We start from the raw sequence: 57142 nt of genomic DNA on the forward strand, positions 1-57142 counted from the left end.
TGTTTGACGTTGGTATGGGTCTTGGCAAAACCGACCTCCTCACCATTGACGAACACGTGGCGATCCCGGACGGTCACTGTGTCGCCGGCCACGCCGCGCACGATCTTGAAGAACGGCTGGTGGTGCAGGCCGGGGAAGATGCGGTCCGCCGCCCCTTCGAATGCATAGACCACATAATCACCGCGACGGATGCCCTTCGCCCGGTAGTCGACCACTGCGACCAAGTAGGGCAAGCTGGGTGTCACGTTAAACAGAATAGGCAAACGCGGCGTGGCATCGATAAACAGACGCACATAGGCGAGTGTCCAGATCACAAGCAGCACCAGGTACAAATACCAGCGTCTGCGCGCATGCCTAAAAAAATCGCGGGTCACAGTTTCACCTTTTTTCTGAGCAATGGGGTGAGATCGATCAGCGTTGTGCGGCTGCCGATCACCGCCGTTTTGTCGACCACCAGGCATGCGCACTCTTGCGGCAATTGCGCCAACGCAGCAGCAAAACGGGGGACGAATCGTTCAGCGTCAGATATCGCCTGTCGTCGTTCTATGTCGGTACGGCTGCTCGCCATGGCTTTAAAGACCTGTTCCTGCTTTGCATTGAAGACGTTCGCCGCATCGACGACTCCGATGACCAGCATCGGCCGCAGCACCAGGCGGTCATATGCCGCAATACCGATCGCCACGAAGCAGGCCGATACGAAGATATTGATCAGCATGATTCTCATTGGAGTCCCCTGTCGGCCAGTACCCGGGCGATGGCCTCGTCGATGGAGTAGCCCTGGGCACGCAAGGCATCAATCGGCTTGTTATCGTCGAGCTTATTAGAGAACAGCAGCTGCGTGGCTGGATCAATGACCAGGCGTACAACGCCTTCGCCGATCGGCGACGAGACATACATTTCCGCGAAGGCGCCGGCCTCGGTGCGTAGCGATTTAAGTAGCCGCTTTTTGGCCGCATCCATGACGATGCGCTTGTTGCTTTCCAGGATTTCAATCGACTCCGGTTTTTGCCGCAGCAGGAAAACCCAGTCGGAGCAGTTGAAAGCGGCTGTCATTTGCACCGAACCGTAATAGTCATCGGCCCCCTGCGTCGCGGTGCCTAGCGCGCCACCGTATTTGCGCGCACGCCGGGCTGCTTCTTCCACCACGGCGGCCTTGACGGGGTCGTCCGCCCCGATCTCTCCAAGCTGTTGCTTGAGTTCATCGATGATCAGGAGCTTCTTGCGATCACGGTTCAGGTACATCTCGCCGGTGATCTGGTACATCAACAGGATATTGACGACGGCATGCAGGTCGGGCTTGCGTTTGAGTTCTTCGTTTTCGATCACCACGAAGTCATTCGAGAAATCGACGTTATTCTTGCCCTCGAAGAATCGTTCGTATTGCCCGCCTTTCGAGTACGGATTGAGCATGATGGCAAGATCGCGGATACGGTCATCGCCATTAATTTCGAGTTCAGCAATACTCCCGGTCTTGAATTCGTCGCGCAATGCGGTGATCGTCAGATCATTGCCGTACGACTTCCATAGCTTCAGCAGGACCGTTGAAATGGCCTTATATTGCACTTCTTGCAATTGCTGACTCATGGAACACATCTTCGCCAGGGCGGGCAACAGCATATCGATGTCTTCGTGAATGTCATTGACCGCCGTAAACGGGTTCAATATGATCTTCGAGCGAGCACTAAACTCGACATGCGTGCCATTGGCTTTCTTGCACAGCTTCTCAAATGAGCGCCCGAGATCAAGCAGGCGCACTTGTGCACCGCCGGAACGGTATGACCAGGCTATCTCGTTGAGGGTGACGGACTTGCCGGATCCTGGGGCGCCGACGACGGCAAAATTGTAGTTGCCCAGGTCGTTGTCATACAGGTCCAGCGTCACGAGCTGGCCACGGCGGCCGGCGAAGATGAGCGTTGGCGTGTCGGTTCCTCGCCATTCCGCCAGCAGGGGCGCGAGATGGATGGCGTTTGCCATGGATTTGCGCGTCACGCGCTTCATCTTCTTCATGTCATTGTGGAATGCGGGTGTCAGGGTCATGGGCAAGCTCGCCAGCAGCGCCTGGCGGTGCATGTACACATCGGCATTGAGTTCAAAGCCGCTGGCACGCCAGATGGCCTTGGCCGCTTCTGCTGCTGCCGTCGCCTCGGCGGGCGGCGAGAAAATGGCCAGCTGGTGGTACATCGAGACGAGGTTGCCGCCGACATCCATGGCGTTGGCAACTGCATTCCAGTCTTCCTGCTTCTTCTGCACGTCCGGCATGATGGCGGCCATCTTGCTGCCGGCGTTCTGTGTCGCGCGGATATGGTTTGCCGTGATCAACGTCCGCGTCGTGTTCGTATCGAGGATGTGCACGCCCATGGTGAGCAGGAACGGCGCACGGTACTGCAGTGCCGGTTGCATGGAGTGGCCGATGAGCGCACCCATCTGCCAGAGCGGGAAACGTCCAGGAAATGATTTAATGGAGAAGAAGCGTGCTTCCACGTGCTGCGGCTTGCCTGGCTTCGAAAACCGGATGCCTTCGTTGGTCGGCTCCTGGACGGTATCGAAGTCCACAATCTGATCCCGCAATTCCCTACCCTCATCGTAGTGAATCCATGGGGTGAAACCGTCTGCGAGCCGGTGCGGATTGGTAAACAGTGCGCACCAGTTGATTAGGTCAGCCGCATCGCATACATTGCTGGGAAAAGAAGCGGCGTCAAGGGTGCTTGCCATCGAGTCGCGCAAACTGATGGCTGCTTCGCGCTTGCCGATATCATCGGCGCGTCCATCCGTCGTGACGCTCATCATCAGTCGAAAGTCGCGCAGCGTAAAATGAAATCCCTTGGTCAGGGATTTTTGGCTCCCGGCCAGCAGATGCTGCACGCGCTGGCGTGCCAGCTGGCGGTACAGGTTGCTATTCCGGGCCGGCCGGCCCCACTGCTGCGAGTTTTCATATTGATCCTCGTCCTCCATGCGCATGTTGGCATATTGGATCAGCGGGGCACGGATGTCCGGCGAGCCCAACAGGTGAAATTGCACACCTGTGTTGGCGGGACAGTTGGTATACAGGCTTTGCAGCACTTCCACCATGCGCTCATCGGCGCCGGCCTGCGGCATGAGTTCGAGCATGAAACCGAGCCGGTGATGGCGGTTGATGAACAGCTGCTCGCTGTCGACATAGGGACCGTACGGTAGCCAGCTGGCAAATTGATCCTTGGAAAATTCCTCGCCTCGGCTTAATCCAAACAGATCCCAGATGCCAGCGCTGATCCCTTCGCCAGCTTGTTCGGGGGTAAAAAACTTGAGCATATTTGTCCTTTCTGCATTCAACATCGCTAGGGGGTTGTTGCCGGCGCTTGAGACGGCGCGCCTTCTGGAGCTGTCGTAGCGGCCCCGATGGGAGGCTCGGTCAACGCTCCCGCTGGCGGCGAGATTGGCCGTGTTTCGGTGCCGGAGTTGGCCTGTCCGGAGGGAGACGCTGTACCCGGAGATGACGCCTGCTGAGGTGCGGGCGGTTTCAGGGGCGCATAGGCGTCACGGATCTGCCGCTGCGCATGGGCAATCTGCCACCGGCCTGGGTCTGTCTGCAGGTAGACAAAGGACTGATCGTGGAGATCATGGTCGCTGTCCTCCCACGGCTTGATCCACAGCCGCATGACGCGCGGCGGAGAGCGCAACTCGGCGGGCTCGAATGCAGGCTGTCCCTGCATGGAACTGGCGCTGGAGGCAGCTTTTAGCATCGTGTACATGCTGCGCGGGGCTGCACGCGGCGTTCCTTTTATGGAAACCCCTTTGGTCGCCGCGCCACCGCCCGATGGTAACGAGTTGTAGTAATTACCGGATACGGAGTTGCACTGCACGCCTTCCGGCGCCTTGCAGGCATACTCGGACTTGCCGCCCAGGCCCGTCATGTCACCGCACCCGGCAAGAAGCGTCAGGCAAACCGCTGCGGCGGACAGGTTGTTGACGCGGAGTGAATTAGATGGAATCAGCTGCATGATTACTCCTTGGGATTCTTGCTGGCTTGGCGGCTGGAGGCGGCTTGCGCCAGATGGGCCTCGATCGCGGCGGCATTGATAAAGCCGGTTTCCTGTGTGCCGTCAGTAAAAAAGAGAGTCGGCGTGCCCTGCACGCCCAACTTGCTTGCCAGGGCCAGGTTGCGGTCGAGCGGATGGGCGCATTGGGCTGGTGCGCCCTGCCCGTCCAGCGCGCCGCTGACGGCACTGCGCCAGGCAGCCAGGCGGTCGGCAGCACACCAGATGCGCATAGGTAAAGCCTGGTCCTGGAATGGCACCATGAAGTTGTAAATGCGCAGGTTGGGGATATTCACCAGTTCAGATTCGAGCTGGCGGCAATACGGACAATGTGGATCAGTGAAGAGATACAGGACGCGTTCGCCCTTGCCCTGCGTGGTGACGATCGCATCGGCCAACGGCAGTTGGCGTACATCGGTCGCCGCTGCCGTCGCCGCTGCCGGGCTGGCGGCGTTGCTCCGCTGCTGCAGTTTCGGCGCGGTCAGGTCGCGCATGGCACGCAGGTCGACCAGGCGGCCGAAGATCATGTAGTCAGGGCGCGTATCGGCGACGAAGCCGACGTTCTCTCCCATCCACACCTCGAAAACGTGGGGGATCGGCGTCGCCGTGACCGTATCAAAGGCCGTGCCGGGATAGGCTTGCTTGAGCGCGGCGAGCAGTGTGTCCTCGGCCGTACTGGCGTGGGAGACAAAGGTGGCCGCGCAGGCAAGTGCGGCGAGGCCCAGTCTAGTCAGCTTCGTCATTGGGAACCTCCATCGTGCGCTCGGCAAGGCCGAGCTGATCCTGCTGGTCAGCGTCGCTGCGTGACATGGGGCGCGCCGGAATGCGTACGCCACGGGTCAGCACCACATCCACTTTGCGGCCCGCATGTACCTCGACGACCGGAAACGTCTGTTCGGCCAGCCGGATGTAATAGTTGGCCAGGTTGTTGAGCGCGCTCCCCATACCACTGCCAATGCCGCGGCGGAATTGATCGCCAGTGCCGCCGGTCGTCGTCGACAGGGTGCCAAACGGCGAGGTCGTAAATGAGCTGTTGCCTTGTGCAAAACCCTGGCCGATGCCGCTGACGATGCCTGCGCGCAGACTGTTGGCTAGCAGCTGCCCCTGTTTGGAGACGAGCGTGCCGCGCAGCCCCAAGTTGCCATCTTCCCCAAAGATGTTGCCTTCGATCTTGACCTCGACCACCGAGCGGTCGTAGCGGACGCAGGAGAGCACATCCGTGCGCAGGTACGCGCGTTCGGAACTGATGTCGCCATAGCCGGAGGCAACCACAAAGCATTCCTTCACGTCCGCGCGGAACTGGTTCGGCAGGATGGCAGCGGCTGAAATCTTAATGAGTGCCGGCAGCGGATTGCTTTGGGCCTGGCCGCCCGTCGGCGCATCGATCCCACCGAGCAGCTCTCCCGGCAGGATGCTCACTGGGAGGAAGTCGTCCAGCGTGTTTGCCGGCTTCACCGCATTGGCCCCGGCCTCCTTGGCCGCCCCGGTGTTCCCGCTGGAGTCTGTCGCGACGCCCAGGGACACGCGGATCATGGGGGCGAGCGTCTCCGGTGTCTCGTTTGGCCGCAGTACGCCGGTGTTGCCACTGGCTACGTCAGTGGCTGGTGGTCCTGGCGGCGCGGTGCCACCTAGTGGCGTGCCGGGAGGGTACTGCAACGGAGCCCGCGCCGATGGCTGGGGAATGGGCGACGTAACGGGTGCGGGCAGCGCAGGTGGCGGCGCTTGTTCTGCCGTGGCGGCCGTTTTTGCTTCCAGATCCGCCAGGCGCTTGAGCAAGGCTGCTTCGACGGCCTTGCGATCGCTGTTGATTTTTTCTTGCGCTTCCTTGTCATTGTCATATTGGGCCAGCTTCTTGCCGGCATTGCCGACCCATTGATCCTCTGGCGAGATCTGGCCCGGCACCATCATGCCGGCACCATCCACATTGACGGTGGCGCGTTTGTCGGTCGACTTGGGAAGCTGCCGGGCGGGACTGCCGGACTCAGAATAGGCCAATACCGCCCACAGGACGCCAATGCAGGCTGTCACGATACTGGCGGCGACCAGGTACTGCTGCTGCCTGGGCGACAACCGTGCCGTGAAGGATTTCAATGTTTGCATGATGCGCATGGCGGTTCACTCCCCTGCCCGAATGACGTAGACCCGCGTGCTCTCGTTCGGACGCAAGTTGAGGTTGTCGATGGCAACGGCCAGGACATCGCCATCGTCGCGGTCAAATTCCTGTTCTGCGAGCACCAGCGGCGCACCGCTGATGTTGCTCAGTGCATAGGTCTCGCCGATGAAGCCACGGCCCTCAAACTGGCGGATGAGCTTCATTTCTGCTTCCGCCCACAGCAGGCGGATTTCGTCGCGCTCTTCCATCCGGACGTCGTCAGGCACCTGCTCGGAAGCCATGAACATCAACATCGATTTCAGGGAGCGGATGTATGTGGCCGACCTCGCCGGCGCCGCGCCACTGGCATTGGCTGCCTTGACCTGGCGTCTGGCCGACTCGTCTGAGATCACAATGGTGTCTGCGGGGACCTCCGCGCGGTTCAGGCGCAAGGTGTAAGTGGCCGTGGCGGAAGAAATAAACAGGTTGATCGGCTTGGCAGCAGTGCCCACCGGCTGAATATAGATTTCGCCTTTGGCCAGGTCGCAGGCAAGCGACAGCTGGCCGCCGGGATTGACGGCAGTGACGGCGCCTGGCGCTACGGGCGGGCTGGCGTCAGTAGGTTTGGGAGCACAGTTGCTACTCGAGTAGATGTTGCCTACGACATCGATGATCTTGCCGCCCTCGATGCGGATACGCGTCGGTTCATGTGCGGCGATGACCGCCTCGATGGTGGCGCCGTCCTTGACCTCTCTGGTCTGTACGGCCCAAGCGGGGAGCTCAACGAGCCCCAGCAGCAGCCACGCTAGTGGCAGTATCCGATTTTCCATCTTTCAACTCCTTAAAATCTTTCAAATGCACGCGCCCACTGCGGAAGATGAAGTCCGCACGGTAGGTCTTGAGGTTGTCGGAGGTATTGGCCCCGTTCACCTGGGTTTTGAGGTAGCCGGTCATCGTGACCGATTGCGTTTCTTCGTCAGGTACCAGCTGCTGCATCTGGAAGTAGGTGCTCGCATTGAGCCTCTTCAGTCTTGCCGCCTCCAGATCCTGGCGTGTCTTGATGCTGCCGGCGTTCTCCGGCAGGCACCAGCCGAGCAGCGTGTCTTTTTTCCAGTCGATCGACTTCGGCGTGACGTCCAGGATCAGATAGGCGACATAGCTGGCCATCTGGACCAGGTATTCGTTACTGGCTTTGTCGTCCTCGATCCAGAATGTCTTGGTGATATTCGGCGGTACGACCGTAGTTCGTTGAGGGCCGGCGATGCGGAAAATGATGGTCAGCGCCAGCACCAGGCAAACGGACAGGATGCCGATGGCCAGGCGCTGATCGAACACGCGGCGCCGCAGTGCGCCCAGGTCATCCTGAAAAGTTTCCAGTTTCACGGTGGTCTCCTTGGCGCTATCCGACCATCTTGCGGATATGCGAGGGCGGTGTTGAGCGCATGGACGTCAGCGGACTGACAGGCAAGTACCAGTACGCCCAGTGCAGGACAAAGGCCGGATGCTTGTCCGCTTTTTTGCGGCTGAGCCAGCGCGACACGGCGACGCCGGCGCAGACCGCGAGGAAAAATCCGAGTTTGCTACTGGCCAGATAGCCGACAAAGATGGAAAGGAGGAACGGAAAGGCGACATCAAAGTCCCATAGGCCAATCTTCCATTGGTCGTCTAGCCGCCGCGGAATATAGGTGTCGGCTTCCATGGTGTCCTCCTTTTCTCAAAGTGCGGTGTCCGCGCCAACCTGGTTCAGATCGTGGCGCCCATGATGGCGCCACCAATGACCAGCCCGACCGCGCCGAAAATCGCCATGCCGATGTAGAACAGCACCGGACCGAAATTACGCAGGGCGGTCAGCGAGATCAGGGCCACCACGAAGCCGATGAAGCCGACCAGTGCTTTAACGCCGGGGGCCAGTGCAGCCAATTGCGTCAGTGCTGACGTCAGCGGGCCGGTGATGCCGGTGAACGCGACGAGGTCGATGGCGGTGGCGGGAATAGCGGCGAGCAGGCCCAGGGTGATCAGGGTCAGCAGTGCCAGGACCTTGGCCGTAGTGGAGACGCGTAGGCCGAGTGGCCGCTTGCCGTGTTGTTTAAAAGGGAGAACTGTGACGTATTGCAGGGTGTTCATGTGCATTCCAATCGTGATAGTGAAGAAAATCGTCTAAAACTGTCTGTACGGGCGGCTAGGTGATGCGGCATGGCGGCATAGGGGGACCACGGACGGGGCATTGCCACGCGATCTTGCCCGGCCGGCACGCTACCCATGCCGAAGTCAGATTGATCAGGTGTGCTTCGCTCCTCATCTCTGCACCTGCCGGGGCGCGTCGACGGTGAGGCTGAGCTCCACCCTCCGGTTGTTCTGGCGGCCCGTTTCGGTCACATTGGCGGCGGCATAACAACAGGCGCCGCTGCTTCCCACCTCAAACTGAACTGCAGGCACGTGCAGATGGCGGCGCAGATAGCGCTCGACCCTGGCCGCGCGCTGGTATGCGATGGCATCGTTCAGGGCCGGCGTTCCAGTGTTGTCTGTTCTGCCGGCAATACGAATACGGGACGCTGGCTGCACCAGCGTGAGAAATTGCTGCAGAACGAGTAGGGCCTTGCTATCGAGACGGGAAGAGCCCGGCGCAAAGTACACCGCAAGTTCGGTGACATCGGACAAATCATGTTCGTTCGCTGTACCGGTTTCCACCGATGTCCCAACCAGTGTCCGCTGGGTGGTGGCTGCCGCGATCGAGGTGTGCGGCATCTCTTCAATGTGCGCATCCCGGCTTGCCAGCGTCTTGGGCGTACGCATAGGGCAAGCTGGATCAATACACAGGCCGTAGCGTGCATGCCTACCGTAGTGAAGCTGAGTGATGTGCTGCATGTGGGACCCAGGCGCGGCAGCGCGGGAAGACAGTCCTTCAGGTTGTGGCTGGGTATACACATTTTCGCAGGAGGCCATCAGCAAGCTGGCTGCAGCCATTGCTGTGGCGGCTAAAGTGGCATGAGCAATAGCGCGTCTCATGTCAGCCCCACTGCCACCAGCGTTGGCTGCGTTGGGGCGACCGACTCAGCACGCGCATTTTTCTGAGTCCGGTACTTGTCCTGCGGCGTAGCGCGGCGTATTGCCGGCGGCTTGGTATGGGTAAGAAAGCCGTATACGCGCCAGGCGTAGCGGGTGCGCGTCGCCTGGCATTGGGCCGCATCCAGTTTGGTACACGAGGCGTTGTATGCACCGATCGCCTCCCAGGTATTGCCGTACCTTTGCAGCTTTTCCACGAGAATTCGGGAGCCAGCAAGAATGTTTTTACAGGGTTCAAGCAGTTCTTGCTGCGTCACACCCAGATTGCGCAAGACCCGTGGATTGGAATTAACGCCCATGTATCCGATATCCACGGTACCGGTTTGGCGCAGATGGCGGCGATTGACTGCGTTCGGATCCAGTGACGATTCCGCTTGAGCAATCGCATAGAGCAGCGGTGCCGGCACATGGTGGCGCACGGCGGCTTGATCCCAGCAAGCCCAGACGGGACCCGGACAAACAACGAGAATCGCTATGAAGCATGAAAGATGTCGTTCCATGGCAAGGAGCAGGCATAAACCCGAAAACGTTAGTCCACCCGGCGCGCGGACGCGCCAGACCATCAAGGGTGTACATCGGGTAAGCCTGGCATCAGCCTGGCAAGGTCACTTCGGGTCGCATATCCGTTTGCGATATGCCTTGCAATCTGCCCCTTATGGCAGATGAGATATTGCTCGCTCGGCGATATTGCGCCGGGCCTGTTCAAATATTTTTACTTGGGCCTCGTCTTCCTGCAGGGCCAGGGAGATACACGCGGTCGTAAACTGTCCTAAGTCGAATCGAGGATGGGGATGCCGGTTCATTTCTGACTTCTGCAGCGCCAGCAACAATACATACTGGGCGCGCCAGATTTCCTCCTGTCGTCGTGGCATGCATTGGTCGCGCAACACCATCCGTGTATGCAAAAATGAAAAAATATGCTTCGCCGGTTCCGGCTGTGCAAAGACTCTTGCAATGCAAGCACTAATTAGATCGGGATGCCGCATTTTTGGTGAATAATTGTGCTGATGGTTGAACAGCTGGTCAAGCTGATGAAATTCCTCCATCCAGACCAGGGTACCGATCGTTTCGTCACACCGCGAGGATGGGACAGCAGAACGATGCGTAGCGGCCGTGTGAGCAGAGGATGAAGACGGCATCGAACGAGATTCAGTATTCATGGCGATTCGAAATCAAAAATGACTGCGTACGACATCATGCTAGCGCATCGCAACACCAATGTTTGTCCAAAAAGTCGCGCTTTTTAAGGGCTATTTGGATTAAGTCACGACCCTGTCGGTGAATAGCGATAGCTGCGGAGCCGCTACTTGTCCGCTCACGCATAGTGCACCGCTATTTGCCCTGCCAGCCACGCCACCCCACCCAACATCGCGGGCAACAGAAGCGGGGACAGTTGAACAGGCAGCACACACACTACTGCCAACAGACAAATGAGCAAGATCGCCGCTCCCATCGCTGCAGCGAACCACTCCGGGTGCGGCTTGGCGAATTCCAGGCGTTTAATTTTCCGGCGCACCACTGCATCCACGACGAAGGCCGTCATGAGCACCGCAAACGTCGACCACCACTGCGCGAGACTTGCCAGTCGATACAGCGCCAGCATGGTCAACGTATCGAGTGAGCGAAAATAGCTGCTCTGGAACAGCTGTGAATGTAGCCGCCCAAGGCTATTGGCGACAGGTTGTGTTACCGGATCCACCGGCACATCGTGGACGTTAATCGATACCGGTTGAGCGGCCAATCCAGCTTGATACTCAAACAATCGCCCCAGCACGCGCCCTGCATACGGACTCCCCCAGTAATCCGCACTGGCGATATGCTCGGCGCGGATCTGCGCGACAAATCGCTGTGGTCGAAAGGCTGAGGGCAGGTACAACACCAGAATCAGCAGCACGCTCAGCGAGACGATAGCCATCAAACGAATCAGCATGTCTCCCCCGAATCCTTGTCTTCAAAACAGATATCGTCCGCGCCGGGGTCGATCAGCGTAAACCGCCCCTTGTAGACATGTCCGCCAGACACAGAGGCGAAGAACTGCAAATTGGGCAACTTACCCAGAAGCGATGGCGGGACTAATTCGTTGACCTCCTCGCTCAATTGGGTCGAATCGACCGCCGTGAAATCCGTGAAGTGGCCGTCTCTGGCCGTGTTATGCCCCACTTTCATACTATGGATGGTGGTCTGCCCCAGAGTTTCATTGATGAACTCCTGAGTAGGCTGATCTTTGGTGCGGAACGCGATGAGGTTATTCAGGTTCCCCAATGCCATGCGTGCCGCCTCCTGGCTGCCAAGGCGTTTCGCCAGGTCGGCAATCGTCTGCATGGCAGCCGTTGTATACAGCCCGCCCTCGGCACCTTTGTTCAGTATTTCGATCAACGGTTGATTAATGACGTTCGACAGCTCATCCACAAACAGGGAAATGCGCCGCTCTCCTCCCAGGTTGTAGCGAATACCGGAGCGGGCCGCCAGGTCGGCCAGCGCCATGGCGCCGATGGCCGTTGCCACAGAAGGATCCGGTAACGAGTCCAGACACAGCAGCAGTACATGTCCCGCGCGCTCAATCTTTTCCAGATTCATGATCGGACGCTGATCATCCGCATCAAACGGGTCCGGAGACAGGCTTTTTCCCAGGTCCCCGGAGGTCAGCATGGACAAGATCGGTAAAAGATTGGCCGTTATTTTCTGATAATGTTCGCGGTTATGCTGAAACACCCGGACCTGTGAACTGACCACAGGATCACGCCGAGCTTCATGTACATGATGATCGTAATAAGTCACATACGCCAATAGCTCCTGGCTAGCGGCTGGCGTTGGCGACTTGATCTGGCCCCTCCCCGCTCTGTCGAGCAGGCGCACCATCTCGGGTGTGTTACGCCACTGCATGCCAAGGAGCTCCTCGTAAAAACGCTCGAGTGCCTGCTCCAGGATCGGCTCAACGCCGCCCTCAATATACTGTTTCAGTTTTGCCAGATTCGGACGTTTCTCTAGTTGCACCATCCCTTGCACGACCACATTCACCGCGTCCCAACCAAATGCGCTGAACGTTCCGGCTGTGTCTGGTGGCATGATTGACTGAATACGGGAAGCGACTTCGGTAGGCTTTTGCCAGTTGAACGTAAAGTCGAGACGGACACCCATTTCCGGAAAGGCGGGATGAAACCACAGAAAACTGTCTGGCTCACGATACAGTTGGCAGGCCTTCATGACCAGTTTCTTGAGACGACGTGAATTTTTTGGGTCAATAATAATGACGACATCACCCCGTCGGATGGCTTGAAAAATCAACCAGCCAAGGCATACCCCTTTGCCGGACTGCGTGGTTCCGACCACCAAGGTTCCCCCTTCAAAGTTCTGCAGCGGCCGCATCAACAAACGTTCCCGCGACTCGACGCCATGAATCCAGGGCAAGCCAATCTCTGCGTCGGATTGTGGATTGGGCTGGTACCCCAAAGCGCGTATGAGCCAAGGTGAAATGGTCATCGCGCGATAATCGATCTTGATCAGCTCGTAAAGCCGCTGAGAGTGCAGTGGCAGCCAGATGAAGCCCAGGCCGAATACGACCTGTTCAGGATCGCCGGTCCATGTCGCCAGCCGGGAGACAGAAACCATTTCCATGGCACGGCCAGATAGCGCGGCACGAATACGCACAACACGCAGGGCTTGCCGGCAGCGAATCAAGGCGATGAGGAGTGAAATAAAAATGAGCGGAAAGCCCGCACGCGGTGGCAAATGATCAGGTATGAGAAAAGTAAAAAATGGCGGCGGCGAGCATCCATACCAGGGCGGCAGCCCCCTCAACGGGACCACGCCATGGCATTTCGTACTGTCGCAGCAACATGGTCAACCTGCGTTCGAATGGATTGGTGCGTCCCCTGCTCCATCCATGCCCTCGACGAATTGGCGTGCGATGACTATACCGGCCACCACCTTGCCATGTAATTTGTGATGCTCAACAGGCTCGGATCCTGCCGGCCCTGCAACCAGCATGTCGGCATCGGCAAGCGCGCGTAGCGCCATCTTCGCATCCACCTGTCGCAGCACGAAAGCGTCCAAGGGGACAAACAGGCCGGACGCCATGGGGTAACATGCCGGCGGCAAGGACCTATCATTAAGAGACCGGACGACCGCCTGCAGTATCTTGGCAATGCCAGGACTCAGGCGAATCGGTGCACGCAAAGCGTACTTTCCCCCTGTCCGCTGGATGGGCTCAGTATGTTTGACCTTCTTAGCCTTTCGTTGGTGAGCACCTGCTGGTGGTTCGATACTGCTGTTCTCTCCAGCTACGGGGATCGGCGCGATGGATGGCAGCGGCAGTTGACGATCGCTCGCATCCGGAGGCGTGGGTGAGGCAACGCGCTCCCCCTGAGCCTCGGGTGGTGTCGCCCTCGCCTGCCGAAGCTTGGTGTCACGCTCGGTGGTTTTCCCCTCCTCATGAGAGTAATCGAGAGCCATATCCGTGTCCAGCGCCACCGGTGGCGGGTGTAACACAGTAAGGACGCAGGCTGGCGTCACTAATTTTAACGCCTCCAAGGGTGCTGCGGCGCCAGGTGGCCGGATTGACCAAACACCCTCCTCCGCACTTCTTGGCAGGATGATCCCGGCAGCGCTCAGAATTTCCATGGCATCCACTGGCGAGGCCGGCAAACCATACAATCCCTCGTCTTCCAGCAAGGTGAGTATGTCGCTTATGCCATTCGGCCACACCAGAAACAGACCGTCCCGTCCAAACCACATGCGGGATCGGTCAGAATTTGGCACCCACCCCTGATGAGACTGAACTAATTCACGCATCGCATTGAGCAGAAACCTGGCAAGGTATGCGCGCGCCCGTGCCTGGCCTGCCGGCGCATCGGCATCGCGCAAGTCCCGGTGTATCACCAAAGTCGATGCTCGATTGACGAGGTGGTCAATGACATTACGATCTTGATATCTCACCTCACCACTGATCGCGGCAAGCATGTGGGCGACGATCATCGAGCCGTCGTGCGCCAGGTAGGCCAACGTATCTGGCGGTAGGATCATCGGTAGCGCGAACAACGAAAGCGAGCGACACCCCTGCCTGGCCTCCCCCCACCTGACGAACAGACCATCAACCTTGTGGATGTGGATCCATTCTTCGAGCGGGTTCAGGTATGGCTGCCAAACCGTTCCATGCGCATCACTGACGACGACAGTGTCGAGCGCGCGGTACAGGTAGGCGCATAATCCCGCGACAAAGGTAGCAAAGCGCCAGCGTGGCTCCAACTGACGACGGGTAGAAATCGTCGCCCTACCAGCGAAAATCTGCGAATCTGTCGCTTGTAATGCGAAGAACGCCGTCTCCAGGCCCAGGCGCACTAAACCTCCAGGGCGAGCAAAAAAACTGTCTTGTGTTGCCGGCAACACATTCACGTAAGCGATGTACTTCCTGATGAGCGGAAGCATTTCCTTGGTAAAGGCATTCGCGTCGCCTCCGTAGGCCAATTTGATGCGCCCCAGGATATTCCGATTGTCGTCCAAGATCGCATCGACACTTAGGGGACGCATCCCACCGTCACGCGCATGAGCGGTTTGGGGCACTGAACGTTGCGGACAGATGGGCGTGGCATGACGGCCACGATCACATTGACGATGGTGGCCCAGCCACCCCAGATACTTGAGGATATTCACACCGGCCATAAGGATCACTCACTTGGCTAGGTGAGCATTATGGCTATGCAGATCGGCCTACGTCCAGATGAAAGCCGGCCCTCCACTGCGATCATTCATCGACACATAGCTCGGTCACCGATCAACAGGCGACCTCCTCAGACAATGCTTGATGTACAAGAAGGTGAGCGGCGATAATGGACCCGAGCATATCGGTCGGCACTACCGTAGCCACAGAGGCAACCATACTGAAAGCACGTTCGCAATCCTGTCACTGCCTGCCGTGTATGTCCGCTTTCGCCCCAAAGCGGAAATTCGTCGCGGCCAGTTTAACTCAGCAAGAAGCGATGGGCTTCGCTACTTCCTTGATCGCAGTAATTTCCAAAACGTCGCATCTATTTCGGAAAGTCACAGATATCTCTCATCGTCCACCGGAGTGCCAGGGGCCAATCTGACGGCGGTGCCAACACGCGATAAGATACGGCATCTTTGTGCATGTAGGACGTGTTGCCGCCCTGCTTGGCGCAGGGCAATGGGGGATTACCCCGCATCCTCGTTGACAGCGACTGATACTCAACAGATACTCTGGTATTGTTTACTTCACAACTCCACGCCCCGCCCATGAGCATCCTGATGAAACAAATAAAGATCGATAAATTAAAGACCGCCCTTGCCGACGGCAACGTCGTCACCGTTGTTGGCACCGGCGTTTCCGTCGCTGCCTGCCCTGGCCTGAAAATAGCTGATCACGCAGTGGCGACATGGCAAGGTCTACTGGCGTACGGTGTTGAGTATTGCCGAAGTAATAATCTCATGACCGGAGACGAAGCTGATGCGCATCGCGGATTGATAAAGATCGGGACCATCAGCTTACTGCTTCTGGTGGCCGAAGACATTACGCAAAGGATGAGAAAAAGCTCGCTTGGCGTTTTCAGGGGTTGGCTGGAAGACACGATCGGCCAAATCAAGGCGCCTGATCCACTACCTCCTATCCTTATGGCACTCAGGACCATGCCGGGCTGGCTTGCCACCTTAAACTATGACAATCTGATTGAGGAGGCCACGGGCCGGTGCGCCGTCACATGGCGCGAGTCAAACAAGGTTGAGAAGTTATTGGAGAGTGTCGCGAACAATGCCGTCTTGCACCTGCATGGCCACTATATGGAACCGGAATCCGTCGTACTAGGCTCGCGCAGTTATGACACTGTCAAAGACGATGCACACGCAGCGGCCGTGCTCAAATCGCTTGCCATCAATCGCACGCTGCTGTTCGTCGGTTGCGGCGACACGGTGCTCGATCCGAATTTCGCCCGGCTCATCGATTGGGCTCGTGACGCACTTCACGACGTGGTGCCGCGTCACTACCTGCTGTGTCGCGACGTAGATGTCAAAGGCTTTCAGGAGAAGCTCGCTGACGCACCGTGGCTGCAGCCGCTCGCCTACGGCGACAATTACGCCGACCTTGCCCCATTTTTGATGAGCCTGCACGACGAAGGTGCGTCGGCAGTGCCGCCCGTCACTCCCCCGCCGGCCGGCCCCACCGCACCTGCCGAGGCGGTGCCAGACGGCGCGACGGCGCGCGGACACTACGGACTCGACGACATCCTGGAAAACTGCTCGCTGCAATTGCAAAGAACTCCCCTGCTGGCCCTGTGCGGCCTAACCGGCGCGGGCAAGACCGTCATCGCTAGGGAGTTGCACCAGCTCCCTGCATGGCGCCACTTACGCATGCACACCCACGTCGCACAGGAGAACGGTGGAGCCGCCGACCTGTTCGGCGCACTGGCGAACTTACTGGGTATTTACGACGAGCGACCACGTCTGCCCGTCGCCGCCAGTGCACAAGAAATGGCGGCCGAACTGCTGGCCATGAACGCGCGCACGCCAGCCTTTTTTTTGCATATAGAACGGGGGCATCTGTGGTTCAACGACGGGCGTTGGCGCCCTGAGTGCATTGGCATCGCCGACTTGCTGTCCGCGCTGGTGAAGGCTTACCGCGGTAGCGTGATCGTACTTGAAACGCGGGAAGCACCCGAAGAGCTGACGACCATTGAGGCGAGCGGCCTGCCGAGGGCGGCGATGAAGCAGTACCTTGCCTCCCCGCCCGTGTCTGACTGCGGCGGTTGGACGCTAAATAAGACGCAGACTGACTATATTTTCCAGCGCATGGGGGGCGGCCATGGGCGAGGCGCCCATGCTTTCGGACTGGCGTTGCTGGCGCAACTGGCGGCGGAAAAAAAGACAACGCCGGAGCAGGTTTTGCGCCAGTACGCCGACGACTATGCGCTCGAACTGTATGCCAAGCTGTTTCGCGACATCTACGAAAACGTGCTGACTCCGCCCGAACGCGCACTGCTATACGCCTGTTCGCTGTACCGTAGCGGCCTGCATTACAGCCATCTGGCACGCCTTGAGACCGTGATGACTAGCTCAGCGGCTGGCGAGTCGCTGATCCGCCGCCGCCTGTTGGCCGAAGACGCGGAGTGGTTCTATCTTCACGACTTGGCGGCCGAGCAGGCACACAAACTGGCGCCGGATGCGGCGCGAACGCTCGACCTGCAACGTCACATCGCCAGTTTCTGGATGAGCGACCTGCAGGGCCAGAACAATCTGCTTGAAGCGAACATCCGACGCGCGCTGGAGGCCTTGTACCATCTGGAGCAAGCCGGCGAAACGTGGCGCATCACCGAAATCGCTGCGGAATTGCTAGGCCGGCGGCCGGGCGAAGCGGCTGCGATCCTGTGGCGCATGGAGAAATCGCTCGTGGCGCAAGGCCCGCGACAAGCCGAGCGGGTCTGTCTCGTCCTCGACTATCTGCTCAAAGTTGCTCCCGACGATGGCAAGGCGATGCGCTTTCTTGGCGAATACCGCCGCAAGCTGTACGGCAAGGACGATGCACGCGCACTGGAGTTGTTTCGTACGGCCGCGCAGCTTAACCCGAGCTTCCCCCCCTCCTGGGCCAACTTCGGCCATGCTGCCATTAGTTGCGGCGAGCGAGCTTTGCAAGGGTTTTTAGCCGCCATCGCGAACGCCCCGCCAGTTGCCATCAACGAACAGGTGGCGGTGATCCTCGCGGGCGCCCTGCAAGCGGCGGGCCGGCCCGACGAGGCCTCGGCATTGCGCCGCAAGCACATCGCGGACGGCAGCGGCGATGCCGCTTTCTACAGCGACGAAGCCAAGTGGCTGCTCGATCAACACGACATCGCCGGCGCCATCGCGCTATTGGAGCAGGCACACAGCAAGGGCAGCGCGGACGACTACACCGAGTCGATGCTTGCGAAGGCCCTGCAGGCCGCCGACCGGCCCGAAGAGGCCTCAGCATTGCGCTGCAAGCACATCGCAGACGGCAGCGGCAATGCCGCTCTCTACAGCGATGAAGCCAAGTGGCTGCTCGATCAGCACGACACTGCCGGCGCCATCGCGCTGCTGGAGCAAGCACGCAGCAAGGGCTGCGCGAACGACTACACCGATTTTATGATGGCAAGCGCCCTGCAGGCCGCCGGTCGGCCCGAAGAGGCCTCGGCATTGCGCCGCAAGCACATCGCAGACGGCAGCGGCAATGTCGTTTTATACTGCGACGAAGCCAAGTGGCTCCTCGATCAGCACGACGCTGCCGGCGCCGTCGCGCTATTGGAGCAGGCACGCACCAGGGGCTGCGCGAACGACTACACCTTGTCGATCCTGGCGGGCGCCCTGCAGGCGGACGGCCGACCCGAAGAGGCCTCGGCATTGCGCCGCAAGCACATCACGGACGGCAGCGGCAATGTCGTTTTCTACAACGGCGAAGCCAAGTGGCTGCTCGATCAGCACGACGTCGACGGCGCCATTGCGCTGCTGGAGCAAGCACGCAGCAAGGGCTGCGCGAACGACTACACCGATTGGATGCTGACAAGCGCCCTGCAGGCCGCCGGCCGGCCCGAAGAGGCCTCGGCATTGCGCCGTAAGCACATCGCGGACGGCAGCGGCAATGCTTATGTCTACTGCGACGAAGCCAAGTGGCTGCTCGATCAGCAGGATACCGCCGGCGCCATCGCACTGTTGGAGCAGGCACGCATCAGCGGCTGCGCGAACGACTACACCTTGTCGATCCTGGCGGGCGCCCTGCAGGCGGACGGCCGACCCGAAGAGGCCTCGGCATTGCGCCGCAAGCACATCGCGGACGGCAGCAGCAATGTCGTTTTCTACAACGGCGAAGCCAAGTGGCTGCTCGATCAGCACGACGCCGACGGCGCCATCGCGCTGCTGGAGCAAGCACGCAGCAAGGGCTATACGGACGACTACACCGATTCGATCTTGGCAAACGCCCTGCAGGCCGCCGGCCGGCCCGAGGAAGCCTCGGCATTGCGCCGCAAGCGCATCACGGACGGCAGCGGCGATGTCATTTTCTACAACGGCGAAGCCAAGTGGCTGCTCGATCAGCACGACGCCGACGGCGCCATCACGCTGCTGGAGCAAGCACGCATAAAGGGCTGCACGGACGACTACACCGATTCGATCTTGGCAATCGCCCTGCAGGCGGCGGGCCGGCCCGAAGAGGCCTTGGCATTGCGCCGCAAGCGCATTGAGGACGGCAGCGGCGATGCCGCTTTCTACACTGGAGGCCAAGTGACTGCTTGATCAGCAGGATACCGCCGGCGCCATCGCGCTGTTGGAGCAGGCACACAACGAAGGCGGGGCGAACGACTACACCGAGTCGATCGTGGCCAGAGAGCGCCGGGAGGGCAATGCAGGGAGCTGCCGGTGTTTGCATGATCCATCAGTTGATCCGCGCTGAGCCCCAAGAATGGGATGGAGGTGTTACGTTCAAGCCAGCTTTTGGCGAACAAACTGATCGATGAGAATCAAGCGTCAACCACGTCATCGAGGAATGCGCACACCAACATTGATGACATGCCTTGCTCAATGAACGAGGTTGATGCCTGATTTCACTCCGCGAAATTGGAGAAGGACGACTGATCTATTGCGAACGGCGGCCGCAGTCCGTCCATCGGCTTACCGAAATGGATGGTAATACGCTTGCCCGGTCCTTACGGGCACAACCGGAAACGGCCGGCGCCTTGCTGATTGCAGTGCCAAGCTATGGTCAAGAACATGATAGCGAAGGGACGCGGATAGCTGGCTTTGATTATCATTTGATGAAGCAGCTCGATACGGATACTTACTCACTTTATTGGCTGGCGTGGAAGACGCGGAAGGCTGCTACGTGATACCAGCGCAGCTGATGACAATGGTAACAAGCAACCCGATGGTGACCACCGCAATGTTGTTTCAACAGCTGCAACGTCCGGTTCTGGCCGGTACCTGGCCTAGAGCCATTAGCCGTCAAGCGCCAAATCGAATTCGCTTGGCGAGGCAGCGCCAATCGTTAAGCGTGCACCTCGTTCTAATATTGCCAAAGCATCTGGTCCAACCCAATAAGCTTTAACGCGGACAAATTTCTTGGTCAACGCAGTAGAGAACGCACGTTGTAGCCTCGTGGCCACCGGAGTGTCTGATGCCGTCGAGATACGACCAGATAACAAAATCTGGTCAGAATAAAAGCCGCCGTGCTGGAAAACAATACTATCAGGATTCATCAACTGGTCGATGGCGAATTTTTTTCGCCCATCATTTTGTTGGATGCCCCTACTCTGGATAAGAGACGCCCGATCAGTGACAAGGTATCCTGGCCCCGCTACCGCACTAGTAACAACTAAGGCTTTTGTTAGTGTCGGAAGTTCAGCCCCGCTGTCAAACGTCGCGTAAGTATCCTCGTCAAATAGCCCAGTTCGCGTATAGCCAAGCGGAATCTTTGCCTCAACAAGTTCGAAAACTGGAAGAAGGTCCTTTGCTGTCGCGTAGAAATGGCGTTGCATAAGCAATTTTCAAAAAAAATATCAGTCCGCTTGTGGCCGTTCTCTGCCGGTCGCGCCAGCATAGCATGTTGCCGTTGCGAAAACATCATGGTCTGCCCTGACACGCCGTTGTCGCCCCGAAGCGGCCGTTCGATCTTGCGACAAAGCTTGGTAGCTGCAAAGTTCTAAACTGCATCGGAAGCATCGTCAATCACCTTGATCATGTGTCTGCCATACGATGTATCGGGACAGCAAGCACGAAGCTCCTCAAGGAGTTTGTGCTTGCTGTCCGGCATTGCAGTAGTAATGATCAGCTTGACGAAGGAGTGAAGGGTGTTCGACTCGGCACGGCCGATGAATGTACTGATCAAGGGTGTGATGAGATCAACGAAATCGAATGCAGCAATAATTTTCGCTGCGACGACCCGCTCCCTCCATCCTTCACTGGAAGTGAGAAGCTCGCAGATTTTCCAGGCGTCGGAAATTGCCACCAGTTGTTCAATCTTGCTGGCCGAACTCGCCCATCTTTCCGTGTACAGAGCGGATACAAGCTCATGAATTCTTGGATCAGATGCCGGGCGGTACGTCATTTGTCATTCTCAACATTTGTGAAGGGGTAGGTCTGCTCCTGGCCGATAGCGGACGTGCTGAATAACTCAGTGTACGAGATTATTGCATTAATGACCAGCATTCAGGATTACTATGGGTATCAAACCTAATAGCTAGCAATGCAATACCGTTAATGCAGAACTACAAGAAAACACTGAAAAATCCATTAAATGACTAATTTTGCTTTACGGCCAGGCGCAGGTCAGGTTTGCCAGCAAAGCTCGATTGAATACGGGAATCAGTGGCAAATCGTTTGACGAGCTTGCAAAACACACACCCGGAGTGGTCCGCCGATGTGTCCCCAAGTGCAATCAAATAACGACAACGGCACCGCGCACAGGTATGCAGCGCTAACTGCGCTGAATGTTGAGTCCAAATGCCCTCCACACTCGCGATCAGCTCGAAAGCGCGGTCAAACGAAATGCTAGACCGACCATTCCATCGCTCTCGATACATCTTGTAGGCGTAGACCATAGCCTTACGGGCCGAACATCCATGCTGTGTGCGCAAGAACTGAAAAATAGTAGCAATCAGTGACGCCTCTGCCCGTTGCACCAGCGTCGCCATATGGTACCAATCCTGCGAGCTGGGCCATCGACCGCCGGTGGCTGGCCGGTCATTATAAAAATATTCCCGCAACAGAGATCCACTCAATCCAGTCAAATAGGTGACGGTTTTCATGCGCGCACCGTGTTCGACGCAGGATTTGGCGAGCTGCAGGGCCTGAATGTGCCGCTCTGCGTGTTCGTACGCCATACGTCACCTATGCAACGCGCGTACGGGCCGCAGTGGCCTGGCTGGCACGCGATGGTCCGCGGGTTGCATCCGGATCCACAGCGCCGACCCGGCACAACGTCATGGCCAATACGGGCGGTGTTTCAAGGAGAGTTTTAAAATTACCTATCGGCTTAAATAGGCTTTCGTGCGACATGCTCGCGGCCAGCAGTTGCAATGAGTCCACGCTCATTGCGGCAAGCGTCTCGGCCGAGGCAGTGTCGAGGTGAAAGGTACAGCACGTGGCCAGGGGATCATGCTTCAGACCCACCTGGATAGTGAGTAGGTAATTCAAGTTGAGGTACTGCACTTCCGTATATCGAATCGCATCTTCCATGGTCCACCCCGCTTTGCCCCGCGATGGCGGGGCGTGGTCATTAATCCGGTTTCCGCTGTGCAAACCTGCCAGGTCGGTCAACTGATTAGCGAAGTCATGGGTAAGACGACTGCACGCGCAGGCCATAGCACATTAAAAAAAGGCTACTCCGCAAACTTTCAAAGGTCAATAGCAACTGCTAATCAAATGAAAATATTTATATGCACTTTGGCAAACTTTCACTGGAGGAAATCCGATTCTCGCTCTAAAATCGAACTCAACCCCATGAAAATACACCTGTAACAACTGCTACAAATAATCTACAAACAAATTAAGGTCTCTTACTTTACCCCTGCCCGGAGACAAAAATCGTGACAATAAGCAATAACATCCCGCTTACCAGAGATGCCGTCCGCGAACTTGACATTGATATCGTCCCTGGTGTGCGGCAACGGCTCGCTGCAGAACTCGACAGACGGGGCGTACACCCAGGTCAACGCGAGCACTTCCTGAGCCAGATTACCGGCCGAGCGCTGCAAACAGTGGCGCGCTGGATCGATGAAGAAAAACCAGGTCTACCCGACCTGAAATCCCTCGCCATTGTCTGCCTGCAGTTCGACATGGATGCGAACTGGATACTGGGATTGACATCGCATCGTCTCCCGTTCCCCAAGCAACAACTATCGCCAAGGGTTCAGGAACAGGTGTACGGTCACGAAAAGCCCACCTTTGACTGGATCGGTCACATGCTCGGACAAACCGCGTCGTTCACCGCCCCCAATCAAGTCGGGGTGATGAAGGGAGATGACATGGCTCCGCTCATCCTTGATGGCGCCCCATTTTTTTTTGATGCGACCGTCAATGAGGTGGAGGTCAACGGAATCTATGTATTGGATTACCAAGGAAGGCGCCTTGTGCGACACATTGAAATCATCGTGGGCGAAGGCCTGTTACTGCGTTGCGAAAACCAACGCTACAACTCAACTCTTGTGAAAATATCAAAAGCAATGCTTACCCTGACAATTTTAGGACGTGTTAAGGCAGCCATTAACATCAACCGTTTTTGACGTATCCAGACCCGCATCACGCTTCATCGGGCGGCATTCCCCGGCAGCCAAGCTACCGGGGAACCCAACCGTCGTGGTGTTAGATTTCATGCCACGCTACTTTGCTTCAGCGACCTCACGCCACTCCTTCAGTGAAAATTCGAGCATTTTTCCACCAAGCTCCTCAAATTCGGTGGCGCGATCATAATCCTCCACTTCCTGCGAGTAACCCGTCACTGCATTGAGCAAGCCGTAACCATTGAGCTGCTGTTCGGCAATCAGATGGCGTAACACGCCGGCACGCTCCACCTCGTTCAATACAAAGCGATTCGCCAACACTTCCACTGCCCTCACGGGGTCTCCCGTCAATGCAATACCCATCGTCTTGCGCATCTTTTCCGATATCAGTTGAAAGGTCGTCTCCGACACCGCAGTCTGCACCATGTCCCGCGCTTTTAAAAAGATCGCGTGGTCTTCGGCCGCCACCGTGTCCTCTTGCAGAACGACATCGTCCCCACATTCCAGCAAACGCCCAGCATGGTTTTTGCGCATCGAGCGCTCACAAGCGATCAGCCCATTGCTGCATTTCAAACGATAAATCAACGGTTCGACACGCAACCGCCCCACCCCAATTTCCGAATTACTGACCACGACGCCGGCCTGCAAAACGTCTCCTGGCGCGACCTCATGCGTCACACTGGCACTGACCACCTTCAAATACATCTTGGTTTCAGTCAGCTCCACCGACTCGAAACGGGCACCCGGCAGTTTAAGCAAGATCGGCAAAATGCTGTCGGCCAGATCAATGTTGTCGAGCCGACGGAAACGCGACGACAGGAAGGCTCGGGCCCGCCCCGCCAAGGTCCGCACCATATAGCTATCTGTGGCATTAATTCTGAGCCACGCATTGATGTTGTCATCAAGCAGTTCGGTATCAAACGAACGCATGCGCTTAAAATACAGCAACGGTATATCCAGTTTCTTTGCCAGTTGCGCGCAGGTAAAGTCGTTCATCAGGTATCGCTTCTTGCCATAGGGTTCATCAATGACGAGATTGCACTGCCCTGCCGCTGTCGTCTCGCTCACCAGCTTCGTCGCCGGCACGATCATGTCCTTCTTGAGCGCCGCCTGCCTCTCAAGTTCGACGATGATCTGATCCAAAGGACGTCCTGTTTTCATCACAACCTCCATGAAAAAAGCGGGCGATGCAGCTCCCTGGCGGGAACGCATCCCCGCAGGGTCAAACACGCAGAATTAACTCGATCCCACGTGGGCGCCACATTGCGCCATCATGCGGCGGCCAAACTGCCACCGCGCCAGATTGACTGTTTTGCTCTCTGCACCTCACGCCGCATGACGTGCGCGGTGTGAAATTTTCAGTAATACCTCTGCCCAATCGGCGCCCGCCGACTTCGGCACGAACACCTCGGCCGCTCTTCCCACCCGGCCCGCATGGGATTTCAGGTAGCGGCGCGCGAGGCCATAGGCAGCGGCCTGCCCATCAAAGAATGCATGCGCATCGTTGTCAGCGTAAATTCGCAGGCGTTTGACGGTTTCCGGGATCCACAATTTTTCCAGGTTCCCGGCACTGATCCCCGCCCACACTGGCTGATGCGAACGCTTCATGACCGCCAGCGCTGTCTCGATGCCTTCACACACGGCCAATTCGTCGGTGGACGGCGCCAGACGAATGGCAGCGCCACCGATGCCAGCACACAGCAGCTTCTTGACCGCGCATTCGCGGGCCTTCTCGCCATTGCTCAAATAAGTCCGATGCAACGACACCGTGTGGCCACTCTTATCCTGTACACAGGCCACCATGGCCGGGTAGCGCCGCACTACAACGGCTTTACCAGTACACACATCGCGCTCGTAGTACCCCAACGCAGGATGCATGCGCAGCGTCGACGGGTAGCGTTCCAGGTTCACCCCCCGGTTCCGCAGATACCTGTCCACCTCGTCGCCGGGCGTAACTGGTACCGTTTCGGCCAGAATCTTCCGAATCAGACCATCACGATCACGTTCGGCACGTGAATCCTGTGAGAGCGAGATTGGCGGCCTCGGCGCACTCATACCAAGGTAGCCGTCTACCTTGCCAAGTGCATCGACAGCACTCAACCCTAAGCAGCCAATCAACAATTTGAATCCGCCACCGGCACCGCAGCCGCGGCAAATATAGTTGCCGTGCCCAAATTGGTCGGTGTACTGAAACCGGTCTGTGCCGCCGCAATCACCCAGGGGACACGGCTGATTGCGCTGGTTGAGCACTTTTGCATCCACGCCCAGCGCCAGCAGAATCTCCGTCCATCGCCCAAACGCGCGCTGCTTAACTTGCTGAAATTGCGCGTTGAATTCTTCCTTGCTCCTGCCCATGTCGACCTCCTCGTTTTAAGAACCTCGAGAATTGCTTCCGCGCGGGCCAGCCACACGACGAGTAAACAGCCACCCGTGATCCATGGCAAGGCCGACTTGCCCCGACAGTAGTTCGTCGACAGTAAAAAATATCGCTCTTCGCTCCGGACGGCCACGCTGTGGATCGACCTGAAAACCGCCCGGTGCCACGGACAAGCGTATCGACCGCAGTTCTTGCCCGAGATAAAAAACCCGGCCCGGCTGTCCCGCAACGATCTCGCTTTCCTTGATTCTGAAAATCAATTCGTCGAGATCTGGCACCTGACAGAAGCGAGCGGACGGAAATGCAGCGGCAATAAAGGAGTCACGCATGGCGCCCTCCCTTGCAACTGGCCTGGCGTCCATGCCTGTTGCTATGGCCACTCAAGCAATCGCCATCCTCCTCTGCAATCGGCGATGCAAAAAGATCGGATTGATGGAGCTTGATCTGCTCATTCATCCATTGTGGATTTTTGAATAAGTTGTCGGAAACCCAGTCTGGCTTTTCCAGTACCGCCTGGCGGGCCCACTCTGGGTAGTCCTGCAGCGCGCTCAAAAACCAGCGGCACAACTGGGATCCAATCCAATCGCGCACTTCCTGCGCATCGATGGCGCCGATGAACGGTAGCTGCGACAGCGGACTACCGCTCACCACCTTCATACAATTGACGAAGGAAAACGGTTGCGTATCCCGAACTGGATCTGTAAACACCCAACGGACCAGTTCAAATTTCTCATCCAGTGGCGTGCGTGGGTCGCTGAGCAAACTCACCTTGCGTAACAGCCACCAGTGCAATGCCACCAATTCCTCTTCTGAAAATTCCATCGCATCGTCGTTATTTTCGCTTGCGGAAACCCTGCTCACAGGTTCTCCCAGCACGCCAGGATGGCAAGAAGTGTCCCGATCCCGGGGCACGCGACAATAGTTGATTTGATATCTGCTCATGATTGCCTCGCACAAGAAAATGAGACGAGGCAACTCCCTCCCGGGCCGCATCGTCCCAAAGGGGGAAATAGCACATCCGGTTGCTGCGACGCACCGGAACTTCCATTGACTGGCTTGATACTGTCGGCTGATGCCGTTTCGGCGGGGATGCCAGCTACCGTCCTGAAAACCCATGCAAAGTGTTTTGACGTAACGGCGCGGTGCGTGCGGCGCGTCAAAACACTCTCGATCCAGGAATACGGGTGTCGCGCCTGAAGCCAGGACACGAACCAATCGGTGCTGCGGTGCGCTTGGCGCAATGGATAAGGCTTGCCGGACGATGCAGGGCTAGCTGCTGCGATAGTTTAATGAATGTAGGCCGCCCTCACCTGCCTGTCAACACAGGTTCGACGAAAAATGCCATCAGCAGCTCGACCTGCAGTGGGAACACGCCGTTGCGTACGCATCAAGCCGTTAATCGACGTGTCCCGTTGGCATGTGCAGTACCCGCAAATACGCTTCCAAAGCTGCGCGCATTCCTCTTGAATCAGCATGATGGCGAGTACACCATGGCATGTAGCCCCATGGGCATTTTCGAGGACATCATCATGAACCACCCAGCTCCCACCCATTTGATCGTCACGCGTGATCACGGCGAAACCAACAGGAAGTTATTGGCTAACGAGGCCGCCGCCGATCTAACGCGTGTCGAATCTGCGAGCCGCAAGGTCAATATCACGCTCGCCAGCCCGGAGGGCAAGCGTTTGTACCTGCGATGTTTCTACGTCTCACAAGCGAGTTTCCATTTTATTTCCGTCTTTGCCAGGATGAAATTACCACCCGAGGATGTCGATAAAGTGGAACAGGAATTGCGCACCATGCTTGACGCGCGCATTGCCCTGGCCAACCAGCGTATCGTCTCCTTCGAGAAACTGTGTCATCACCATGGCATCACCGAATTGGCCAGCTATGACATCGAACCTCTTGCCATCGAAGCGAAAGTATTTTCCATGTTCGGCCGGCGACTACTGGAATTGATCAGCAAAGTCGACCAGCTCATGCCCATGCTCGAAACCCTGTGCATTGACGAGGTGCTCCCGACAAGCCAGCTCATCACCGAAAAATCGCAGATCAAGAAAACCGTACGTGCAGTGACCGCCGCCACGCGCGCGCTGTCCCTGGGCCTGCTCAAACGCATCAATGCCCTGCCCGTGTCCGAACGCAAATCGACCACACCGAACAGCCAGCCATCCCCTGGCGAGGGATCCGCCAAGCACCCGACGTTCAAGGAAGCAACTCAACAATCAGGCGCCCCGGAGCCAAATGCGGCCCCTGAAAGCATTACAAGTGATCCTGCCGGCGAGAATAGCGAAGAGGCGTCCGCGAGTCCCTGACAGGCCTTACAAGCCTTGCTACCCACATCCTGGATAGGAAGACTACAAACCAATTAGCCGGTATGGAGGATGCCATGTGCATAAAAATGATGCTCAGCAGTGAGCTGCCTGTGACCCAGGCATGGTGTATCGCCGCGATGGAGACCGCGCTTGGGCCATCCTATCGTGTGGCACCAGGGATCGACTGTATGCCATCCCTGGACACGCCTCTGATACAACACGGCATTGCAATGATCGTGATCGAGCAGGTATCCGGGTTCGCCCCGAAGGATGTCCGGCAACTGATCAAGTGGTGCCATACCCACGACAAGGCTCTACTGGTGTGCGGAGCGTTGTCAGAGGAAGAGCGGGACTCCTACGGATTAAGCCACTGCATCGAGATCGACATCACTGCCTTACACACGCCGGTATGTATTCACTGGACTTCCTGCGCCGGTACGCTCCAGCTGTTCGAAGAAATGTTCGTACCTACGCTCAAAACCGTCCAGCGGACCGCCCATCTCCATTGTTCCGGGCTACGCTGCCAGCACCATCGTCATCGCGAGGTAACAGGTACTCAGCGGACTCGGGCACCGCACAAGGGTGCGGAGCGGAGGAAAATTCCAATCGCCATCCCCATGCCATCTATTTCCTACAGGGTGAACGCCCCTCCGCCTCCCGCCATTACAGCATCCCTCAATTGCCGAGAAATACGAGCAAAATATGCCGGTTTTTAACTTGATGCCCACGATCAGCGCAGCCACCATGGCGCAGGATCATCCGTCATCGGTCATGGAGACAACTCATCATGAAATACATTCCCCCTTCGAACCAATCGCCCTTTGCTCCCTCAATGTATCCGGCCTTTGGTCAGCGGGCATTTATCGGCGGCCTCAAGCGCCAGCGTCAGGCTGCTCAGAAAGCCAGCCGATCGCCCCGCGCAGCACGTACGCTTACCGAGAGCGACCTCAGGATACCTGGCCGGGTCCTCATTAAACGCCGCCAACTCTTGCAAAAAGTGCCGCTATGCGAGCGCACCATCCTGAACCTTGAAAAACGAGGGCAGTTTCCACGGCGCTTTAGCATCACCTCGCGTTTGGTCGCCTGGGACCTCAAGGAAGTGGACGCCTGGATCGCAGAACAGCAAACGGCGGCACGCCAGCCCTCGGTACCGCAGGCGCAGTCAGTGCCACCCAAAGCGCTCAGGTAATCTCTCACGCTTTCAGCTTTGTCCAGGCGTCGATCATGTCTGCCCACTCCTGCAGCATGGTTCGGCGTTGCGCCGAATACTCGGCCTTGTTGTACACGGCTCGCACGCCCCTCTGCTCGTGGGCGAGACATTTTTCGATCCAATCGGTGTTGTAGCCAGCTTCGTGCAGCAGGGTCGATGCTGTTCGCCGCAAATCATGCGGCGAAAAATCGGCCAGTTGTTTCCCACAGTCGCGTGCCGTGGCGCAGACTGACACCAGGATGCGATTGAGCGATGCACGATTCATCGGCACGTCAGGATCATATCGCGATGGCAAAATATAATCGGATGTGCCAGCACAGGTACGTAACGCAACGAACATATCCAATGCCTGGCGCGACAGATAGACGTTATGGGGATTGCGGCGCTTCATACGTCGGGCCGGAATAGTCCATAGCGCATCAGTAAAGTTCACCTCACTCCATGTTGCCTCCGTCAGTTCGGATTTGCGCACCATGGTGAGCAACAGTAATTTGCAAGCCAGGCGCAAGGTCGGCGCGCACTGCACGTATTCGATATGTTCGTAGAACAGCGCGATCTCTTCGGCCCCCAATGCCCGGTCGCGCGGCTCAAATACGGCAATGGATGAGGGAGCGACCAGATCCGCAGGGTTGACTATCTGTTGTCCTCGTTGTTCCGCATAATTGAAGACCAGCTTAACGATATCGCGCGCGTGCACGGCTGTCGCAGGGGCGCCACGTTTGAGGATGGCGTCGCATACGGAACGCAACTCGTTGTGCGTAATTTCATGCAGCAAGAGATTGCCAAATGGGCGTTTCAGATCGCGCTCGTACACCGCGCGCCGCATGTCCCGCGTCGACTCCGCCATTTTGTACTTGATGAGCCAACGTTCGGCCCAGACGCTGAATGGCTCTCCAGAGGCCAACTGATTGCGCGATTGGGCTTTGAGGCGCGATGGGGACTTGCCTTCCGATTGCACTTTCTTCGCTTCCCGCAAGCGCTCCCTCGCCTCCTGCAAACTCAAGCCACTGGCCCCGTAGCGTCCGAGCACCAAGGTTTCGTATCGGCCATTGACGCGGTAGTTATAGCGAAACGAGATCGTGCCACTGGGGAGTACCGTCGCATACATGCCGTCACGATCCGGCACCTTGTAGGCTTTCTCTGCTGGTTTCAGATTTTTCAATTTCGTATCAGTCAGCATGGACACCTCCCATTCATACAAAGTCTGTATCGGCACCGGATGCATTTCAAACAATCAATCACGTAGCACGAAAAAAAAGTGACATCTGCTACTACTCACGAGGTCCGGATACCCTCGCCGCGACGAGCGTTCGAGCAATCAATAAATACTTTTAAAATCAAATACTTAACCTAAAAAACACCCTCACCGATACCCTCGCCGTGCAAAATGGGCAGGAGGAACCAAATGTGAAGTATTCCGCACGGCAAGTTGAGTACCCATAACCATACCCACAAAAAAACGTGCTTGGCTCTGTCGTGAGTTGCTTGCGTTTGCCAGACAAAATAAAAAAGCCCCTGAAAAATCAGGGGCTTAGCTGTTTCATTGACCCGGCGTTACCTTACGGTGCCGGATGGGAGACTATTCCCATTCGATGGTCGCCGGTGGTTTTCCGGAAATATCGTAGACAACGCGGTTAATGCCGCGCACTTCGTTGATGATGCGGTTCGAGACCTTGCCAAGCAGGCTGTGCGGCAGGTGGGCCCAGTGGGCCGTCATGAAGTCTTGCGTCTGCACGGCACGCAAAGCCACCACGTATTCGTAGGTGCGGCCATCGCCCATCACGCCCACCGATTTGACGGGCAGGAAGACGGCGAACGCCTGGCTGGTCGCTTCGTACCAGTTTGCTGGCAGCGCGTCCGGATCGACGGCCTGGCCGGCAACGAATTCGTATGGCGTGTTGCGCAGCTCTTCGATGAAGATGGCGTCGGCGCGGCGCAGCAGGTCGGCGAACTCTTTCTTGACTTCGCCGAGGATGCGCACGCCCAGGCCCGGGCCCGGGAACGGGTGGCGATACACCATGTCATGCGGCAAGCCCAGGGCCACGCCCAGCTTGCGCACTTCATCCTTGAACAGTTCGCGCAGGGGCTCGAGCAGTTTGAGCTTCATGGTATCCGGCAAGCCGCCCACGTTGTGGTGGCTCTTGATGGTCTGGCCCTTCTTGCCCTTGCCTGCCGATTCGATCACGTCCGGATAGATCGTGCCTTGCGCCAGCCATTTGGCGTTGACCAGCTTGCCCGATTCGACCTGGAACACTTCGACGAATTCGCGGCCGATGATCTTGCGCTTCTGCTCAGGGTCGGCCACGCCGGCCAGGTGGCCCATGAACTGGTCTTCCGCGTCGATGCGGATGACTTTCACACCGAGGTTCTTGGCGAACATGTCCATCACCATCTTGCCTTCGTCCAGGCGCAGCAGGCCGTGATCGACGAAGACGCAGGTCAGCTGGTCGCCGATGGCGCGGTGGATCAGCGCTGCCGCGACGGACGAATCGACGCCGCCGGACAGGCCCAGGATGACTTCATCGGTACCGACTTGCGCGCGGATCTTTTCCACCGCTTCGCTGATGTAGTCGGGCATGTTCCAGTCCGACTTGCAACCGCAGATTTCATGCACGAAACGGCCGATGATGGCCTTGCCCTGTACCGTGTGCGTCACTTCCGGGTGGAATTGCACGCCGTAGAACTGGCGCTCTTCGTCCGCCATGGCGGCGATCGGGCAGCTCGGGGTGTTGCCCATCAGCTTGAAGCCTGGCGGCATGTCCAGCACCTTGTCGCCATGGCTCATCCACACTTTCAGCATGCCGTGGCCTTCGTCAGTGACGAAATCGGCAATACCGTTCAGCAATTTGGTGTGGCTGCGGGCGCGCACCTCGGCGTAGCCGAATTCACGCACCAGGCCGTTTTCCACTTTGCCGCCCAGCTGGGCCGCCATGGTTTGCATACCGTAGCAAATGCCCAGCACGGGCACGCCCAGCTCGAACACGGCTTGCGGTGCGCGCGGCGAATCGCCTTCCAAGGTGGAATTGTGGCTGCCCGACAGAATCACGCCGGCGGCGCCATAGTTGCGCACGAATTCGTCGCTGACGTCGTAGGGGAAGACTTCGGAAAACACGCCGGAATCGCGCACGCGGCGGGCGATCAGCTGGGTGACTTGGGAGCCGAAATCGAGAATGAGGATTTTAGAATGCATGGTCGGAGCTTTATTCAGGGTCAATTGCAAAACCGGCGCACTGGGCGCCGGTCTGGACTTTCGTTACCGCTTACTCGGAGCGATAATTTGGCGCTTCTTTCGTGATCTGCACATCATGGACATGCGACTCGCGCATGCCGGCCGAGGTGATTTCCACGAATTCCGCCTTTTCGCGCAATTCGTCGATGGTGGCGCAACCGCAGTAACCCATCGATTGACGCACGCCGCCCACCAGCTGGAAGATGATCGCCAGCACGCTGCCCTTGTAGGCGACGCGGCCTTCGATACCTTCAGGCACGAACTTGTCGGCCTTCATGGTGGCGTCCTGGAAATAACGGTCAGCCGAACCATCGGACATCGCGCCCAGCGAGCCCATGCCGCGGTAGGACTTGTAGCTGCGGCCCTGGTACAGGATCACTTCGCCTGGTGCTTCTTCCGTACCGGCAAACATGGAACCCATCATGACGGTCGAGGCGCCAGCGGCCAGCGCTTTCGAGATGTCGCCCGAGAAGCGGATACCGCCGTCGGCGATACATGGCACGCCCGTGCCTTCCAGTGCCTCGGCCACGTTCGAGATGGCCGTGATTTGCGGCACGCCCACGCCGGCGACGATACGCGTGGTGCAGATCGAGCCGGGGCCGATGCCGACCTTGACCGCATCGGCGCCGTATTCGACCAGCGCCTTGGCGGCAGCGGCGGTAGCGATATTGCCGCCGATCACTTCCACGTGCGGATACTTGGTCTTGATCCACTTGACGCGGTCGAGGATGCCTTGCGAGTGGCCGTGGGCCGTGTCGACCACCAGCACATCGACGCCGGCGGCGACCAGCAGGTCGATGCGTTCTTCATCCTTGGCGCCCACGCCGACGGCAGCGCCGACCAGCAATTTGCCCTGGCTGTCTTTCGACGCGAACGGGTGCGAAGTCGACTTCTGGATATCCTTGACGGTGATCAAACCGCGCAGTTCGAATGCGTCGTTGACCACCAGCACGCGCTCGAGGCGGTGCTTGTTCATCAGGCGCTTGGCTTCGGCCGTATCGGCGCCTTCCTTGACGTACACGAGCTTGTCGCGCGGCGTCATCTTGGCCGATGCTTCGGCGTCGAGTTCCTGTTCAAAGCGCAAGTCGCGGTTGGTGATGATGCCGACCACTTCCTTGCCCTTGACGACAGGGAAACCGCTGATGCCGTATTGTTCCGTCAGGGCGATCACGTCGCGGATTTTCATGTCTGGCGGGATCGTGATCGGATCGCGCAGCACGCCTGCTTCGAAACGCTTGACGCGGGCCACTTCACGCGCCTGGTCTTTCGGATTCAAATTCTTGTGAATGATGCCGATGCCGCCTTCCTGGGCCATCGCGATCGCGAGGCGGGCTTCCGTCACCGTGTCCATGGCTGCGGACAGCAAGGGAATATTCAAGGTGATATTGCGGGTCAGGCGAGTTTTGAGGGACGTATCGGCGGGCAGAACGTTGGAGTAGGCTGGGACGAGCAGCACGTCATCGAATGTGAGTGCTTTTTGAAGTAGACGCATAGCATTTCCTATTGGCGCAAAAGCAGATTATACAGAAAAAAGCGCCCTCCGTCCTTGCAGCATAGAAAAGATATTTGGAAATAGCAAAAAAATGTCGCGCCAGGCAAGGCCTGCGGGGCCGCCGCCCCTCTGCCCCGCTCAGGCCTTGGCTGGCTTGTTGCCCGCGCGGCGCCGGCGCGCCTCTTTCGGATCGGCTTGCAATGGCCGGTACACCTCGACCCGGTCATGCTCGCGCAAGACGGTATCGAGTGGCTTCTTCTTGCCATAGATGCCGACCATATTGATGGCCAGGTCGAGGCCGGGCACGTCCTGCAGCAAGCCGCTCAATGCCACCGCCTGCTCGATGGTGGTACCCGCAGGTACGCGCAGGGAGCGCAGCAAGCTGCTATCCGGTAAAGCGTGACAGACTTGCACCTGAATGGTGGCCTCAGCCATACACGGTCTCCGCACGCTTGCAAAAGGAATCGACCATGCTGTTGGCAATCATGCCGAAGACGGGACCGATGATCTGTTCCAGCACGCGGCTGGAAAACTCGTAATGCAGGTCCAGTTCAATCTTGCACGCATCCTCGCGCAGGGCCTTGAAGGTCCATACGCCGTCGAGGGTCTTGAAAGGGCCGTCCACCAGCTTCATCTTGATGGAGGTTGGCGGCACGTTCTCGTTGGACGTGGTGAAGCTTTGGCGCACGCCGTGGTAATGTATGCCCACGCTGGCGACGACCGTGTTCTCGCCCCGCTCGCGTATCTCGACCGCACCGCACCATGGCAGAAATTTGGGATAATCCTCCACCGCCGCCACCAGTGCGAACATCTGTTCGGCGCTGTAGCCGAGAAAAACTGATTTATGTACTACTGCCATTGAAGAACCATTTGCTATGATGTTGGATACATTTGATTTTATCGCGCTTGCGCGAGACAGTAGTTTAACCGACCCGCGCACATTTACCATCTCATGACCATAGCAGACAACAGAAAAGCCTTCCACGACTACTTTATCGAGGATCGCTACGAAGCGGGCATCGTGCTGGAAGGCTGGGAAGTCAAAGCCATCCGCGACGCCCGCGTACAAATCAAGGAAGCCTACGTCGTCGTCCGCGGCGACGAGCTATTCCTGTTCGGCGCGCATATCAGCGCCTTGCCGACCGCCTCCACCCATATCCACCCGGAAGCCGTGCGCACGCGCAAGCTGCTGCTGCACCGCGCGGAAATGGATAAACTGATCGGCAAGGTCGAACGCTCCGGCTATACGCTCGTGCCGCTCAACCTGCATTACAAGGGCGGCCGGGTGAAATGCGAAATCGGCCTGGCAAAAGGCAAGAAGCAGCACGACAAGCGGGCCGCAGAACGCGACCGCGATGGCGCGCGCGAAGTCCAGGCGGCGATGAAAACGAATCGCCGTTAATATCGTTCCATGCACCTGGCGTGCAAGGCAAGACCAACCAGCCCGGCACCATGCCGGGTTTTATTTTGCCCATTGCCTACGACTGGCGGATAAATAAACGCAGCGCATAACAGTCAAGCTGGACGAAACAACGAATAAGGCGGGAGATAAGATGCGCAGTATCAAAAATACCACTTCGATAATAGCGGAGAATACAGGTTGACCGAGACCGGCCGGGGGAATGCAGATAAAGGAAGTTCCGGATGCTTGTATGCTGCTTTGTACTACGCCTGTACTACCACACAGGACAAGCATCCGAATGAATGGTGTATTACACCTTCAGCAGATCGCGCGACTTGCCCGAATCAGTCCACTCTTTGACCCATTTCGGTTGACGGCCACGGCCAGTCCATTGTTGCGTTGCATCATCCGGATTGCGATAGCGCACTGCAACCGTACCGGTTTTAGCGCGGATCCCCGTGCCGACCAGATCTTTTACCGAAACGCCGACGCTCTGGGCGATTGCCAGAATTTGCTCGCGCGCCTTGGACAGGTCGTCCTGTTCGCGTTTCTTCATTTGCTTCTTGATGTCATCCTGCAGCGTACGCAGTTCCGACAGGGATAAGCTGGACAGATCCATGATATTTCCTTGTGTGAGTTGAAAAATATAACTGAACAGTTAAATTCTATCCAATTGTAACGCGCCTGAGGTGATTTTTCTTCAGATTCGAATGTTTTTTACGATTCTTTTACCAAAAAAACCAGCTTTACAGGGCCGTGCGAGGGTGGACACGCCAAATCGGTGCAGTTTCCAGGCAGAGAATCTGCCGGGGCGAACATGGAGGATTCAACGCGGCACCAACCGACGCCATTTATTTTGCAGCACTTTTTGATCCATTGCAATTTATAGTAATAATAAATGACAATTCCAAAAGCACATGGGGGCAATACTATCCCCCCATCATTCAGCATTACCTGCGCAAACTGAATATCCATCGACGCAGCTGTCTTATTTTGCATGCCGCAAATAGACAAAGGGCCTCACTGTAATCGAAAACAAAAACATGTGCTGCACGCCTGACATATTATTCAGGTGCACCAGCATAACATGAAGAAAAAAACGCAGCGGGATGCAGCCTGCCTGCATCATGCGGTATTGCTCCCCTGTCCCGCTCCCCAAATGCAAACCGCCCGCTATTAAGCGGGCGGTATTGCCAAATCACACACTATTGAATAACTAGTCAGCTCCGATACTCAGGGAATGGCCACGCCGCTTTTCGGCTTCTGGCTCTTCACCACTTGCATCGCCGTCGCGATCAAACCACTCATGTCGCCCAGGTTGGCCGGTACGATAATCGAGTTATTCGTTTTCGCCAATTGCGCAAACGCGCCTACATACTGTTCGGCAACTTTCAAATTGACGGCATCCTCGCCACCCGGTTCGCGAATGGCGGCGCCCACCTGGCGCAATGCTTCCGCACTGGCCTGCGCCAGCGCCACGATGGCCGTAGCCTGCCCTTCGGCGCGATTGATGGACGCCTGCTTCTCGCCCTCAGATCGGGCAATCGCCGCCTCACGTTCGCCACTGGCGATATTGATCTGTTCCTGCTTGCGCCCCTCCGAAGCGGCAATCAGCGCGCGCTTTTCACGCTCGGCTGTAATTTGCGCCTGCATCGCATGCAGGATCTCTTTTGGCGGCGTCAAATCCTTGATTTCATAGCGCAATACTTTCACGCCCCAATTGGCCGCGGATTCATCGATGGCATTCACGATGGCCGTATTGATATGATCGCGCTCCTCAAATGTCTTGTCGAGCTCCATTTTACCGATCACCGAACGCAAGGTCGTTTGCGCCAACTGCGTGATGGCGGCAATATAGTTCGACGAGCCATACGAAGCGCGCATGGCGTCGGTGATCTGGAAATACAGAATACCATCGACCTGCAATTGCGTATTGTCGCGCGTGATGCAAACCTGCGGCGGCACGTCGAGCGGAATTTCCTTGAGCACGTGCTTGTAGGCGATACGGTCGACAAAAGGCACGACAATATTCAGGCCAGGTCCCAATACCGCGTGGAATTTACCCAGGCGCTCGACGACCCAGGCGTGCTGCTGTGGCACCACATTCACCGTCTTGAAGACAAAAACCAATGCCAGCAATAACAAGATCAGCGTCACGCTTCCGATGCTTACTTCCATAATCTACTCTCCAGGTTATCCAACGATCAAACGGCTGCCGCGCACGGCACGTATGGTGTAATGGCCGGCCTGCGTATCGCTGCCGGGTATCAACTCCACATCCCACAAGGCACCGCGATACATGACGCGCGCCGCGCCATCGACCCAATGCGTGACCGCCACGCTTTGGCCGATATCGATATTCACATTCGGATCCTGCGCCACATCACGACGCACAGCCTTGCCAAAACGGCTGCGCCGCAATAACAGCGTCGCAGCCACGCCGACAAGCGCGGCCGTCACAGCCTGCCAGCTGCCATTCGCGCCCGCCAGCGCCATCAATCCCCCTGCACTGATGCCGATGGCGATCATCAGCAGATAAAACGTGCCTGTGAATAGCTCCAGGATCAATACCGCGCCAGCCGCCACAAACCAGCCCACCCATTCAGCCATGATGCCTCCGTCTATACAAATCCCAAAATAAAAAACCCCGCAGCCTATATAAGCGACGGGGTTTAATGCGCAGCACTGCCTGATTTTATTCTTGCCATACACCTATATACAGGCAGTCTAACGCAATTCCTGATGGCGTCAATAGGCGGCGGCCGGTTTGCCGCCGCATATCAGGCGCGCAGGCCCGGCAGGATGGCCGGCTAGCTTACTCTTCGAGCAGGCTGCGCAGCATCCACGCCGTCTTTTCATGCAGGTCCAGGCGTTGCGTGATCAGGTCGGCCGTCGGCTGGTCATTGGCCTTTTCCAGCAGCGGGAACAAGCGGCGCGCCGTGCGCGCGGTCGCCTCCTGTGCCGCCACCAGGTGGCTGACCATGTCCAGCGCCGGCGGCACGCCATCGATTTCCTTGATCGAAGCGAGCTTGACGAATTCCTTGTAAGTGCCGGGCGCCGGATAGCCGAGCGCGCGGATACGTTCGGCGATCAGGTCCAGCGCGCCCCATTGTTCCGTGTATTGCGTCATGAACATCAGGTGCAAGGTGTTGAACATCGGGCCCTTGACGTTCCAGTGAAAGTTGTGGGTCATCAAGTACAGGGTATAGCTGTCAGCCAGCAGGCCGGACAGGCCTTCCGCGATCTTCGCGCGGTCCGCTTCGGAAATGCCGATATCGATCTTTGCAGCTTTGGTCGGTTTCTTGCTTGCCATGAGAACTCCCGTTTCAATGTATTGGTGGAATCATTTTAGCTGATCTGGCGCAAGCTCATCGAATACAGGCGTGCGCGGCATGGTGATCGCCCGTCCGTGCATGACGGGCATAAAAAAAACCCGCTGCCAGATGCGTGGCAGCGGGTTTTTCATGCGGCAGGAAAAAGGCTTACGCTTTCAGCGCGGCCAGCTTTTGCCAGGTGTCGATCACCGAGTCCGGATTCAGGGACATCGATTCGATGCCCTGCTCCATCAGCCAGACGGCAAAGTCCGGATGGTCGGAAGGACCCTGGCCGCAGATGCCGATGTACTTGCCGCGTGCCAGGCAAGCCTTGATGGCCAGGGCCAGCAGGGCTTTCACGGCAGGATCGCGCTCGTCGAAATCGGCCGCCAGCAATTCCATGCCGGAATCGCGGTCCAGACCCAGGGTCAGCTGGGTCAAATCGTTCGAGCCGATCGAGAAGCCATCGAAATGGTCGAGGAACTGGTCGGCCAGGATGGCGTTCGACGGCACTTCGCACATCATGATCACGCGCAAGTCGTTCTCGCCGCGCTTCAAGCCGTTTTTCGCCAGCAGGTCGATGACTTTCTCGGCCTGGCCCAGGGTACGCACGAATGGCACCATGATTTCCACGTTCGTCAGGCCCATGTCATTGCGCACGCGCTTCATCGCTTCGCATTCCATGTTGAACGCTTCGGAGAAGTCGGCCGACAGGTAGCGCGCCGCGCCGCGGAAGCCCAGCATCGGGTTTTCTTCGTCCGGCTCGTAGCGCGAACCGCCGATCAGCTTCTTGTACTCGTTCGACTTGAAGTCGGACAGGCGCACGATGACTTTTTTCGGCCAGAAGGCGGCGGCGATGGTGGCGATGCCTTCGGCCAGCTTGTCGATGTAGAACGCTTTTGGCGAGGCATGGCCGCGCGCCACCGATTCCACGGCCTTTTTCAGGTCGGCGTCGATGTTCGGGTATTCAAGGATCGCGCGCGGGTGCACACCAATATTGTTATTGATGATGAATTCCAGGCGCGCCAGGCCCACGCCGGCATTCGGCACGGACTGGAAATCGAACGCCAGCTGCGGATTGCCCACGTTGAGCATGATCTTGGTGTCCAGCTTGGGCAATTCGCCGCGCGACACTTCCGACACTTCCGTTTCCAGCAAGCCATCGTAGATCTTGCCTTCGTCGCCTTCCGAGCACACGACGGTGACGAAGGTGCCATCCTTCAGCACATCGGTCGCGTCGCCGCAGCCGACCACGGCCGGCACGCCGAGCTCACGCGCAATAATTGCTGCGTGGCAAGTACGACCGCCACGGTTGGTGACGATGGCCGACGCGCGCTTCATGACCGGTTCCCAGTTCGGGTCCGTCATGTCGGCAACGAGCACGTCGCCTGGCTGCACGCGTTCCATGTCGGCCGGGTCGTGGATCACGCGCACGGGGCCGGCGCCGATCTTCTGGCCGATGGCGCGGCCGGAGGTCAGCACGGTGCCGGTGCTTTTCAGCTTGAAGCGTTCCTGCACGTCGGTCGCCTTTTGCTGCGACTTGACGGTTTCAGGACGCGCCTGCAGGATGTACAGCTTGCCGTCGCGGCCATCCTTGCCCCACTCGATGTCCATCGGACGGCCGTAGTGGTTCTCGATGATGACGGCGTATTTCGCCAGTTCCACCACTTCGCTGTCGTTCAGCGAGTAGCGGTTGCGCATTTCGACGGGCACGTCGACGGTTTTCACGGAACGGCCAGCCTTGGCTTCGTTCGTGAATTCCATTTTCAGCAGCTTCGAGCCGATATTGCGGCGGATCACGGGCGACTTGCCCTTTTCCAGCATCGGCTTGTGCACGTAGAATTCGTCGGGGTTGACGGCGCCCTGCACCACGGTTTCGCCCAGGCCATAGCTGGAAGTGACGAACACCACGTCCTTGAAGCCCGATTCGGTGTCGATGGTAAACATCACGCCAGCCGCGCCCAGGTCGGAGCGCACCATGCGCTGCACGCCAGCGGACAGCGCCACTTCAGCGTGCGTGAAGCCCTTGTGCACGCGGTAAGAGATGGCGCGGTCGTTGTACAGCGAGGCAAACACCTGCTTCATCGCGTCGAGCACGTTGTCGATGCCGACCACGTTCAGGAAGGTTTCTTGCTGTCCGGCAAAAGACGCATCCGGCAAGTCTTCCGCCGTGGCGGAGGAACGCACGGCAAACGACATTTCCGTGTCGGAGTCGGCCACCAGCTTGGCGTAGAACTGGTCGATTTCAGCAGCCAGGCGCGGCTGGAATGGGGTTTCCACGATCCATTGACGGATCTCGGCGCCTGCTTGCGCCAGCGAGCGCACGTCGTCGATGTCCAGGCCTTCCAGGCGCTGGGCGATGCGTTCGGCCAGCGGCAGGCCGCCATTGGCGCTATACGACAGGAAGTCGCGGAATGCCTGTGCCGTGGTGGCAAAGCCACCGGGCACGCGCACGCCAGCCTCGGCAAGCTGGCTGATCATTTCGCCCAGGGAGGCGTTTTTGCCGCCGACGGATTCGACATCCGTCATGCGCAAATGCTCGAACGAGGCGACGTACACCGCGTCCTTGTCTTTCTCCTGCGATACTGCGTTGGTCATAATGACACCCTTACTGATGATAGAAATCTTTACGCGCGGCGCACAGACAGTCTTCTTGTTATTCTTGGCGTCGTGCAGCACAATCATACCGTTGCAGCCATTTTACCTTGTGCGGCGCAAATTGACGACGCACAATCTCGATCCGAAAACCCATGACACAAGATCCACGCCCTCCTCTGCCCCCAGCGGCACGTACCGTTTTCTTCGTTTCCGACGGCACCGGCATCACCGCCGAAACGTTCGGCCACTCGGTGCTGACGCAGTTCGACCTGCGCTTCCGACAGATCCGCCTGCCCTTCATCGACACGATGGACAAGGCCTACGAGGCGGCGCGCAAGATCAACGAAGCCTTCGCCGCCGATGGCCAGCGCCCGATCATCTTCTCGACGCTGGTCAAAAATGACCTGTCGGCCGTGATCCGCAAGTCCAGCGGCATGCACATGGACCTGATCCAGACCTTTGTCGCGCCGCTGGAACAGGAGCTGGGCGTGATGTCGACGCATACCATCGGCCGCTCGCACAATATCGTCGACAGCGAGGAATACAAGAACCGCATCGAGGCGATCAACTATTCGCTGGCGCACGACGATGGCCAGTCGCACAAGAATTTGTCATCGGCCGATGTCATTCTGGTCGGTGTATCGCGCTCGGGCAAGACCCCGACCAGCCTGTATCTGGCGATGCAGTATGGCATCAAGGCGGCCAATTATCCGCTGATTCCCGACGATTTCGAGCGCGAAAAGCTGCCATCGGCCCTGCTGGAATTTAAGAATAAAATTTTCGGATTGAGCATTACGCCCGAACGTTTGTCGGAAATACGCAACGAAAGACGGGCTGGAAGCAAGTATGCGGCGATTGAAAACTGCCGCTACGAGGTCAACGAGGCGGAGAAAATGATGAAGCGCGAAGGTATTCGCTGGCTGTCGTCGACCACCAAGTCGATCGAAGAGATCTCCACGACGATCCTGCAAGAGATCAAGCCGAACCGCCGCGAATATTAATTCACGGCGCGCGACGCAAAAACGGGGCCCTGGCGGCCCCGTTTGCATTCATGCGCGCGATGCCTACGCCTGGCCCTGGCGCACCTGCTCGAAGAAGCAGACGGCGGCGCAGGCGGCCACATTCAGCGACTCGATCTGGCCCAGGTGGGGAATCACCACCTGGTGCGTCGCCATCGACAGCAGATCGTCGGCGACGCCCTGCCCTTCGTGGCCGAACAGCCAGGCCACCGGCTGGCGCAGGTCGACGTCGTACAGGCGCTGCGTGGCATAGCCGCTGGTGGCCAGCGTGGCCACCTTGGCGCCGGCCACCAGCGCGGCCAGGTCGACGTTTTCAAAGATGTCGAGCACGAAATGGGCGCCCATGGCCGCGCGCAGCACCTTCGGCGACCAGCAGAACGCCGTGCCGGCGCTGCAATACACCTGCGTGATGCCGGCGGCGGCCGCGCTGCGCAGGATGGAGCCCACATTGCCCGGATCTTGCAGGTTATCGAGCAGCACGGCCGACACGGACACGGGCTGCGTGACGGCCCGCTCCGGCGTCTCGATGAGGAACATCACGCCCACGCCGTGCTCGACCTGGCTGACGGCGTGGTACAGCGCGTCGGGCAAGCCCAGCACGTGCGCGCGCTGGCTTTCCAGCTGGCCGACGATGTCCGCCACTTCCGGGTTCCGCAAGGCGCTCTCGCTGACGATGCACTGTTCCGGCATGCCGCGCAGCTGCAGATACGACTGGCACAGGTGCACGCCGTCGAGCAAGGTGCGGCCCGACTTGCGCCGCGCCTGCGAACTGCCCGCCAGCTTCAGCAAATCCTTGTATTGCGCGTTGTCGCGCGAGGTGATCGTCTTCATGCCACCACCTCCTGCGCGCCAAACAGATCGATCACATTGCGCACGGGCGCGAACGAGCGGCGGTGCACGGGCGAGGCGCCGTGCAGGTGCAGGCGTTCCAGGTGCAGCTTGGTGCCGTAGCCCTTGTGCTGGTCGAAGCAATACTCGGGGTATTGCGCATGCAAATGCACGAGGGCGGCGTCGCGCGCCGTCTTGGCCAGGATCGAGGCGGCAGAGATGGAATCGACCTTGTCGTCGCCGCCGATGATCGCCATGCCGCGTATCGGCATCACGGGGCAACGGTTGCCGTCGATCAGGGCCAGGGTCGGCACGGTGGACAGCGCCTCGACGGCGCGGCGCATGGCCAGCATCGACGCCTGGAGGATATTCAGGCGGTCGATTTCCTCTTCCGACGCTTCGGCAATGGCCCAGGCCAGGGCCTTGGCCCTGATCTGCGGCGCCAGCAAGTCGCGCTTGGCTTCGCTGAGTTTTTTCGAGTCGCGCAAGCCGTCGATGGGCTGGTTCGGATCGAGGATCACGGCGGCGGCGAAGACGGGGCCGGCCAGCGGACCACGCCCTGCCTCGTCGACGCCGCAGACGATTTCGTCGAGCGAGAATGGCAAGTCGTCAAACAGGCCGGGATAGATATTTTTCACGTTGATTCTTTAATTGAAGCGATGCTCTGGGTTTATTTCCGATGACTGGCGATGACCTGCATGACGGCGTTGGCGCTTTCCTGCGCGCTGTCGCGCAGCAGGCTGTGGTGCATGTCCGTGAAGCGCTGCACCAGGCGCAAGCGCCCTGGCACGTCGCTCAGCTGCCGCCACATGGCGTCGGCCAATGCTTCAGGGCTGGCCGCATTTTGCAGCAGCTCGGGCACCAGGTAGTCGCGCGCCAGGATGTTCGGCAAGCCTATCCACGGCTGGTAGCCCATGTGGCGCATGATTTCCCACGACGCCCGCATCATCTTGTAGGCGATGACCATGGGCTTCTTGTACAACGCCACTTCCAGCGAGGCCGTGCCGGACGCCACCAGCACCGCATCGGCGGCGCAGATGGCCGTGTGCGAGCCGCCATCGGTGAGCAGAATCTCGACATCCTGCAGGCCCGCTTCGGCAATCAGTTGCAGGAAGTACTGGCGCTGCTTCTCGCCAGCCATGGGCGCGACGAAGCGCAACGAGCGGTCGCGCGCCAGCAGCAGCTTGCAGGCGCCGACAAAGGCCGCCGTATTGTATTTGAGTTCGCCCATGCGGCTGCCCGGCATCAGGGTCACCACGTTCGCATCCTCGGGCAAGCCCAGGGTGCGGCGCGCGGCCGCTTCGTCCGGCTGCAAAGGGATCATCTCGGCCAGCGGATGGCCGACATAGGTGACGGGCACGCCCGCCTTGCGGTAGATCTCTTCCTCGAAGGGGAAGATCACCAGCATGTGCGAAACAGCCTTGATGATTTTCTTGATGCGTCCACCGCGCCAGGCCCAGATCTGCGGCCCGATGTAATGCACGGTGGGGATGCCCCCTTCCTTCAACTGCTGCTCCAGTCCCAGGTTAAAGCCGGGATAGTCGGCGCCGATGAAGACGGCGGGACGCTCGGCCAGCAGCTGGTCGCGCAGCGCGTTCTGGATGCCCTTGATTTCGCGGTAGCGGGGAATGATCTCGAACAGGCCGCGCACCGTCAGCTTGTCCAGCGGCCAGTCGGAAACAAAGCCCTGACTGGCCATGTGCTCGCCGCCGATGCCGTGGAAGCGCGCGCCGGGCAGCTGCGGCACGAGGCCGGACAGCAGCCGGCTGGCCAGCAGGTCGCCCGACACCTCGCCGGCGACGATGGCGACCGAGAGGCCGCCTGCCTGGTCAGCGGACGATGCCACGCGACGCCACGCCAAGGAATTCGCGCATGGCGCGTATGTGCGGCGCCGCTTCGGGCGAGGCCACTTCTTCTTCGAACAGGGCCGCCTTGGCTTCTTCCAGGGTCAGCCCGGAGCGGTAGATCAGCTTGTACGCGGTGCGCACGCCGTTGATCTGCTCGCGCGTAAAGCCGCGGCGTTTCAAGCCTTCGATGTTCACGCCATGGGCCTGCGCCGGATTACCGCTCAGCAGCACGAACGGCGGCACGTCCTGCGTCAGGCTGGTACTCATGCCGACGAAGGCATGCGCGCCAATCTTGCAGAACTGGTGCACATTGGCGAAGCCGCTCATGATGACCCAGTCGCCGATCTCCACGTGGCCCGCCAGTTGGGCATTGTTCGAAAAGATGGTGTTGTTGCCCACCAGGCAATCGTGCGCCAGGTGCACATACGCCGAGATCCAGTTGTCGTTGCCCAGGCGCGTGACGCCGCCGCCCTGCACCGTGCCGGTGTTGAAGGTGCAGAACTCGCGGATGGTGTTGCGGTCGCCGATTTCCAGGCGCGTCGCCTCGCCCGCCCATTTTTTATCCTGCGGCTGCGCGCCGATGGAGGAAAACTGGAACAGGTGGTTGTCAACGCCTATCGTCGTGTGGCCGTCGATCACCACATGCGGGCCGACCTTGGTGCCGGCGCCGATGCGCACGTGCGGACCGATGATGGAATACGGGCCCACTTCGACCGAGCTGTCGAGCTCGGCCTTCGGATCGATCACTGCCGTGGAGTGGATGGCCGCCATGTTACTGCCCCGCTGGCTGGCTCGCAGACTGGCTTGCATCCTGCGCGCTGCGGATGGTGCACATCAGTTCCGCTTCCAGCGCGACCTTGCCGTCGACCGAGCCGACCGCCTTGTATTTCCAGATGCCGCGCGAGACGCGCAGGATTTCGACGTCCATCTTCAGCTGGTCGCCCGGTTCGACAGGACGCTTGAAACGCGCATTGTCGATGCCGACGAAGTACACCACCGAATTCTCATCGGGCTTGACGCCCATCGTCAGGAACGACAGCAAGGCCGCCGTCTGCGCCAGCGCTTCGATCATCAGCACGCCAGGCATGACCGGCTTGTGCGGGAAGTGGCCCTGGAAGAACTCTTCATTGACCGTCACGTTCTTGATGGCGGTGATGGATTTGTTCGCTTCCCAGTCCAGCACGCGGTCGACCAGCAGCAGCGGATAGCGGTGCGGCAGCAGCGATTTGATGGCCAGGATGTCGAGGGTCTTTTTTTCAGTAGTCATTTTTCGTCTTGCGTGGTCAGTGTTTTAATTGTTTTTTCAAGCGCGCGGATTTTCTCGCGCATGCTTGACAGGTTGCGCACGATGGCGGCGCTCTTTTCCCAGTCGGCGTTCTTGGCCAGCGGATAAAAACCCGTGTACTGGCCCGGTTCCGCGATCGAGCGCGACACCATGCTGCCCGAGCCGACGTGGACGCGGTCGGCGATCGTCAAATGGCCCAGCACCATGGCGGCGCCGCCAAAGGTGCAGTACTTGCCGATGACGGCGCTGCCGGCCACGCCGACGCAGCCGGCCATGGCCGTATGCGCGCCGATATGGCAGTTGTGGCCGATCTGGATCTGGTTATCCAGCTTGACGCCATCTTCGATGATGGTGTCGGCCAGTGCGCCGCGGTCGATGGTGGTATTGGCGCCGATATCGACATCGTCACCGATCACCACCCTGCCCGTCTGCGGAATCTTGATATATACGCCGCCTTCGTTGGCGAAGCCGAAACCGTCGGTGCCGATCACGGCGCCCGAATGGATGATGCCGCGCTGGCCGATCACGCAGCGCGCATGGAAGGTCACGTTGGCGAACAACTGGGTGCCGGCGCCGATGACGGCGTCGCGGCCCACGACGCAGCCAGGGCCGATGACGCAGCCGGCGTGCACCACGGCGCCCGCTTCGATCACGGCGTGCGCGCCGATGGATGCGCTGGCGTTCACCTGCGCTTCCGCGTCGACAAAGGCGCTCGGATGGATGCCCACCGGCGCCTTGATTTCATGCTGGGCGGCGAAATACTGCGCCGCGCGCGCGAAATACACATAGGGATTCGGGGTGACGATGCGCGCGCCGGCGTACTCGGCGCCGATCAGCGCATCGTCGGCCGGCGTGAGGATCAGCGCGGCAGCGCCGCTCTGGGCGGCCTGCGCGCGGAATTTGCTGTTGCTGAGAAAGCTGATGTGCGAAGCGCCGGCGTCGGCCAGCGGCGCGATACCCGTGACTTCCAGGTCAGGTTCGCCCGCCAACTGCCCGCCGAAGCGTTCGACCAAATCTCCTAGTCGAGTGCCCATCTGATTACCTTTATAAATATAAATACGCCTGACAATGCACGCAGCGCATGCACTGTCAGGCGTAAAACTATTACAGTTACTTGTCCAGCGCCTTCAAGACCTTGTCGGTAATGTCGATGCGCGGACTGGCCCACAGGGCTTCCTGCAGCACGATGTCATACCCTTCGATATGCGCCATCTGCTGGATGATGGTGTTGGCTTTTTCCGCGATGGCGCTGCGCTCTTCATTCGTGCGCTGGCTCAGGTCTTCACGGAATTCGCGCTGGCGGCGCTGCAATTCCTTGTCCAGCTCGAAAAATTCGCGCTGGCGCTTGGCGCGCTCCGCCTCGCTCAGGGTCGGCATGTCCTTTTCCAGCGCCTCGTTGGCCACCTTGAAGCGGGCAGCCAGTTCCTGCACGGCCTTTTCGCGCGAGCGGAATTCTTCGGCCAGCTTGGCGCTGGCCAGCTTGGCCAGCCTCGATTCGTTATAAATACGTTCGCTGCTGATCCAGGCGATCTTCGACTCCTGAGCCTGCGCCTGCACCGGCAACAGCGAACTCCAGCACAATGCAATCACGGCAAGGGACTTGGGCAGGGTAGCGGATGCGGTGTTCATGATACTCCATGGTCAAAAAGTAAAAGCTGGCGCCCGGGTCCAGAGGGCCGGTTAGAAACCGGTACCCATCTGGAACTGGAAGCGCTCCAGGCGGTCGGTCGGCTTGGCGTTCAGCGGCTTGGCATAGCTCAGCTTGAGCGGGCCCACCGGTGAAATCCAGCTGATCCCCAAGCCAGCAGAATAGCGCATTTGCGAAATACGCATTTTTTCGCCTTCCTGGTAGACCTGGCCGCCGTCGAGGAAACCGAACCAGCGCAGGCTGCGGTCATTGCCCGAACCGGGGAATGGCATCTGCAGCTCCGCGTTGGCGATCAGGCGCGAAGCGCCGCCCAGTGCATCGTTGGTGGACGGCTCGACCGCGCCCAGCGAGGAACTCAGGTAGCCGCGCACGGAACCGATACCGCCGCCGTAGAAGTTCTTGAAGACCGGATAGACGTGGTTGCCGATGCCATGGCCGTAGTCGATCTCGCCCTTCAGGGCCAGCGTGACCTTGCTGAACAGCGGACGGAAATACTGGTGCTCATAGATGGCACGGAAGTATTTCTGGTCGCCGATCAGGTCAGCCTCCAGATTGATGCGCTGGTAGCGGCCGATCGATGGCGTCAGGGCGCTGTCGCGGCTGTCGCGCTGCCATGCGGCCGTCAGCGGGATCGAGTTGGTGGTGGCCGAACCGATACCATCGGACGGGCCGCCGTTGTCGATCACATACTGGCGGAAGCGCAGCGGGCTGGTTTGATCCGTTTCGATACGCGAGCGCTCGGCGCCGATACCGAAGAAGACGGTATCCATTTCCGAGAACGGCACGCCGAAACTGACGCGACCACCGGTCTGCTTGATCTTGTAGCTGCCGATGTTCAGCGCCGGTGGTTCCGTCGTGCGCAGGTAGACTTCGAAGCTGCGCGAGATGCCGTCATCCGTGTAATACGGATTGGTTTGCGAAAACGCGATGGTGCGGCTGTAATGGCTGGTATTGAGTTCGATGCCGACCGTGTTGCCGCTACCGGCGAAGTTGGCCTGGGAAATCGAGGCCGACAGCGTGAATTTTTCCGATTGCGAGAACGCGCCGCCGATCAGGAAGTTGCCGGTCGGTTTTTCCACCACCGTCACGTTGACGTCGACCTGGTCGTTGGTGCCCTGCGCTTCCGGCGTGTCGATGGTCACGTCCTTGAAGTAGCCGAGGCGGTCGACGCGGTCGCGCGACAGCTTGATCTTGTTGCTGTCGTACCAGGACGATTCGAACTGGCGGAATTCGCGGCGGATGACTTCATCGCGCGTAGTGGTATTGCCGGCGATATTCATGTGGCGCACGTAGACGCGCTTGCCCGGATCGATGAAGAAGGTAAAGCCCACTTCATGCTTTTCGCGGTTGATCTCGGGATTGGCGTTGACGTTGGCAAAGGCGTAGCCGAACGTGGCCAGGCGGTCCTGGATGCGCTTGTTCGTCGCCGTCAGGCGCGCGCCGGAATAGATCTCGCCTTCGCGCATCAGGTTCAGGGCCTTCAGCTCTTCTTCGCGGCCGAACATCTCGCCTTCGAACTTGGTGCCGGCGATCTTGTATTTCTCGCCTTCGGTGATATTGATCGTCAGGTAGATATCTTTTTTATCGGGCGTGATGGAGACCTGGGTCGAATCGACCTGCATCTCGATATAGCCGCGATCGAGGTAGTAGGACTTAAGCGATTCAATATCGCCCGTCAGCTTGGTCTTCGAATACTGGTCGGCCTTGGTGTACCAGCTGAACCAGCCGCCCGTGTTCAGGGCCAGCTGCTCGCGCAATTCCTTGTCCGAAAACGCCTTGTTGCCGACAATGTTGATCTGCTTGATGCGGGCCACGTCGCCCTCGTCGACGGCGAATACCACGTTGACGCGGTTGCGCTCGATCGGCGTGACGGTGGTGGTGATCTTCACGCCGTACAGGCCATGCGACAGGTACTGGCGCTTGAGTTCCTGTTCCGCGCGGTCGACGGACGCCTTGTCGAAGATCTTGGCTTCACCCACGCCAATCTCCTTGAGTGCCTTGACCAGCACGTCTTTTTCAAATTCCTTGGTGCCGGTAAATTCCACCGAAGCGATGGCCGGGCGTTCCTCGACCAGCACCACCAGCACGTCGCCATCGACTTCCAGGCGCACATCCTTGAAGAAACCCGTCGCATACAGGGCCTTGATGGCGGCAACGCTCTTCTCGTCGGAGAACGTCTCGCCGACCCGCACCGGCAGATAGCTGAAGACAGTGCCCGCTTCGGTACGCTGGATCCCTTCGACCCGGATGTCCTTGACAGTGAACGGCTGGACGGCCAGCGCGTGGCCGGCACAGAAGGCCATGACGGCAGCGCCGATCAGGCTGCGGCGAAAGGAAGGCAAGGCAAAACGAGCAGAATGTAATTTCATTGGGGTTATTCAATGGTAAATCAATGGACAACATACACAAAAGATTGCTTGTGCGACTCACTCAATGGCATCAACCATCGCTTTAATTAATCAGCCGCAATACGTCATTGAAGACGGCAAGCACCATCAAGGTCAGCAACAGACCGATCCCCAGGCGTTGGGCAATCTCGCCTACGCGCTCCGGCAAGGGGCGTCCGGTCAAAACTTCCAGCGAATAATACAGCAAATGCCCGCCATCCAGAACAGGAATGGGTAGCAAATTCATCACGCCCAGACTGATACTGATGAAGGCGATGAAGCTCAGGTAGCTTATCAGGCCGATGCGCGCCGTCTGGCCCGCGTAATCGGCGATGGTAATCGGCCCCGTCACATTCTTCAGCGAAACCTGGCCGGTGATCATTTTACCCAGCATTTTCAGGCTCATCACGCTGGTATCCCATACCTTGGTGGTGGCCTTGCCCACGGCGGCGAACGGTCCCGATGCCACGGTGATCATATCCGGCACCTGGCCCAGCTTCGCCTGGATCTTACCAACTGTTACAGCTCCCCCGGCACCGGCGCCCGGCACGGCTTCGGGCGTGATGGACAGGTTCAAGTCCCGCCCTTGACGCAGCAGTTGCAATTGCAGGGTCCGGCCCGGCGCGCGGCTCAGGATATCGATGATGGCAGCGACGTCCTGCACGGGCTTGCCGTCGATGGCCAGGATCTGGTCGTCCTTCTGCAAACCGGCGCGCGCGGCGGCGCCACCGGGCATGATTTCCATCATGGTCGGCGCAGAGCGGGCCAGGGTCAGGCCCAGCTTGCCCAGCACGTCGCCTTCCAGATCCGCTTCCGTCAGGCTGGCCGTCGGCAGGTTCGCTTCCTGCACGCCGCGGTCGGGCCGGCGTACTTCGATGCGCGCCTGCTGCTTGTCGAGCGCGGCCTGGATCAGTTCCCAGCGCAGCTCGGACCAGCTGGCCACGGCCTTGCCATTCACGCTCTCGACCGTGTCGCCGCTGCGCAGGCCCGCCGTGTAGGCGGCCGTCTGTTCCGCCACGGAACCGAGCTTGCTCGATGGCTCTTCGATGCCATGCATGAACAGGCCCGCGTACAGCACGATGGCGACGAGGAAATTGGCCAGCGGGCCGGCGGCCACGATGGCGATGCGGCGCCACACGCTCTGGCGTGTGAATTCGCGGCGCAATTCGCTTTCCGGCAAGCCGCTCAAGTCCTGCGCACGGCTGTCGAGCATGCTCACATAGCCGCCCAGCGGCAGCGCGGAAATGGCCCATTCCGTCTGGTCCTTGCCAAACTTGCGCGAATACACCACTTTCCCCATGCCGATGGAAAAACGCAGCACCTTCACGCCGCACCAGCGCGCCACCAGGTAGTGGCCCAGCTCATGCAGGGTAATCAGCGAACCGAGCGCGACGATAAACGCCAGCAAGGTGGTAATGAGCGTCATGCGGCCAGCCTGCCGGCGATATACGCCTGCGCCGCCACCCGGGCCAGGCGGTCCTGTTCGATCACGGCCTCGATGCTGGAAGCGGCGCCATGCGGCACCGTCTCGATCACATGCGCAATCACGCGGTCGATCTGGCGGAAGCCGATCTGCAGGTCGAGGAAGGCTTGCACGGCCACTTCATTGGCCGCGTTCAGCAGGGCCGGCGCCGTGCCGCCCGCGCGCAAGGCGTCATACGCGAGCGCCAGGCAGGGGAAACGGCGGAAATCGGGACGTTCGAACTGCAGGGTGGCCACTTGCGCCAGGTCAAGCTGCGCCACGCCAGAAGCGATACGCTGCGGATAGGCCAGCGCGTGCGCGATCGGCGTGCGCATGTCCGGATTGCCCAGCTGGGCCAGCACGGAACCGTCGATATACGACACCATCGAATGGATCACGCTTTGCGGGTGGATCAGCACCTCGATCTGCTCCGCCGGCGCGCCGAACAGCCAGTGCGCCTCGATCACTTCCAAGCCCTTGTTCATCATGGTGGCCGAATCGACGGAAATCTTGCGCCCCATGGCCCAGGTCGGATGCTTGCACGCCTGGTCGGGCGTGACCTTGTCGAGCGTCTCGACGTCGCGCGTGAGGAAAGGGCCGCCGGAAGCCGTCAGCACGATCTTCGCCACGCCAGCGGCGCCAGGCGCGCGGCCATGGCCATGCGGCAGGCACTGGAAGATGGCGTTGTGCTCGCTGTCGATCGGCAGCAGCACGGCGCCGTTGTCGTGTGCGGCGTCGATGAACAGCTGGCCGGACATGACCAGCGCTTCCTTGTTCGCCAGCAATACTTTCTTGCCGGCACGTGCCGCCGCCAGAGTGGGCGCCAGGCCGGCCGCGCCGACGATGGCCGCCATCACGCCCGTGACCTGCGGCGCGCTGGCGATGGCGCACAGGGCGTCCACGCCGTACTCGACTTCGGTGGACACGCCCTGCCCGCGCAGCAGACGGGTCAGCTCAAGCGCGGCGGCCGCCGTGCCGACGACGGCGCGCTGCGGACGGAACTGCACGCACTGGGCGGCCAGTTCGGCCACCTTGCTGTGCGCACTCAGCGCGTACACGCTGTATTGATCGGGATGACGCGCGAGCACGTCCAGCGTGGAGACGCCGATCGAGCCGGTCGCACCAAGGATGGTGATGTATTGCATGAAAGAGTTCCTTAAAGCCAGCTGGCCACCAGGGCGGCGAACGGCAAGACCGGGATCAACGCGTCGATACGGTCAAGTACGCCGCCATGGCCAGGCAGCAGGTTGCTGCTGTCCTTGATGCCGGCGCGGCGTTTCAATTGGGATTCGAACAGGTCGCCGACGATGCTGGCGGCAACGACCAGCAGCAGCACCAGCAAGGCCACCAGCCAGCCGCGGCGCAGTTGCAGCTGCACGGCGAAGGTGTCTTGCAGGACCGGCAGCGATGGCGCGGCAACGATGGTGATGGCGGAAATGACCAGCACGGCGATGCCGCCGCCGATGGCACCTTCCCAGGATTTCCCTGGGGAAATACTTGGCGCCAGCTTGCGCTTGCCGAAAGCCTTGCCCGAGAAATAGGCGCCGATATCGGCGATCCATACGAGGGCCATCACGGACAGCAGGTACAAAGGGCTATGCAGGAACAAGGCGATGATGGCGACGAAGCAGCCGACGATGGTCACCGGATACACGAGGCTGAGCAAGGTATTGCCCAGGCCCTCGGTCGGGGGCAAGCCCGTCGCCAGCGACGGCACGAAACGGATCAGCCAGATGGCCACGCAGAGCGCGAACCAGAAATTGAGCTGCGCCATGCCGTTGCCGACAAAAAACGTATAGGCGAAGGCGGCGGTCCAGACGGCGGCGATCAGCAGCGCCTGGCGATTTTTGAAGATGCGGAAGCTTTCCCAGACGGCGGCGCCGAAGAACGCCGTGGCGATCACGGCGAAGGCGGGGAAATAATTCAGATACAGAACCGGCAGCAAGACCGCCAACAAGACCAGGGCGGTGATTATCCGTGTTTTCAGCATCAGTTTGTCTTTTCGGTTAATTGCGCGCTGGTACGGCCAAAGCGCCGTTCGCGCTGCTGGTAAGAGGCGATTGCCGCGTCAAGGCTGTCGCCATTGAAGTCGGGCCAGAAGGTATCGGTAAAAAACAACTCAGTGTACGCCAGTTGCCACAGCAGGAAGTTGGAAATACGCTGTTCGCCGCCCGTGCGGATAAACAGGTCAGGCTCGGGCGCATACGCCATCGCCAGATGTGGCGCCAGCTGCTCTTCCGTGTAGGCATGTCCGGCAGCCTGGCCACTGGTGGCTGGCTCTACCGTCATTTTATTCACCGCCTGCATGATGTCCCAGCGTCCGCCATAATTGGCGCAGATGGTCACCGTCAGACGTGTGTTGCGCGCCGTCTTGCGCTCGGCATCGGCGATCAGCGATTGCAGCTGCTCATTGAAGCGCGACAGGTCGCCCACCACTTTCAGGCGGATATCATTGGCGTGCATCTTCACCACTTCGCGTTCGAGCATGGTGACGAACAGGCGCATCAGCATCGACACTTCCTCTTCCGGGCGACGCCAGTTTTCCGAACTGAAGGCAAACAGGGTCAGGTAGCCGACGCCCCGTGCGAGACACGCCTCGACGACGCCGCGCACGGCCTCGGCGCCCTTGACGTGACCGGCCACGCGGGGCAGGAAGCGCTTGGTTGCCCAGCGACCATTGCCATCCATAATGATTGCCACATGGCGCGGCACCGTGCCCACCTCGGGTACTGCCGTTGTCGAACTCGAATAGATCATGAAAACGTTAATGCCAAAAATAAAAGATAGCTATTATGCGCCAAATAGCACTGCCCGGAAAAGCCATGCTTTCCCGGGCAGTCTGGAAGAAGCTGAAAACTAGACGGTCAGCACTTCTTTTTCTTTGTCGACGACCATCTTGTCGATGTCGGCGATGAACTTGTCCGTCAGCTTCTGCACTTCTTCCGACGAGCGGCGCTCGTCATCTTCGGAGCAGGCTTTTTCCTTGACCAGTTTTTTCAGCGACTCGTTTGCATCGCGGCGGATATTACGCACGGCAATTTTCGCGTCTTCCGCTTCGCTCTTGACCAGCTTGACCATTTCCTTGCGGCGCTCTTCCGTCAACGGCGGAGTCGGCACGCGGATCATGTCGCCCTGCGCCGATGGGTTCAGGCCCAGGTCGGCGTCGCGGATGGCTTTTTCGACGGTGGTGGCCATTTTTTTCTCGTATGGCTGCACGCCGATGGTGCGCGCGTCGATCAGGGTCACGTTGGCAACCTGGGTCAGCGCCGTCGGCGAACCGTAGTAATCGACCATCACGTGGTCCAGGATACCCGTATGCGCGCGGCCGGTACGTACCTTGGCCAGGTCGGCCTTCAGCGTTTCCAGCGACTTCGTCATGCGTTCCTGGGTGTTCTTTTTAACGTCAGCTAAGGACATGCTGCTCTCCTGTGGTGACGCCTGTCAAAACCTGCTGCGCGTCGGCACAGGCGGCTAGCGATGCTCACCGTACCTTGGTACGGCTGCGCTTCCCGGCCACCTCTGCCATCCGCTCGCGACGGTGTTATCAGGCGTTGTTAGTGATAAATAATCTTAAATTTGCTTCTACATACAGAACGGCTGGCGCCCGTCCAGCGTGCCGAAAACCGCTCAGGGCAAGGCGCGACACCGCAGCCAGCACGAATAGTACGGCAAGGTGGAGCAACGCCGCCAAGGACGGTTTCTCGGCGCTCGCTTATACGTGTACCAGAGTGCCCTCGTCCTCGCCCATGATGACGCGCATCAGCGCGCCAGGCTTGGTGATCGAAAATACCTTGATCGGCAACTTCTGGTCGCGGCACAGGGCGAATGCCGTGGCATCCATCACTTGCAGGTGCTTGGCGATGGCGTCGTCGAACGTAATCGTGTGGAACAGGGTGGCGTTCGGATCCTTCTTCGGATCGGCCGTGTAGACGCCGTCGACCTTGGTGGCCTTCAGGACGATCTCGGCGCTGATCTCGGAACCGCGCAAGGCAGCTGCCGTGTCGGTCGTGAAGAACGGATTGCCGGTGCCGGCGGCGAAGACGACCACTTTGCCTTCTTCCAGGTACTGCAGGGCTTTCGGGCGGACGTACGGCTCGACGACCTGTTCGATGCCGATGGCCGACATGACGCGCGCGGTGATGCCGACGTGGCGCATGGCGTCAGCCAGGGCCAGCGCGTTCATCACGGTGGCGAGCATGCCCATGTAGTCGGCGGTGGCACGGTCCATGCCTTGCGCGCCAGGCGCGACGCCGCGGAAGATATTGCCGCCGCCAATCACGATTGCCAGTTCCACACCCAACTTCGCCACCTCGGCCACATCGGCCACCATGCGCTCGATCGTGGCGCGGTTGATGCCGTAGGGATCATCGCCCATCAGGGCTTCGCCGGACAACTTGAGGAGGACGCGCTTGTAGGCTGGTTTTGACATGAGCTGGGGCTCCATAAATGAGGTTATTCGAGTATGACATGGCGCAGCGCCTTGCAGCGCCGGATAGGCGCGCGGGGCTGCCCATGCCGCCGCCCGGCACGACAGGTGCGGGCGGGCCAAAAAAACGGGCCTCTCGGCCCGCTTTACTTACGCTCCCTGGGAGGCAGCCATCTGTGCTGCGACTTCTGCTGCGAAGTCGTCTTGCTTCTTCTCGATGCCCTCGCCCACTACGTACATGGCGAAACCTTTGACGCTGGTGTTAGCCGCCTTCAGCATTTGCTCAACCGACAGCTTGTCGTTTTTCACGAAAGCTTGGTTCAGCAGGGAAACTTCTTTCAGGAACTTCTGTACGGAACCTTCCAGGCGCTTGGCCAGGATTTCCGGCGATTGCGCTGGCTTGCCTTCGGCGGCCGCTTTGGCTGCGTCTTCTTCGGCTTTCAGTTGTGCAACCGAACGCTCTTTTTCGATCAGTTCCGCAGGAACTTGCTCGGACGACAACGACACCGGCTTCATTGCAGCGATGTGCATGGCCACGTCCTTGCCCACTTGCTCATCGGCGCCGTCGAATTCGACGATCACGCCTATGCGCGAACCGTGCAGGTACGATGCCAGCTTGTTGCTGGTTTCGAAACGCTGGAAGCGGCGGATGGTCATGTTTTCGCCGATTTTGCCGATCAGGGCAGCGCGCACGTCTTCCAGGGTCTTGCCATCGAGTGGCAGGGCCAGCAAGGCAGCAACGTCAGCTGGGTTGTGTTCCGCTACCAGACGGGCAGCGTTGTTGGCCAGTGCCAGGAAATCGTCGTTTTTCGCAACGAAGTCGGTTTCCGAGTTCACTTCGACCAGGGCGCCTACGCCGTTGGCGATGTAGGTTGCCACGACGCCTTCAGCCGTGATGCGTGCCGATGCT

56 protein-coding genes (2 of these 56 only partly in view) are annotated in these 57142 nt (G+C 59.0%); 7 read left to right on the forward strand and 49 right to left on the reverse strand.

Going from position 1 to position 57142, the window contains the following annotated elements; translation table 11 throughout:
* The 16 genes from traF to mobH all read right to left on the reverse strand — a co-directional run.
* Positions 1-374: the 5' portion of a conjugative transfer signal peptidase TraF gene (gene traF / locus YQ44_RS14465; RefSeq protein WP_071323989.1), read on the reverse strand. 151 nt of this gene lie to the left of the window's left edge; the window shows 374 of its 525 coding nt (coding positions 1-374); its start codon is at positions 372-374; the stop codon falls past the left edge of the window.
* Positions 371-715 carry a hypothetical protein gene (locus YQ44_RS14470; protein WP_232250898.1) on the reverse strand — a complete coding sequence of 115 codons (345 nt, stop codon included), beginning with the start codon at positions 713-715 and terminating at the stop codon, positions 371-373. Before YQ44_RS14470 ends, traF begins: the two co-directional genes overlap by 4 nt.
* A gap of 5 nt (positions 716-720) precedes the next feature.
* Entirely contained in the window at positions 721-3288 is a 2568-nt protein-coding gene (traC, locus tag YQ44_RS14475; RefSeq protein WP_083411855.1) for a type IV secretion system protein TraC, read from the reverse strand.
* A 26-nt stretch (positions 3289-3314) separates the two neighbouring features.
* Positions 3315-3977, reverse strand: a complete 663-nt coding sequence (locus YQ44_RS28300) for a TraV family lipoprotein (RefSeq protein WP_083411856.1) — start codon at positions 3975-3977, stop codon at positions 3315-3317.
* A 2-nt stretch (positions 3978-3979) separates the two neighbouring features.
* Positions 3980-4756, reverse strand: a complete 777-nt coding sequence (locus YQ44_RS14480) for a DsbC family protein (RefSeq protein ID WP_071323991.1) — start codon at positions 4754-4756, stop codon at positions 3980-3982.
* Positions 4740-6122 (reverse strand): TrbI/VirB10 family protein, encoded by a 1383-nt coding sequence (locus YQ44_RS29000; protein WP_156894859.1) that lies wholly within the window; start codon positions 6120-6122, stop codon positions 4740-4742. The genes YQ44_RS14480 and YQ44_RS29000 overlap by 17 nt, the downstream gene beginning before the upstream one ends.
* 6 nt (positions 6123-6128) lie before the next feature.
* Entirely contained in the window at positions 6129-6935 is an 807-nt protein-coding gene (locus tag YQ44_RS14490; RefSeq protein WP_071323993.1) for a type-F conjugative transfer system secretin TraK, read from the reverse strand.
* On the reverse strand, positions 6886-7488 hold the full coding sequence (traE, locus tag YQ44_RS14495; protein WP_071323994.1) for a type IV conjugative transfer system protein TraE: 603 nt from the start codon (positions 7486-7488) through the stop codon (positions 6886-6888). The genes YQ44_RS14490 and traE overlap by 50 nt, the downstream gene beginning before the upstream one ends.
* Before the next feature lie 16 nt (positions 7489-7504).
* Positions 7505-7804 carry a type IV conjugative transfer system protein TraL gene (gene traL / locus YQ44_RS14500; protein WP_071323995.1) on the reverse strand — a complete coding sequence of 100 codons (300 nt, stop codon included), beginning with the start codon at positions 7802-7804 and terminating at the stop codon, positions 7505-7507.
* A 44-nt stretch (positions 7805-7848) separates the two neighbouring features.
* Entirely contained in the window at positions 7849-8229 is a 381-nt protein-coding gene (locus tag YQ44_RS29550) for a hypothetical protein (protein WP_232250899.1), read from the reverse strand.
* Positions 8230-8400: 171 nt separating this feature from the next.
* The gene (locus YQ44_RS14510; protein WP_198043682.1) at positions 8401-8970 is read right to left on the reverse strand and encodes an OmpA family protein; all 570 of its coding nucleotides are present in this window, start codon (positions 8968-8970) and stop codon (positions 8401-8403) included.
* 137 nt (positions 8971-9107) lie between these two features.
* Entirely contained in the window at positions 9108-9668 is a 561-nt protein-coding gene (locus YQ44_RS28310) for a lytic transglycosylase domain-containing protein (protein WP_198043683.1), read from the reverse strand.
* 153 nt (positions 9669-9821) lie between these two features.
* Positions 9822-10328 (reverse strand): hypothetical protein, encoded by a 507-nt coding sequence (locus tag YQ44_RS29005; protein WP_071323998.1) that lies wholly within the window; start codon positions 10326-10328, stop codon positions 9822-9824.
* A gap of 155 nt (positions 10329-10483) precedes the next feature.
* Complete coding sequence (locus tag YQ44_RS14525; RefSeq protein WP_083411860.1) at positions 10484-11098, reverse strand: DUF4400 domain-containing protein; 615 nt, start codon at positions 11096-11098, stop codon at positions 10484-10486.
* Positions 11092-12966 (reverse strand): conjugative transfer system coupling protein TraD, encoded by a 1875-nt coding sequence (traD, locus tag YQ44_RS14530; protein WP_232250900.1) that lies wholly within the window; start codon positions 12964-12966, stop codon positions 11092-11094. The genes YQ44_RS14525 and traD overlap by 7 nt, the downstream gene beginning before the upstream one ends.
* Before the next feature lie 42 nt (positions 12967-13008).
* On the reverse strand, positions 13009-14667 hold the full coding sequence (mobH, locus tag YQ44_RS14535) for a MobH family relaxase (RefSeq protein ID WP_198043689.1): 1659 nt from the start codon (positions 14665-14667) through the stop codon (positions 13009-13011).
* Positions 14668-15417: 750 nt separating this feature from the next.
* Between mobH and YQ44_RS14540 the strand changes: the two genes are divergently transcribed.
* The gene (locus tag YQ44_RS14540) at positions 15418-19413 is read left to right on the forward strand and encodes an SIR2 family protein (protein ID WP_083411862.1); all 3996 of its coding nucleotides are present in this window, start codon (positions 15418-15420) and stop codon (positions 19411-19413) included.
* A 698-nt stretch (positions 19414-20111) separates the two neighbouring features.
* Here the strand turns inward: YQ44_RS14540 and YQ44_RS29010 are convergent.
* The 4 genes from YQ44_RS29010 to YQ44_RS14550 form a co-directional block, all read right to left on the reverse strand.
* A complete protein-coding gene (locus YQ44_RS29010; protein WP_070259158.1) occupies positions 20112-20651 on the reverse strand; it encodes a hypothetical protein in 540 nt (179 codons plus the stop codon).
* Between the two features lie 164 nt (positions 20652-20815).
* The gene (locus YQ44_RS14545) at positions 20816-21220 is read right to left on the reverse strand and encodes a hypothetical protein (RefSeq protein WP_071324000.1); all 405 of its coding nucleotides are present in this window, start codon (positions 21218-21220) and stop codon (positions 20816-20818) included.
* A 193-nt stretch (positions 21221-21413) separates the two neighbouring features.
* Positions 21414-21995 (reverse strand): FlhC family transcriptional regulator, encoded by a 582-nt coding sequence (locus YQ44_RS28320; protein ID WP_083411863.1) that lies wholly within the window; start codon positions 21993-21995, stop codon positions 21414-21416.
* A gap of 7 nt (positions 21996-22002) precedes the next feature.
* Positions 22003-22350, reverse strand: coding sequence for a hypothetical protein (locus YQ44_RS14550; protein WP_156894863.1), 348 nt, complete (start codon positions 22348-22350; stop codon positions 22003-22005).
* A 350-nt stretch (positions 22351-22700) separates the two neighbouring features.
* Here YQ44_RS14550 and YQ44_RS14555 point away from each other — a divergent pair, with 350 nt between their 5' ends.
* On the forward strand, positions 22701-23396 hold the full coding sequence (locus tag YQ44_RS14555) for a S24 family peptidase (RefSeq protein WP_156894864.1): 696 nt from the start codon (positions 22701-22703) through the stop codon (positions 23394-23396).
* A gap of 96 nt (positions 23397-23492) precedes the next feature.
* Here YQ44_RS14555 and YQ44_RS14560 read toward each other — a convergent pair whose 3' ends face one another.
* The 4 genes from YQ44_RS14560 to YQ44_RS14570 all read right to left on the reverse strand — a co-directional run bounded on the left by YQ44_RS14560 (position 23493) and on the right by YQ44_RS14570 (position 26712).
* The gene (locus YQ44_RS14560) at positions 23493-24554 is read right to left on the reverse strand and encodes a DUF932 domain-containing protein (protein ID WP_071326508.1); all 1062 of its coding nucleotides are present in this window, start codon (positions 24552-24554) and stop codon (positions 23493-23495) included.
* A gap of 165 nt (positions 24555-24719) precedes the next feature.
* Positions 24720-25748, reverse strand: coding sequence for a DUF7146 domain-containing protein (locus YQ44_RS14565; RefSeq protein WP_071324003.1), 1029 nt, complete (start codon positions 25746-25748; stop codon positions 24720-24722).
* Between the two features lie 15 nt (positions 25749-25763).
* Positions 25764-26099, reverse strand: a complete 336-nt coding sequence (locus YQ44_RS29015) for a hypothetical protein (protein WP_156894865.1) — start codon at positions 26097-26099, stop codon at positions 25764-25766.
* Positions 26092-26712, reverse strand: coding sequence for a hypothetical protein (locus tag YQ44_RS14570; protein ID WP_156894866.1), 621 nt, complete (start codon positions 26710-26712; stop codon positions 26092-26094). The genes YQ44_RS29015 and YQ44_RS14570 overlap by 8 nt, the downstream gene beginning before the upstream one ends.
* A gap of 587 nt (positions 26713-27299) precedes the next feature.
* Here YQ44_RS14570 and YQ44_RS14575 point away from each other — a divergent pair.
* From YQ44_RS14575 to YQ44_RS29780, 3 genes are all read left to right on the forward strand, one after another.
* Entirely contained in the window at positions 27300-28085 is a 786-nt protein-coding gene (locus YQ44_RS14575) for a hypothetical protein (protein WP_071326509.1), read from the forward strand.
* A gap of 74 nt (positions 28086-28159) precedes the next feature.
* On the forward strand, positions 28160-28801 hold the full coding sequence (locus YQ44_RS14580; protein ID WP_156894867.1) for a hypothetical protein: 642 nt from the start codon (positions 28160-28162) through the stop codon (positions 28799-28801).
* 71 nt (positions 28802-28872) lie between these two features.
* On the forward strand, positions 28873-29274 hold the full coding sequence (locus tag YQ44_RS29780; protein WP_232250901.1) for an AlpA family phage regulatory protein: 402 nt from the start codon (positions 28873-28875) through the stop codon (positions 29272-29274).
* Positions 29275-29278: 4 nt separating this feature from the next.
* On the opposite strand, the gene YQ44_RS14590 is transcribed toward YQ44_RS29780, so the two are convergent.
* The 5 genes from YQ44_RS14590 to YQ44_RS14610 all read right to left on the reverse strand — a co-directional run bounded on the left by YQ44_RS14590 (position 29279) and on the right by YQ44_RS14610 (position 34875).
* Complete coding sequence (locus YQ44_RS14590) at positions 29279-30475, reverse strand: tyrosine-type recombinase/integrase (RefSeq protein WP_071326511.1); 1197 nt, start codon at positions 30473-30475, stop codon at positions 29279-29281.
* Positions 30476-30874: 399 nt separating this feature from the next.
* Entirely contained in the window at positions 30875-32485 is a 1611-nt protein-coding gene (gene guaA / locus YQ44_RS14595; RefSeq protein ID WP_071324006.1) for a glutamine-hydrolyzing GMP synthase, read from the reverse strand.
* A 70-nt stretch (positions 32486-32555) separates the two neighbouring features.
* Positions 32556-34016: an IMP dehydrogenase gene (gene guaB / locus YQ44_RS14600; protein ID WP_071324007.1), complete on the reverse strand. Its 1461-nt coding sequence runs from the start codon at positions 34014-34016 to the stop codon at positions 32556-32558.
* Positions 34017-34154: 138 nt separating this feature from the next.
* On the reverse strand, positions 34155-34451 hold the full coding sequence (locus YQ44_RS14605) for an RnfH family protein (protein ID WP_071324008.1): 297 nt from the start codon (positions 34449-34451) through the stop codon (positions 34155-34157).
* Positions 34444-34875, reverse strand: a complete 432-nt coding sequence (locus tag YQ44_RS14610) for a type II toxin-antitoxin system RatA family toxin (RefSeq protein ID WP_035818194.1) — start codon at positions 34873-34875, stop codon at positions 34444-34446. Before YQ44_RS14610 ends, YQ44_RS14605 begins: the two co-directional genes overlap by 8 nt.
* A gap of 93 nt (positions 34876-34968) precedes the next feature.
* Between YQ44_RS14610 and smpB the strand changes: the two genes are divergently transcribed.
* Positions 34969-35418, forward strand: coding sequence for an SsrA-binding protein SmpB (gene smpB / locus YQ44_RS14615; RefSeq protein WP_071324009.1), 450 nt, complete (start codon positions 34969-34971; stop codon positions 35416-35418).
* 310 nt (positions 35419-35728) lie between these two features.
* Here smpB and YQ44_RS14620 read toward each other — a convergent pair whose 3' ends face one another.
* From YQ44_RS14620 to ppsA, 5 genes are all read right to left on the reverse strand, one after another.
* Positions 35729-36037 (reverse strand): H-NS histone family protein, encoded by a 309-nt coding sequence (locus tag YQ44_RS14620; RefSeq protein ID WP_010397665.1) that lies wholly within the window; start codon positions 36035-36037, stop codon positions 35729-35731.
* Positions 36038-36651: 614 nt separating this feature from the next.
* Entirely contained in the window at positions 36652-37596 is a 945-nt protein-coding gene (locus tag YQ44_RS14625) for an SPFH domain-containing protein (RefSeq protein WP_071324010.1), read from the reverse strand.
* 15 nt (positions 37597-37611) lie between these two features.
* The gene (locus tag YQ44_RS14630; RefSeq protein ID WP_071324011.1) at positions 37612-38028 is read right to left on the reverse strand and encodes an NfeD family protein; all 417 of its coding nucleotides are present in this window, start codon (positions 38026-38028) and stop codon (positions 37612-37614) included.
* A gap of 205 nt (positions 38029-38233) precedes the next feature.
* Positions 38234-38731 (reverse strand): Dps family protein, encoded by a 498-nt coding sequence (locus YQ44_RS14635; RefSeq protein WP_071324012.1) that lies wholly within the window; start codon positions 38729-38731, stop codon positions 38234-38236.
* 169 nt (positions 38732-38900) lie between these two features.
* The gene (gene ppsA, locus YQ44_RS14640; RefSeq protein ID WP_071326512.1) at positions 38901-41330 is read right to left on the reverse strand and encodes a phosphoenolpyruvate synthase; all 2430 of its coding nucleotides are present in this window, start codon (positions 41328-41330) and stop codon (positions 38901-38903) included.
* 152 nt (positions 41331-41482) lie between these two features.
* Here ppsA and ppsR point away from each other — a divergent pair, with 152 nt between their 5' ends.
* Positions 41483-42331, forward strand: coding sequence for a posphoenolpyruvate synthetase regulatory kinase/phosphorylase PpsR (ppsR, locus tag YQ44_RS14645; RefSeq protein ID WP_071324013.1), 849 nt, complete (start codon positions 41483-41485; stop codon positions 42329-42331).
* A 63-nt stretch (positions 42332-42394) separates the two neighbouring features.
* Here ppsR and YQ44_RS14650 read toward each other — a convergent pair whose 3' ends face one another.
* The 15 genes from YQ44_RS14650 to tsf all read right to left on the reverse strand — a co-directional run.
* Positions 42395-43180, reverse strand: coding sequence for a TrmH family RNA methyltransferase (locus tag YQ44_RS14650; protein ID WP_071324014.1), 786 nt, complete (start codon positions 43178-43180; stop codon positions 42395-42397).
* Positions 43177-43815 carry a ribonuclease HII gene (rnhB, locus tag YQ44_RS14655; protein WP_071324015.1) on the reverse strand — a complete coding sequence of 213 codons (639 nt, stop codon included), beginning with the start codon at positions 43813-43815 and terminating at the stop codon, positions 43177-43179. The genes YQ44_RS14650 and rnhB overlap by 4 nt, the downstream gene beginning before the upstream one ends.
* Positions 43816-43847: 32 nt before the next feature.
* Entirely contained in the window at positions 43848-45023 is a 1176-nt protein-coding gene (lpxB, locus tag YQ44_RS14660) for a lipid-A-disaccharide synthase (RefSeq protein WP_071324016.1), read from the reverse strand.
* The gene (gene lpxA, locus YQ44_RS14665) at positions 45007-45795 is read right to left on the reverse strand and encodes an acyl-ACP--UDP-N-acetylglucosamine O-acyltransferase (RefSeq protein WP_071324017.1); all 789 of its coding nucleotides are present in this window, start codon (positions 45793-45795) and stop codon (positions 45007-45009) included. Before lpxA ends, lpxB begins: the two co-directional genes overlap by 17 nt.
* A 1-nt stretch (position 45796) precedes the next feature.
* Entirely contained in the window at positions 45797-46291 is a 495-nt protein-coding gene (gene fabZ / locus YQ44_RS14670; protein WP_071324018.1) for a 3-hydroxyacyl-ACP dehydratase FabZ, read from the reverse strand.
* On the reverse strand, positions 46288-47343 hold the full coding sequence (lpxD, locus tag YQ44_RS14675; protein ID WP_071324019.1) for a UDP-3-O-(3-hydroxymyristoyl)glucosamine N-acyltransferase: 1056 nt from the start codon (positions 47341-47343) through the stop codon (positions 46288-46290). The genes fabZ and lpxD overlap by 4 nt, the downstream gene beginning before the upstream one ends.
* Positions 47344-47419: 76 nt before the next feature.
* The gene (locus tag YQ44_RS14680; protein ID WP_071324020.1) at positions 47420-47938 is read right to left on the reverse strand and encodes an OmpH family outer membrane protein; all 519 of its coding nucleotides are present in this window, start codon (positions 47936-47938) and stop codon (positions 47420-47422) included.
* A 51-nt stretch (positions 47939-47989) separates the two neighbouring features.
* A complete protein-coding gene (gene bamA, locus YQ44_RS14685) occupies positions 47990-50326 on the reverse strand; it encodes an outer membrane protein assembly factor BamA (protein ID WP_071324021.1) in 2337 nt (778 codons plus the stop codon).
* 82 nt (positions 50327-50408) lie between these two features.
* Positions 50409-51770 (reverse strand): RIP metalloprotease RseP, encoded by a 1362-nt coding sequence (gene rseP / locus YQ44_RS14690; protein WP_071324022.1) that lies wholly within the window; start codon positions 51768-51770, stop codon positions 50409-50411.
* Positions 51767-52951, reverse strand: coding sequence for a 1-deoxy-D-xylulose-5-phosphate reductoisomerase (gene ispC, locus YQ44_RS14695; protein ID WP_071324023.1), 1185 nt, complete (start codon positions 52949-52951; stop codon positions 51767-51769). Before ispC ends, rseP begins: the two co-directional genes overlap by 4 nt.
* A gap of 11 nt (positions 52952-52962) precedes the next feature.
* Complete coding sequence (locus YQ44_RS14700) at positions 52963-53796, reverse strand: phosphatidate cytidylyltransferase (RefSeq protein ID WP_071324024.1); 834 nt, start codon at positions 53794-53796, stop codon at positions 52963-52965.
* Positions 53796-54563, reverse strand: coding sequence for a polyprenyl diphosphate synthase (gene uppS, locus YQ44_RS14705; RefSeq protein WP_071324025.1), 768 nt, complete (start codon positions 54561-54563; stop codon positions 53796-53798). Before uppS ends, YQ44_RS14700 begins: the two co-directional genes overlap by 1 nt.
* Before the next feature lie 99 nt (positions 54564-54662).
* Complete coding sequence (frr, locus tag YQ44_RS14710; RefSeq protein WP_046684961.1) at positions 54663-55223, reverse strand: ribosome recycling factor; 561 nt, start codon at positions 55221-55223, stop codon at positions 54663-54665.
* Positions 55224-55518: 295 nt separating this feature from the next.
* Positions 55519-56235: a UMP kinase gene (pyrH, locus tag YQ44_RS14715; protein ID WP_034752258.1), complete on the reverse strand. Its 717-nt coding sequence runs from the start codon at positions 56233-56235 to the stop codon at positions 55519-55521.
* Between the two features lie 147 nt (positions 56236-56382).
* Positions 56383-57142, reverse strand: partial view of a translation elongation factor Ts gene (tsf, locus tag YQ44_RS14720; protein WP_071324026.1) — the 3' portion only. Its footprint extends 152 nt past the window's final position; only the last 760 of its 912 coding nucleotides appear in the window; its start codon lies off the right edge, out of view; its stop codon occupies positions 56383-56385.

It is taken from the genome of Janthinobacterium sp. 1_2014MBL_MicDiv (assembly GCF_001865675.1).
Taxonomy (GTDB): Bacteria; Pseudomonadota; Gammaproteobacteria; order Burkholderiales; family Burkholderiaceae_D; genus Janthinobacterium.

Bases quoted from the DNA above. Each gene is read 5' to 3' on its own strand.
- YQ44_RS14565 (WP_071324003.1), bottom strand. From the start codon at position 25,748: ATGGGCAGGAGCAAGGAAGAATTCAACGCGCAATTTCAGCAAGTTAAG.
- YQ44_RS14560 (WP_071326508.1), bottom strand. From the start codon at position 24,554: ATGAAAACAGGACGTCCTTTGGATCAGATCATCGTCGAACTTGAGAGG.
- frr (WP_046684961.1), bottom strand. From the start codon at position 55,223: ATGTCCTTAGCTGACGTTAAAAAGAACACCCAGGAACGCATGACGAAG.
- ppsA (WP_071326512.1), bottom strand. From the start codon at position 41,330: ATGACCAACGCAGTATCGCAGGAGAAAGACAAGGACGCGGTGTACGTC.
- YQ44_RS14650 (WP_071324014.1), bottom strand. From the start codon at position 43,180: ATGAAGACGATCACCTCGCGCGACAACGCGCAATACAAGGATTTGCTG.
- bamA (WP_071324021.1), bottom strand. From the start codon at position 50,326: ATGAAATTACATTCTGCTCGTTTTGCCTTGCCTTCCTTTCGCCGCAGC.
- YQ44_RS14470 (WP_232250898.1), bottom strand. From the start codon at position 715: ATGCTGATCAATATCTTCGTATCGGCCTGCTTCGTGGCGATCGGTATT.
- YQ44_RS14540 (WP_083411862.1), top strand. From the start codon at position 15,418: ATGAGCATCCTGATGAAACAAATAAAGATCGATAAATTAAAGACCGCC.
- YQ44_RS14525 (WP_083411860.1), bottom strand. From the start codon at position 11,098: ATGCTGATTCGTTTGATGGCTATCGTCTCGCTGAGCGTGCTGCTGATT.
- YQ44_RS14605 (WP_071324008.1), bottom strand. From the start codon at position 34,451: ATGGCTGAGGCCACCATTCAGGTGCAAGTCTGTCACGCTTTACCGGAT.
- guaB (WP_071324007.1), bottom strand. From the start codon at position 34,016: ATGCGTCTACTTCAAAAAGCACTCACATTCGATGACGTGCTGCTCGTC.
- YQ44_RS14490 (WP_071323993.1), bottom strand. From the start codon at position 6,935: ATGGAAAATCGGATACTGCCACTAGCGTGGCTGCTGCTGGGGCTCGTT.
- uppS (WP_071324025.1), bottom strand. From the start codon at position 54,563: ATGATCTATTCGAGTTCGACAACGGCAGTACCCGAGGTGGGCACGGTG.
- rseP (WP_071324022.1), bottom strand. From the start codon at position 51,770: ATGACGCTCATTACCACCTTGCTGGCGTTTATCGTCGCGCTCGGTTCG.
- YQ44_RS29010 (WP_070259158.1), bottom strand. From the start codon at position 20,651: ATGCAACGCCATTTCTACGCGACAGCAAAGGACCTTCTTCCAGTTTTC.
- YQ44_RS14580 (WP_156894867.1), top strand. From the start codon at position 28,160: ATGTGCATAAAAATGATGCTCAGCAGTGAGCTGCCTGTGACCCAGGCA.
- YQ44_RS14510 (WP_198043682.1), bottom strand. From the start codon at position 8,970: ATGCAGCACATCACTCAGCTTCACTACGGTAGGCATGCACGCTACGGC.
- YQ44_RS29550 (WP_232250899.1), bottom strand. From the start codon at position 8,229: ATGAACACCCTGCAATACGTCACAGTTCTCCCTTTTAAACAACACGGC.
- YQ44_RS29000 (WP_156894859.1), bottom strand. From the start codon at position 6,122: ATGCGCATCATGCAAACATTGAAATCCTTCACGGCACGGTTGTCGCCC.
- traC (WP_083411855.1), bottom strand. From the start codon at position 3,288: ATGCTCAAGTTTTTTACCCCCGAACAAGCTGGCGAAGGGATCAGCGCT.
- YQ44_RS14550 (WP_156894863.1), bottom strand. From the start codon at position 22,350: ATGGAAGATGCGATTCGATATACGGAAGTGCAGTACCTCAACTTGAAT.
- guaA (WP_071324006.1), bottom strand. From the start codon at position 32,485: ATGCATTCTAAAATCCTCATTCTCGATTTCGGCTCCCAAGTCACCCAG.
- fabZ (WP_071324018.1), bottom strand. From the start codon at position 46,291: ATGACTACTGAAAAAAAGACCCTCGACATCCTGGCCATCAAATCGCTG.
- YQ44_RS14480 (WP_071323991.1), bottom strand. From the start codon at position 4,756: ATGACGAAGCTGACTAGACTGGGCCTCGCCGCACTTGCCTGCGCGGCC.
- pyrH (WP_034752258.1), bottom strand. From the start codon at position 56,235: ATGTCAAAACCAGCCTACAAGCGCGTCCTCCTCAAGTTGTCCGGCGAA.
- YQ44_RS14700 (WP_071324024.1), bottom strand. From the start codon at position 53,796: ATGCTGAAAACACGGATAATCACCGCCCTGGTCTTGTTGGCGGTCTTG.
- YQ44_RS14570 (WP_156894866.1), bottom strand. From the start codon at position 26,712: ATGAGCAGATATCAAATCAACTATTGTCGCGTGCCCCGGGATCGGGAC.
- traL (WP_071323995.1), bottom strand. From the start codon at position 7,804: ATGGAAGCCGACACCTATATTCCGCGGCGGCTAGACGACCAATGGAAG.
- YQ44_RS28300 (WP_083411856.1), bottom strand. From the start codon at position 3,977: ATGCAGCTGATTCCATCTAATTCACTCCGCGTCAACAACCTGTCCGCC.
- ppsR (WP_071324013.1), top strand. From the start codon at position 41,483: ATGACACAAGATCCACGCCCTCCTCTGCCCCCAGCGGCACGTACCGTT.
- smpB (WP_071324009.1), top strand. From the start codon at position 34,969: ATGACCATAGCAGACAACAGAAAAGCCTTCCACGACTACTTTATCGAG.
- YQ44_RS28320 (WP_083411863.1), bottom strand. From the start codon at position 21,995: ATGGCGTACGAACACGCAGAGCGGCACATTCAGGCCCTGCAGCTCGCC.
- YQ44_RS14610 (WP_035818194.1), bottom strand. From the start codon at position 34,875: ATGGCAGTAGTACATAAATCAGTTTTTCTCGGCTACAGCGCCGAACAG.
- YQ44_RS14680 (WP_071324020.1), bottom strand. From the start codon at position 47,938: ATGAACACCGCATCCGCTACCCTGCCCAAGTCCCTTGCCGTGATTGCA.
- ispC (WP_071324023.1), bottom strand. From the start codon at position 52,951: ATGCAATACATCACCATCCTTGGTGCGACCGGCTCGATCGGCGTCTCC.
- YQ44_RS29015 (WP_156894865.1), bottom strand. From the start codon at position 26,099: ATGCGTGACTCCTTTATTGCCGCTGCATTTCCGTCCGCTCGCTTCTGT.
- YQ44_RS14625 (WP_071324010.1), bottom strand. From the start codon at position 37,596: ATGGAAGTAAGCATCGGAAGCGTGACGCTGATCTTGTTATTGCTGGCA.
- YQ44_RS14545 (WP_071324000.1), bottom strand. From the start codon at position 21,220: ATGACGTACCGCCCGGCATCTGATCCAAGAATTCATGAGCTTGTATCC.
- YQ44_RS14630 (WP_071324011.1), bottom strand. From the start codon at position 38,028: ATGGCTGAATGGGTGGGCTGGTTTGTGGCGGCTGGCGCGGTATTGATC.
- lpxA (WP_071324017.1), bottom strand. From the start codon at position 45,795: ATGGCGGCCATCCACTCCACGGCAGTGATCGATCCGAAGGCCGAGCTC.
- YQ44_RS29005 (WP_071323998.1), bottom strand. From the start codon at position 10,328: ATGAATACTGAATCTCGTTCGATGCCGTCTTCATCCTCTGCTCACACG.
- YQ44_RS14590 (WP_071326511.1), bottom strand. From the start codon at position 30,475: ATGCTGACTGATACGAAATTGAAAAATCTGAAACCAGCAGAGAAAGCC.
- YQ44_RS14575 (WP_071326509.1), top strand. From the start codon at position 27,300: ATGAACCACCCAGCTCCCACCCATTTGATCGTCACGCGTGATCACGGC.
- lpxD (WP_071324019.1), bottom strand. From the start codon at position 47,343: ATGGGCACTCGACTAGGAGATTTGGTCGAACGCTTCGGCGGGCAGTTG.
- YQ44_RS14635 (WP_071324012.1), bottom strand. From the start codon at position 38,731: ATGGCAAGCAAGAAACCGACCAAAGCTGCAAAGATCGATATCGGCATT.
- YQ44_RS29780 (WP_232250901.1), top strand. From the start codon at position 28,873: ATGAAATACATTCCCCCTTCGAACCAATCGCCCTTTGCTCCCTCAATG.
- YQ44_RS14620 (WP_010397665.1), bottom strand. From the start codon at position 36,037: ATGGATCTGTCCAGCTTATCCCTGTCGGAACTGCGTACGCTGCAGGAT.
- YQ44_RS28310 (WP_198043683.1), bottom strand. From the start codon at position 9,668: ATGGAACGACATCTTTCATGCTTCATAGCGATTCTCGTTGTTTGTCCG.